The sequence below is a fragment of the uncultured Porphyromonas sp. genome (genome assembly GCF_938039215.1).
GTDB lineage: Bacteria > Bacteroidota > Bacteroidia > Bacteroidales > Porphyromonadaceae > Porphyromonas.
Map to the genome: position 1 here is coordinate 56,087 of NZ_CALHVI010000020.1, position 42,726 is coordinate 98,812.

At 55.0% G+C, this 42,726-nt stretch carries 36 protein-coding genes (1 of these 36 running past the window's edge); 15 read left to right on the plus strand and 21 right to left on the minus strand.

All coding sequences use genetic code 11. The features are described 5' to 3' along the window. The 5 genes from Q0336_RS02680 to Q0336_RS02700 form a co-directional block, all read right to left on the minus strand. Positions 1–59: the 5' portion of an ATP-binding protein gene (locus Q0336_RS02680; protein ID WP_298525365.1), read on the minus strand. 658 nt of this gene lie to the left of the window's left edge; the window shows 59 of its 717 coding nt (coding positions 1–59); its start codon is at positions 57–59; its stop codon lies beyond the left edge, outside the window. A gap of 1 nt (position 60) precedes the next feature. Further along, positions 61–915, minus strand: a complete 855-nt coding sequence (locus Q0336_RS02685) for an ATP-binding protein (RefSeq protein WP_298525366.1) — start codon at positions 913–915, stop codon at positions 61–63. A gap of 19 nt (positions 916–934) precedes the next feature. Then, positions 935–2,929: a hypothetical protein gene (locus Q0336_RS02690; RefSeq protein ID WP_298525369.1), complete on the minus strand. Its 1,995-nt coding sequence runs from the start codon at positions 2,927–2,929 to the stop codon at positions 935–937. Positions 2,930–3,008: 79 nt separating this feature from the next. Then, a complete protein-coding gene (locus tag Q0336_RS02695) occupies positions 3,009–3,365 on the minus strand; it encodes a hypothetical protein (RefSeq protein WP_298525371.1) in 357 nt (118 codons plus the stop codon). 92 nt (positions 3,366–3,457) lie between these two features. Beyond that, positions 3,458–3,952, minus strand: coding sequence for a hypothetical protein (locus Q0336_RS02700; protein WP_298525373.1), 495 nt, complete (start codon positions 3,950–3,952; stop codon positions 3,458–3,460). A 113-nt stretch (positions 3,953–4,065) separates the two neighbouring features. Between Q0336_RS02700 and Q0336_RS02705 the strand changes: the two genes are divergently transcribed. Beyond that, positions 4,066–4,509: a helix-turn-helix domain-containing protein gene (locus Q0336_RS02705; RefSeq protein WP_298525375.1), complete on the plus strand. Its 444-nt coding sequence runs from the start codon at positions 4,066–4,068 to the stop codon at positions 4,507–4,509. 615 nt (positions 4,510–5,124) lie between these two features. Here Q0336_RS02705 and Q0336_RS02710 read toward each other — a convergent pair. Beyond that, the gene (locus tag Q0336_RS02710; RefSeq protein ID WP_298525377.1) at positions 5,125–5,376 is read right to left on the minus strand and encodes a hypothetical protein; all 252 of its coding nucleotides are present in this window, start codon (positions 5,374–5,376) and stop codon (positions 5,125–5,127) included. A gap of 106 nt (positions 5,377–5,482) precedes the next feature. Here Q0336_RS02710 and Q0336_RS02715 point away from each other — a divergent pair, with 106 nt between their 5' ends. Together Q0336_RS02715 and Q0336_RS02720 are read left to right on the plus strand one after the other, a co-directional pair. Next, positions 5,483–5,983: an HU family DNA-binding protein gene (locus Q0336_RS02715; protein WP_298525379.1), complete on the plus strand. Its 501-nt coding sequence runs from the start codon at positions 5,483–5,485 to the stop codon at positions 5,981–5,983. A 353-nt stretch (positions 5,984–6,336) separates the two neighbouring features. Then, positions 6,337–7,329 carry a glycosyltransferase family 2 protein gene (locus tag Q0336_RS02720; protein ID WP_298525381.1) on the plus strand — a complete coding sequence of 331 codons (993 nt, stop codon included), beginning with the start codon at positions 6,337–6,339 and terminating at the stop codon, positions 7,327–7,329. 126 nt (positions 7,330–7,455) lie between these two features. On the opposite strand, the gene Q0336_RS02725 is transcribed toward Q0336_RS02720, so the two are convergent. The 14 genes from Q0336_RS02725 to Q0336_RS02790 form a co-directional block, all read right to left on the minus strand. After that, positions 7,456–8,754, minus strand: a complete 1,299-nt coding sequence (locus Q0336_RS02725; protein ID WP_298525383.1) for a M64 family metallopeptidase — start codon at positions 8,752–8,754, stop codon at positions 7,456–7,458. A gap of 20 nt (positions 8,755–8,774) precedes the next feature. After that, positions 8,775–9,722, minus strand: a complete 948-nt coding sequence (locus Q0336_RS02730) for a 2-dehydropantoate 2-reductase (protein ID WP_298525385.1) — start codon at positions 9,720–9,722, stop codon at positions 8,775–8,777. A gap of 4 nt (positions 9,723–9,726) precedes the next feature. After that, positions 9,727–10,800, minus strand: a complete 1,074-nt coding sequence (locus tag Q0336_RS02735) for a glycosyltransferase family 1 protein (protein ID WP_298525387.1) — start codon at positions 10,798–10,800, stop codon at positions 9,727–9,729. 42 nt (positions 10,801–10,842) lie between these two features. Continuing rightward, on the minus strand, positions 10,843–12,030 hold the full coding sequence (locus Q0336_RS02740; protein WP_298525388.1) for a glycosyltransferase: 1,188 nt from the start codon (positions 12,028–12,030) through the stop codon (positions 10,843–10,845). A 12-nt stretch (positions 12,031–12,042) separates the two neighbouring features. Continuing rightward, complete coding sequence (gene ribF, locus Q0336_RS02745; RefSeq protein WP_298525390.1) at positions 12,043–12,972, minus strand: riboflavin biosynthesis protein RibF; 930 nt, start codon at positions 12,970–12,972, stop codon at positions 12,043–12,045. Then, entirely contained in the window at positions 12,957–14,390 is a 1,434-nt protein-coding gene (locus Q0336_RS02750; protein ID WP_298525392.1) for a peptidoglycan DD-metalloendopeptidase family protein, read from the minus strand. Before Q0336_RS02750 ends, ribF begins: the two co-directional genes overlap by 16 nt. After that, complete coding sequence (locus Q0336_RS02755; RefSeq protein WP_298525394.1) at positions 14,387–15,301, minus strand: DUF4292 domain-containing protein; 915 nt, start codon at positions 15,299–15,301, stop codon at positions 14,387–14,389. The genes Q0336_RS02750 and Q0336_RS02755 overlap by 4 nt, the downstream gene beginning before the upstream one ends. Position 15,302: 1 nt before the next feature. Beyond that, entirely contained in the window at positions 15,303–17,105 is a 1,803-nt protein-coding gene (locus Q0336_RS02760) for a tetratricopeptide repeat protein (protein WP_298525444.1), read from the minus strand. A 460-nt stretch (positions 17,106–17,565) separates the two neighbouring features. Next, positions 17,566–18,999 (minus strand): phosphoethanolamine transferase, encoded by a 1,434-nt coding sequence (locus Q0336_RS02765; protein WP_298525396.1) that lies wholly within the window; start codon positions 18,997–18,999, stop codon positions 17,566–17,568. Between the two features lie 389 nt (positions 19,000–19,388). Then, positions 19,389–20,711, minus strand: a complete 1,323-nt coding sequence (locus tag Q0336_RS02770; protein WP_298525397.1) for an MATE family efflux transporter — start codon at positions 20,709–20,711, stop codon at positions 19,389–19,391. Position 20,712: 1 nt separating this feature from the next. Next, the gene (locus tag Q0336_RS02775; protein WP_298525399.1) at positions 20,713–22,179 is read right to left on the minus strand and encodes a potassium/proton antiporter; all 1,467 of its coding nucleotides are present in this window, start codon (positions 22,177–22,179) and stop codon (positions 20,713–20,715) included. Positions 22,180–22,393: 214 nt separating this feature from the next. Beyond that, on the minus strand, positions 22,394–23,179 hold the full coding sequence (locus Q0336_RS02780; RefSeq protein WP_298525401.1) for an RNA methyltransferase: 786 nt from the start codon (positions 23,177–23,179) through the stop codon (positions 22,394–22,396). Further along, a complete protein-coding gene (locus Q0336_RS02785) occupies positions 23,169–23,927 on the minus strand; it encodes a biotin--[acetyl-CoA-carboxylase] ligase (protein WP_298525403.1) in 759 nt (252 codons plus the stop codon). The genes Q0336_RS02780 and Q0336_RS02785 overlap by 11 nt, the downstream gene beginning before the upstream one ends. A gap of 31 nt (positions 23,928–23,958) precedes the next feature. Then, positions 23,959–24,333, minus strand: coding sequence for an MmcQ/YjbR family DNA-binding protein (locus tag Q0336_RS02790; RefSeq protein WP_298525405.1), 375 nt, complete (start codon positions 24,331–24,333; stop codon positions 23,959–23,961). 92 nt (positions 24,334–24,425) lie between these two features. Between Q0336_RS02790 and Q0336_RS02795 the strand changes: the two genes are divergently transcribed. From Q0336_RS02795 to Q0336_RS02810, 4 genes are all read left to right on the plus strand, one after another. Then, positions 24,426–25,010, plus strand: coding sequence for a non-canonical purine NTP diphosphatase (locus tag Q0336_RS02795; protein ID WP_298525407.1), 585 nt, complete (start codon positions 24,426–24,428; stop codon positions 25,008–25,010). Between the two features lie 40 nt (positions 25,011–25,050). Then, positions 25,051–25,803, plus strand: a complete 753-nt coding sequence (locus Q0336_RS02800) for a lysophospholipid acyltransferase family protein (RefSeq protein WP_298525408.1) — start codon at positions 25,051–25,053, stop codon at positions 25,801–25,803. Positions 25,804–26,029: 226 nt separating this feature from the next. Then, positions 26,030–26,470 (plus strand): PepSY-like domain-containing protein, encoded by a 441-nt coding sequence (locus Q0336_RS02805; protein ID WP_298525410.1) that lies wholly within the window; start codon positions 26,030–26,032, stop codon positions 26,468–26,470. A 183-nt stretch (positions 26,471–26,653) separates the two neighbouring features. Next, positions 26,654–27,250: a superoxide dismutase gene (locus tag Q0336_RS02810; protein ID WP_366139518.1), complete on the plus strand. Its 597-nt coding sequence runs from the start codon at positions 26,654–26,656 to the stop codon at positions 27,248–27,250. 113 nt (positions 27,251–27,363) lie between these two features. Here the strand turns inward: Q0336_RS02810 and Q0336_RS02815 are convergent, their stop codons facing one another. Next, positions 27,364–28,560 carry a hypothetical protein gene (locus Q0336_RS02815; protein ID WP_298525415.1) on the minus strand — a complete coding sequence of 399 codons (1,197 nt, stop codon included), beginning with the start codon at positions 28,558–28,560 and terminating at the stop codon, positions 27,364–27,366. A 257-nt stretch (positions 28,561–28,817) separates the two neighbouring features. Between Q0336_RS02815 and Q0336_RS02820 the strand changes: the two genes are divergently transcribed. The 8 genes from Q0336_RS02820 to scpA all read left to right on the plus strand — a co-directional run bounded on the left by Q0336_RS02820 (position 28,818) and on the right by scpA (position 42,443). Further along, positions 28,818–31,097: a TonB-dependent receptor gene (locus Q0336_RS02820; RefSeq protein WP_298525418.1), complete on the plus strand. Its 2,280-nt coding sequence runs from the start codon at positions 28,818–28,820 to the stop codon at positions 31,095–31,097. Positions 31,098–31,794: 697 nt separating this feature from the next. Further along, the gene (locus tag Q0336_RS02825) at positions 31,795–32,634 is read left to right on the plus strand and encodes a MotA/TolQ/ExbB proton channel family protein (RefSeq protein WP_298525421.1); all 840 of its coding nucleotides are present in this window, start codon (positions 31,795–31,797) and stop codon (positions 32,632–32,634) included. A gap of 29 nt (positions 32,635–32,663) precedes the next feature. Continuing rightward, positions 32,664–33,140: a hypothetical protein gene (locus Q0336_RS02830; RefSeq protein ID WP_298525423.1), complete on the plus strand. Its 477-nt coding sequence runs from the start codon at positions 32,664–32,666 to the stop codon at positions 33,138–33,140. 37 nt (positions 33,141–33,177) lie between these two features. Next, positions 33,178–33,792, plus strand: a complete 615-nt coding sequence (locus Q0336_RS02835; protein WP_298525426.1) for a biopolymer transporter ExbD — start codon at positions 33,178–33,180, stop codon at positions 33,790–33,792. A gap of 6 nt (positions 33,793–33,798) precedes the next feature. Then, the gene (locus Q0336_RS02840; protein ID WP_298525429.1) at positions 33,799–34,278 is read left to right on the plus strand and encodes a biopolymer transporter ExbD; all 480 of its coding nucleotides are present in this window, start codon (positions 33,799–33,801) and stop codon (positions 34,276–34,278) included. 244 nt (positions 34,279–34,522) lie between these two features. Next, entirely contained in the window at positions 34,523–37,786 is a 3,264-nt protein-coding gene (locus tag Q0336_RS02845) for a S41 family peptidase (protein ID WP_298525432.1), read from the plus strand. A gap of 620 nt (positions 37,787–38,406) precedes the next feature. Further along, positions 38,407–40,269: a methylmalonyl-CoA mutase small subunit gene (gene mutA / locus Q0336_RS02850; protein WP_298525435.1), complete on the plus strand. Its 1,863-nt coding sequence runs from the start codon at positions 38,407–38,409 to the stop codon at positions 40,267–40,269. Between the two features lie 20 nt (positions 40,270–40,289). Continuing rightward, complete coding sequence (scpA, locus tag Q0336_RS02855) at positions 40,290–42,443, plus strand: methylmalonyl-CoA mutase (protein ID WP_298525438.1); 2,154 nt, start codon at positions 40,290–40,292, stop codon at positions 42,441–42,443. Positions 42,444–42,726 lie beyond the last annotated feature (283 nt).

A 42,726-nucleotide genomic window follows, 5' to 3' on the forward strand; every position in this document is an offset into this window, starting at 1 on the left:
AAATCGGCTACCTTGAAGCTGGCGGAGCGGACATTGGCATTGGAGTAAGCTCGTGCCATCTTAGTCCTCCTTCGCTAGTTGGTGCTCTCTCCAGACGGCTCGGCGCACTCTCCTGAGGTCGCACTGGGCTTCGTCGGCGATACGTCTTACCTTACGGCCGTCGGTCAGCCCATTTGCCGTGCATACTAGGGAGACATCCTCAGGCGAGAGTACACTGAGGTGGATGCACTGACGGCCGATGCGACTATAGACTTCCTCGTATCCCTTTCGACCGATGCGTAGACCCTTCTGCAGACGCTTCTCCAGGTGCTGCGTGGCGCTCAGCACGATACCGCAATGGTCCTCCAGCTCGTTGTAGAGGGTGATGAAGAAGTAGAGTACCTGATCGCTCATCTTGTCCGCCTCATCAAGGATAAGGAGGGGGCTCTCGAAGCGCTTGAGGCGACGCACCACAGCGCCGATCTTCTCGGCTACACTCAGCCCTCTTGGATCAAGGCCCATCGTCTCCATCACAGCGGACAGCCAGCTCCCTCTATTCTGATATTCAGAGCAGGTGATCGAGTACGCCTCTTGGTGCGTGGCCACATACTGACGGATAGTGGCACTCTTACCACAGCCGGCGCTACCCACGATAGCCATCACCTGCCTATCCTGCTGGGCGCACTCGAGGAGCTGGCTCAGCTCGTCATAGACGTTTGTGTGGACGATGGACCAGCCCTCGGATGAGAGCCCTATCTGCTTGCTGATGTTGTGCCACATCCCTTCGGCGATGGTGTCCCAATCGCTGTTAAGGATCTTGCTGATGGTAGCAGCACTGACCCCCTTGAGGCTATTAGCTGCCTTGTTCTGTCCCCCCTGCTTTGTGCAGTAGTCACGTAGGCGAGCTGCGATGAGTTCTTTTTCCTTCACTTCCATTGTTCTGTATCGGTTTGTATTACACTCTTTCTAGGATGCTCTTTCTTTTGGGCTTGGGAGCGGGCTCCTCTATGCTACTAGTCTCGTGCTTGAGCTTACGGTCGTAGCGGTTGTTCTTGACTTGTCCTTGGCTGTCGGGCAGGAGGTCATCCAGCTCACGCCCAAAGGACTCTTCTTGGGCGGGGGTATCGTCCTCGATGGGGCGCTTCTTCTCTCCCCTCCGAAAGGGGGTGATGCTCTTCTGTAGGAGCTCTTGGGCGACGCTGTTATCCTTCGAGGCTTCGAGGGCTAAGGGCATCATCCTCCTCCACTCTCCGTCTACCCAATCTTCTATCTCTCTGTTGTGAGCTTGTACTCGAGAGAGGTGCTCCTTATCGTCTTCGCTCTGGTCCTCTATGGCCATCGGCTGGAGGTGCTTACGCTCCAGGAGGTACTTATACTGACCATCCTCGCTGATGGCAAGGACACTGGAGAGGTCGCTGGGGTCGTAGTAGACCTGCCAGCGTTGGTGTCGTTGCTGCTTGAAGCCCTGCTCGAAGCTCTCGTAGTACTGCACCTCCCCGAAGATCGTAGGCGTGAGCCCGTAGATGCTTTGACCGATGTAGCGCCCCGAGGTCTCACCCCAATGCTCGAGGTAGATAGAGCGGTCGAGCTGGATGTCTGTCACGTCGCCGTCAAAGAGCGACATATACTCCTCATGCTTCAGCGCTCGCTCCTGGGCGAAGATCTTATGTATCTGACCCTCGACTTCGGGGCGGGTCGGGATCTTGTGCCTCAGGTCCGAGGTTACCTCCTTATTGGTACCCTTACCCTTCTTCCCGGTGATCCCGTAGCCTGACCAGTTCGGAAGAAGCTGGCAGTAGGTCTTGTTGAGCCGGGAGAAGTAAGGCTCGATGATCTTCGCTCGGGCGTTCTTCGCTCTCGCTGGGCTGAGCTTGTTACTCATCGCCTTATAGAGCGGGGTAAGAGCTCCGATCTGATAGTGGTCGTACTGGATTTCTCTTGGGTGACACTTCACCCCGAAGAGCTCCTCCGTGTGATGTGCTGCACTGCGCAGCGCTTGGGCGATCAGCTGGGGGCACTCACGCTCCCCGATAGCGTAGCCGATGGGGTAAGAGCAAGAGGCATCAAGGATCACCACCACGACAAGGCGACAGTCATAGACCGTTTTAGTGTTGCCCTTGCTGTCCTCGGTGGTCTTCTGGTAGTAGAGCTCCATCGTCCACCCGTCGTGTACCCAGTAGCTCATCGCCCGGGTGGGCTTCGTTCTCTTGATGGCAGTCTGTACCTCCAGGCGGTAATCTGTGCGACCCTTACGGCCAGCCTCGATGAGGAGGCTCTTGCTCTTGGCTATCTTGCCCACCGCCGAGGCGGTAAGCTTCTCCCAGCCTCGCTTATCGGCTGTCTCATTGTAGAGCCGTGCCACTTGGCGGTTGTTGAGTCTGTTCGGGGTGGCTAGTAGCATCAAGAGGAGCGCCGTCTGATCATCCATAGAGGTCTTGCTGGCATTGCGGTTTTGATAGCCCTTGTGGATGAGGCTCTCTAAGCCGTATTCCTTATAGGCTTCGTGCTTCTCCTTCAGCCGACTCTTAGGGAGCTTATGGGGGTACTCCTCCAGGGGCAAGCCCTCTACCATCTGAGTCATCCAGCCGTAAAACTCACCCTTGCCCATAGGTCTACGGGATGCCTTACCCCGCTTACTCGTGTGCTCCATCCAATAGGCACTGATAGCCTCGAGGATCTGAGCTTCGGCCACGTACTGTGCGATCTTATCCGCTGGCAAGCACCTACCATCAGGTAGGCGGTAAGCGTGGTAGTAGTGCACAGCTTCGGGGCAAGGGCGGATGAGTTGCTCCAGCAGGCTCTTTACTCGTTCCATAGGGGGCACGTCAAAGCGCTTATAGACCTCGGCTCGGTACTTCTCGGGGAGTGAGTCTACAGCATACTGAGCATGACGACCTCGACAGCCTCGGACGACTATCTGGAGGGTCTTCCTAGCAACCAGCTTCTCCAAGGTGTAATCACTAACAATGGAGGAGGAGATAAGCTCGACTTTCGTTGCGCAAAGTATTCCGTTCACTCGTTCCATAATACTATAGGGTCTTGCCGAACTCCTGTATCGAGGCTAGCGGTGTGATGACTGCATGGTGTGTACTACAGAGCTCATTACCCTTGTAGAGGCAAGCATTCCCAGTTACCTTATCACATTCAAGGCGGACATCTTTATTGAGATGCTGCACGAGCTTATCGCCAGTATCTAGCAGTACCTCCTCTTCTGGGGCAGTGATCATCACTACACCTCCTCTAAGGATTGCTTCGGTACGTATCTGCTCCAAGAGCTCTGACCCGCCTAGGTAGTTTAAGGCTTGATGTATCGTCTTGCGTGTCGTGCCGAACTGATCTATCAGCTCTCGACGTACTGCCTTAGTGATTTGTATTTCTCGTTTCATCGTTTAACCATCGTTTAATCAGGTGGGGTGCGCCTGATAGCTCCCTATCTCAGGTCGCTAACTTCCTAGGAGACGCACCCCTCTCTGATGTCTTAGTAAAATTTGAAGAACTCAAAGGGTATCTCCATATAGCACAAGCTGATTTCGCTATGCGAGTCCATGGCAAGCCCAGAGACCTTCCAGCCCCATACCGGATACGGATCTTGAAACTTCATCATCTCTCTATCGTCAATAGGATTCTCTGAGACAAGCCGAGCGATGAGCTCCACAGATAAGAGGGGCTTAGTGCTTTGATCCGCCATCACCTCTCTCACGTCAACAATATCCTCTGGGGCAATCAGGCCGAGGAATTCCGCAGATAAGAGCATATCAGTAAATTCATCTACATTTCTCTGAGACACAACCATCTCCCATTTCCCAAGACCATTAGTAGAGTAGACCTTGACTTGCTTGTCTACGTATTCAGGGATAGAACTTACATACCTCCTGATTGCCTGAATGGCCCGATCTTTATTAACGTTGGCTCTGATTAGATCCTCCTTGCTGATTTTGCTCTCTAGCATACTCGTTTCCTTGATTTTACGCATTGCACTATCTTTGTTCGTGTCGGTTACATATCACCACTATCGGTTTGCTGTACCCGACACTGCAAAGATATAAACATTTTGCGTAAACATCAAAACAATAAGCGTAATATTCTATGGGGTGCTACTCTAAATCTGAGAGAGTCAATAGCTTAGTTGACTACTTCGGGAAAGGGAATAAGTCTGAATTTGCCCGAATCTTGGGCACTACACCCCAAGTGGTAGCCACTTGGATAGCCAGGGATACGATAAATTACGACCTTGTTTATACAAAATGCGAAGGTGTCAACCCTCATTGGCTACTCACAGGAGAAGGGGCCATGCTGAACAATAATGAAGCACCGCCAACCACTACCAACGATAGCACCGCCATCATCCAGCTCGCAACCACCATACAAGAGCTTACGAGTAATCTGAATGATCGCAACAAGGAAATTGGAGAGCTAAGAGAAAGGGTGGGGAGTGCTGAAGCCCGAGCAGAGTTACTCCAAGCCGAACTCAATAGAAAGGTAAAATATGCTGGCGATGTGAACTCCGAAGAGCCTGCCCTTGCCGGATAAGGCCTTTACTCCTTATATCCCCTAGGAGGGAAAATCTTGAGTAGCAGCGCAATACGCCATCTTCATTAGGATAAACTTGTATCCTATCCCCCGTCGAGATTGAGAAATGTAGTCAGATAAAGAGCGATATATACAAGCTTCCCCCTTCTCATCAAGACTATATAACGCTATTCTTGTCCTTCCATTAATGGGGACAGATGTCCTGCCAATGTCCTAGCAATAGCAAATCCAATACGATTTCGGGGCTTTTTAGGAGAGGGGTAGGAGAGACGATCTACCACCTTTTTTAGAGCCTTTCTGAGGGGTAATTGAAGGGGTATTGAACGCTCATTAATCACCTGGAGCAAGGACACACTACCATCTAGGCTGGGGAGGCAAGAGGACACTCCAGTCTACCACATCGCCCACCATGCCAGCGCCCTCTCAGAGGTGCGTAGTTCCTTTATACAAGCCACTTTCATCCGTCTCCTGATCCATCGCCCCAGGGACACAGAGAAGGGGCTGAGAGCGCTCGATGCAGCACCCTCAGCCCCTCATAATTTAAGCCGACCAAAGCGGAATTTAACCTACCTCAATCAATCGCCGTTCAAATCCCCTTCAAAGTTTAAGCTGAATTTAAGCTGATTTAACTTCTTCACGCAATTCGTTTTCCATCGTCCACGCCCCTAACTCGCTGATATTCTTCTCCCTACCCGTCCCCTCTCCACTACATTTCGTATTCTCTCTTATATATGCGGAAATTTTTTCCCTTCCGCACGGCGGGAGATTTTCGTTCGGACGAAAAGGATTTTTTCTTTGGAAGACGAGGGCTTTTCTTCCGAGGAGAGGGGAACTTCCTTTCGGAAGAAAATTTATTTTCTTGCGCAAAGCAAAATATTTCCGAGTATAAGGAGTTATCGCTACCTTCGAAGTGAAAACAACACGCAGTCATTCAGACAAAACACACATTTCGTAACCATTAATAACGATCATCATGATTAAGATCAAAGCCATCGAAAGAAAAGCAGGCTTCGGCAAGACCAGCAAGAAGCTTTGGTACCCCGCAATCCACCTCCATTCTGATGTCAAATTCGAGGAGTTCATCGAGCTCGTAGCCGACGAAACGACCGTATCGTCAGCCGACGTTAAGGCCGTCTTCGACCGTGCTGCTAAGGTGCTCATCCGCCTGCTCCAAGACGGCAAGAGCGTCGACTGCGGTGACATGGGGACCTTCCGCCCCAGCATCACTGCCAAGACGGGCTCTGGCGTAGACAAGGCCGAGAAGGTCGGTGTCGAACTCGTCGACAGAGCCAAGGTCATCTACACCCCTCGCATCAAGGTTAAGACGGCGCTGAAGGGTGTTCGCATGGAGCGAGCCGAGCGTGCGCTCGATGTCCCCTATGACTCCTCTGGCAAGAAGAAGAAAAAGGGTTCGAAGGAGAACGAAGGTTCTTCGCCCACCCCTGGCGACAACGGCGGTCACGTAGGCATCTAAGCCTTCGCCCAAGCTGAAAAAGCCGAGAGCCCCCCGACGGATGCCTATCGCATCACGTCGGGGGGCTCTGCTATGGGAAGGCCTCTTGTGCGCCCTCCCTAGTTTGTCTCCCCCACTGTGGCTCCGCTCTTCCCCCGCCAAGGAAGGTGGAGCGTCGGGAGGCTAAGGTAGCGTTGGTGGGATACTCATGCTCTTATTGAAGGGTGGGCGCTTGGATGTGGATGCGCCGTCCCAGCTCCTTCGTAAAGCCCCTTGCGCCATTTTTCGTACCTTCGTCGCTGTAATTTCGTAGTACAACCCCAACATAAATAATGGTATAGCCGCCATGTTTTATGTGCTATTCAAATAATGATATGTCAGAACGTGTAGTATCAATTATTGTCCCAGTCTATAATGTCGAGGCGTACTTGCCTGAGTGTATCGACTCCTTGCTTGGCCAAACCTATCCGCATCTAGAAGTCCTCCTCATCGACGATGGCTCTACCGACGGGAGCGGAAAGATTTGCGATGACTACGCTCAGAGAGATAGCCGAGTCCGCGTCGTCCACAAGCCCAACGAGGGAGTGTCCGTGGCTAGAAATACGGCCCTTTCGATCGCAACGGGCTACTATCTGATGTGCGTCGATAGCGACGACTGGATAGAATTGGATACACTGGAGAAGTGCATGGCTATCTTGGAGAAGCGTCCAGAGATCGATATCCTAGAGTTTGGGACGATCGATTACTTTGACGGGGAGTTCGCCGAATACAAGTCGTATACTGGGGGCACAGAAGATGTCGAGTTGTCGGGGCTTCAGATCCTGCACTCCTATTCGCAGGGGAACCTTCCTTCTCCCCTGCCTTGCGCAAAGATTTATGTCCGAGACAAGATCAGTGATGTGCGCTTTATCCTAGGCCGAGTACACGAGGATAATACCTATATCTTCGAAGCCCTCATAAAGATCCAGCATTATTACTACCACAATGCACCCTGGTATATCTATCGCCGGAATAGAGTAGGATCGATCACACATACTTTGAACGATAACATCGAAGACATGTTCCTCAACATTAGAGACGTGAGAGACAAGATGATTAAGGAGCATCCCGAATTAGTCGTCTATGCCAATAGCTTCATGCTCCACCGTGCGGTCGACTACTCGTTTAGATACTACAGGCAGGGGATAGATGTCAAGAAGTATGAGAAGATGCTTGCCCCCTTCATCGAAAGCATCAAGGCATACCCTATCTTGGATCCCACGATCAAGAAGCGACTCTTTATCTATATGCCTAAGCTGTACGTCCGCTTCACCGTTCACGTCCTTCCTAAGATCAGAAAGCTCCTGAAGTGGAGACCTTTTAAGTAGGACTTATAATCAAGAGGGAAGGATCGCTAGAGTATAGCTTCGCCCCTCAACATGTAAAAAGAAAAGTAGGGCTGACTCCATCCATGGAGTCAGCCCTACTTCGTCTCTTAGGGGCGGGCGAAGCCGTTACTTCTTCCGTGGAGGAAGGTGGTAGTCGATGACCTTGCCGAGGGCGAGGTGGCAGGCGGGACAGAAGTCCGGCGTGTCGTTGGTGCGCATGCGGCAGTTGTAGCTGGCTCGGTACATGCCCTTGGAGAGATAAGCGCCCCCTTCGTAGAGCCCAACGGGGTACTTCTTCTGCAGCTTGTCGGGGGTAGGCCGTGGCGTGCCCTTCTTGATCAGATGCGACCACTTGCCCGAGAAGTCCTTGAGGTTGGTGACGTTCTGCTCCCAAGGTTCTACGGTCATGGCGTGTTCGCTCGCCGCTGCCAGGTCGCCCTCGTGGAAGTACTCGTCCGTCAGCCCGCCGAAGCTGTGACCGAACTCGTGCACGACCACGGGAAGGTACCACTTGTGGTGCGTCGAGCTCAGTAGGTAGGAGTTGTACATCCCGCCACCGCCGTAGACATCGCTGTTGGCGAGGATGATCAGGTGCTCGTACGGGATGCCGATCAGGGCGTTATTGATGGCCTTGACTTGGCGCGTCGTCAGGTAGCGGTCGGAGTAGAAGGTGTCGAAGTGCGACGAGAAGGCCGTGCGAGGCCAGCGCTTCTGACGAGGTACGGCAACTCCCGATTCCTCAGAGGAGGAGAAGACCGCTACGACATTGAAGTGCTGGCGGTAGCTCTTGAAGGGCTCGTAGGAGAAGAGTGCTTCCGTGGCGGCTTCGGCATCCTTGAGGAAGGTATCCATCTCCGCTTCCGTATAGCCTTCGGCCAGGATCGCGAGGTCAATGCACTCCTTGCTGTCGCCCGAATGGACAAGGTATTTGTGCGGAAGGGCGGGCTTGCCCGTGTGGTCACGGATGAGGATGTCCTGAGGGTCGATGCGCTGCGTCTGCTCGGCCAGTGGACGCTGCTCGGCATCGCAGAGGACGAGCTTCACACGGACGGGTGCCTTGGGGTAGGGGATCCGAAGAACCTCTTCGTAGGTGCGACGCTCGGTCTTGGCAAGCGGAGTCTGCCGCCATTCGAGGTAGAGCGGATTGAAGGAGAAGGCGTAGATGAGTTTGCCCGAAGCTTCGTCATGCACGTAGAGCTGGGCGTTGCCTCTCAGGGCGAGGCTGTCGAGATGGTAGCGCCTACCTGCCCAGCCCGAGAGGAGGTGATGTTCGTCGGGCGTGATCTCCGTCTTCTCCGAATTGCCCGAGAGGATGTAGTCCAGACGAAGCGTGCTGTCTCGGAAGAAGCTCGAGAAGTGTTGGGCTGAGGCCGAGAGGAAGCTCACGGCAAGAAGCAGAGCCAGAAGGGGAAGTCTTGTTCGCATAGTCGTGTGTATATAGCTGTTTAGTGAATCTGAGGGGGATAGCTCTCGGTGGCTAGGGCCTTGTACATACGTTCGTAGGTCGGAAGCGAAAGGCCGAGCGAACGGGCAGCACGCACGACGTAGCCCGTGAGGTTCTCCAGCTCCGTGGGGCGACCCGCTATGAAGTCCACGTGCATGGAGCTCGTGCTCGTGGGGATCATGAAGGTCTGTCGCTCGATGGTACGCTCGACTGCGTCTTCGCCCAGATCGTAGCCCATAGCTGAGAAGAGCTGGCAGAGCTCGACGATGAGCTGGCGCATCTCTTCGGGGTGCTCCTTCAGTGCATCGCCTACCGTCTGGTTGAAGTAGGACGTACCCGTGGCCGTAGCCGAGATCATGAGGAACTTCTTACGTATGTGCTCCTCGATGTGGTCGGGGTTGATGACGTGCACCCGCACGGAGTCAAGCAGCGAGGCAAGTTCCTTCTCCTCCTCCGTTCGCTCCTCGGTGCGCTCTCCGAAGAAGAAGAGTTCACGCTCCGCCTCCAGAAGGATTTCCCCTGGGGCAGGCTTGCGCCCCGAGATGTAGACGCAGCCGTCCCACACCCGAGCCTCGGGTAGGATCGCTTGGATCTGGTCGGTGATGTCGGCGCCGTTGAGCAGGGGTAGGATGATGGTCTTCGGCGTAATGATCGGGCGGAGCTGCTCGAGATTGGCTCTGAGATCGTAGCTCTTCGTCGCAAGGATCAGCAGGTCTGTCGCTGGGAGCTGGCTTGGATCTTCGGCGATGAAGTCGGGGCGGACGGTGAAGTCTCGGGCAGGCGTATGTACATGGAGCCCTCGGGAACGAATAGCCTCGAGATGGGCTCCCCGAGCGACGAAGCTGATGGTACGGCCTAAGCCTTCCTGACGGGCAGCCTCTACGAGCATAGCTCCGTAGTAGCCGCCTACGCCTCCGAGGCCAGAGATGGTGATGTTCTTGAGCAGCATGATGCTAGAGATGGAGTAGTTGGCGATAGATGGAAGCGTAGCCCTCGGCCATGTGCTGGTAGCTGAAGAGTCGCTGGGCTCGCTCCTTCAGGCGCTCCGATCGGCGGGGCTCATGCTCGAAGTCTTTGAGCCCACGCTGGACGAGCTCGGCCATATCCTCGGGTGCCGTGGAGTCGAAATAATAAGCCTCTTCCCCTCCGATCTCAGGGAGGCTGGTCATGGGGCGAAGGAAGAGGGGTTTCCCCAGCGCCATAGCTTCGACGACGGGGAGACCGAAGCCTTCGGCCTTGGAGGGGTGGACAAGCGCCTTGCAGTGATAGAGTAGGGTATCCTTGACCTCATGAGGCACGGCCTCGTAGAGGTGGATGCGGTCGGCCGTGCCCGTCTCTCGGATCAGCCGATCGATACGTGCCTTGTATTCGGACTTAGCTTCCGAATAGACAAGCACTAGGTGAAGCTCTTCGGGAAGGTGGCGAAGCATCTCGATGAGTAGGTGCTGTTGCTTCTTGTCGAAGAGAACTCCTAGGGCAAGGAGGTAAGGGTTCTTAGGGATGATCCCTTCTGTGGGGAGGGCTCGGAGCTGCTCCTCATCGGGAAGGAAGATCCCGTTGTGGACGATATGGATAGTGGTACCCTTGCGTAGGGGGAAGAGCTCCAGATTAGCCTCTAAGTCTTGGCGCACGAAGTCCGAGATACAGACGATGGCATCTGCTTGGCGGAGGTTCTTCGTCGCAATGCGTTGGAGCTTAGCTCGACGATGCTCTTCGAGATCCTCGTGCAGGAAGTTGAGGTCGTGTAGCGTCACTAGGCGCTTTGTGCTCCAGCTCTGAGGGAAGTAGCGCTGGAGCTGGTGCGTCACGTGGAGCAGGTCGAAGCGAAGTGGGGTAGGATTGAAGTACTTGTGCAGGCGACGGAAGCTAACCACATCCTTGCTCTCTCCCTCTTGAGGACGGTAGAAGGAGCACTTGAACCCCTCTGTCGGGAGCTCCCGAAGCCCCGTCTCGAGACAGCGGCAGTAGTAGGCTAGCCCACAGTAGGGGTAGCGAAGTCGCTCTTGATCAATCAGGACTTTCTTCATAGTCGGGGATCTCTAGGGGATGAATGGTGGGTTGGGTGCACGCTATAGTTCCTCGAGGAGTGCTCTCCATCGGGAGAAATTCTGCTCGGGCTCATAATCCAAGCGCTTCCGCAGGCAGGCTTCTTGTAGCCGAGCTCTGAGGGCTTCGTCTTGGCAGAGCTCCTTGAGCCGCTCAGCATAGAGCTTGAGGTCGAAGGAGGGGACGAGCCGTCCGAACTCTCCATCTTTGCCTGTGACGAATCGCATACCAGCACAGCAATCGAAGGCTATCGGCACGCATCCGTTGTTCTGTGCCTCAAGGAGCACCAAGGGAACTCCCTCTATGGTGGAGGTCAGAGCTACGATAGCGGCTTCACGATAGACACGCTCGGGCTCGGCGCAGTAGCCACAGAGGCGTGCTCGCTTGAGCCCGTAGCGGGAGATCATACGCCGCAGTGCTTCCTCTTCTGTTCCCCTACCATGGATCTCTAGCGTCCAGTCGGGAAGCTCCTTCTCTAGGAGCGCCCAGATTCGGATGAGGCGAGATACCATCTTGTCCTCTGGAGAGAGTCGTCCCATGTAGACGACCTTCTTTTCCTTCTTGAGCTGGGGGTCGGGGAGAATAGGAAGGGTATTCGTTAGAGCCACGAGTTTGGAGCGGTCTTCGTCACTGAGCTCTAGCCTCTGTGCGATCTCCTCGCTGTACTCGGGGCAGAGGGTGATGAAGCGGTCTACGCTGCGGATGATCGCTCGGTACTTCTCCTCGATATGGTTGCTGAAGGCTCGTTGCCATCGATACTTCCACTGACGAAGGAGTATCCACTCTAGGCGCTTCATGAAGCTGCGGCGAGCCCGCATCTTTCTTGCTGGATATTCAAGGATCTCTTCCCAGAAGGGGGCTCCATGCGACCAGTAGATGAGCTTGAGCGAAGAGGCTCGTAGTCGATCCCAATAGGGATTGGTATGGGCTGTGGGGAAGATGAGTACTTGGATGTGCTGCTCGGTGGTATCTCGGAGCAGGAAGTCTACGTTCTCCTCGCTCCAGAGCCGAGCCGTGTCGGGTAGGAGATGCAGGGAGGTCAGTGTAGGATGAGGAAGTCGCCATTCCTCGTGCTTGATACTACAGCAGTAGTAGTGGGTATGGATCCCCATAGAGGCAAGCAATAGTCCCGTGTCAGAGGAGACTTGGTCCCCTCCGCCTAGGCCAAAGTGCTCCTGTACGATGGCTACGTGTAGATTCTGGATCTGCATCGGTATGGTTCGTTAGTCATCAAGATGATGGGATCGCTCAAAGTAGGCTCGCACCTCCACCTCATAGCGCTGGAGTGCCTCACGAAGAGCTTCCGTGGATGAGAACTTGTGCTCGGGGTGTAGCTGCTCAAGCACTTCTACCCGCACTTCTCGCCCATAGATATTGTCGTTGAAGTCGAGGATGTGCACCTCGATCGTCCGCTCTAGATCACCGCCGATCGTCGGGCGCTGACCAATGTAGAGCATGGCCTCAAGGCGCTCCTCGAAGCCCTGTGCTCCTCTGAGGCTGAGGGTCGAGGCATAGACCCCGTGGGGAGGATAGATCTGACGGCGGTCAGCGAGAGCGATATTGGCTGTCGGGTAGCCGAGCTTGCGTCCCAGATGTAGCCCTTCGACGACAGAGCCAAAGAAGCTGAAGGGACGGGAGAGGATCTCCGTCACTCGTGGCATCGCTCCGCTACGTATCAGCCCCTTGATGAGGGTCGAGCTGAAGGTCTGCTGCTCCCTCGCTAGGGGCTCAGCCTGCAGGACGGTGATGCCCAGAGGGGCACCGAGCTCTTGGTAGTCCGTGAGCTCTAGCTTTGCTCCGTGACCAAAACGGTTGTCGTAGCCGAGGACGAGGTCGGTCACCCCGAGCTCACGATGGAGGACTTCCTCCATGAAGACTTGGGCGCTCTTAGCCGCTAGCTCTGGAGTGAAGTGAAGGAGGTGAACGCTCAGACCAAGTGCTCGTAGGAGGCTATCCCGCACAGCTGTCGGCATGATGTGCTCGGGCTCACCCTTCGTCTGAAGGACATCGGCAGGATAGGGATCGAAGGTGATCGCTAGGAGTTCGGTCTCGGGGAATGAAGAGGCATAGGCCTTCATCTGAGCGAAGAGCGACTGATGCCCGAGATGAACTCCGTCGAAGGATCCAATAGTAGCGACTACCTTTTTATCCATGCGAGCGGGTTGAGTTTGGTACGCTCGTGCCAGAGCTGGAAGTGAAGTAGTCGTCCTCCCGATCCGTCGGGGCTAGCACCGACGGAGCCTAAGACTTGCCCCGTAGAGACCCGTGAGCCACTGGAGACGGAGACGCTACTGAGGTTGGCATAGACCGTCAGATAGTTCCCGTGTCTCAGGATCAAGGCGGTGCCATAGCCAGGGATCATGAATACCCGACTGACGACACCAGTGAAGACGGCATAGGCTCGGCTATCGCCCTGCAGACCGAAGTCCACGCCACTGCTATTGACCTGCACACGGTTGTGCTCGGAGTGCTGATGCACACCGAAGGTGCGGAGGATCGAGTAGGAGCCACGGATAGGTGCAGGGAGGCGACCCTTGTTCTGAGCGAAGGAGGAGGCAAGTGCTCGCTCGTTGGCATCCATGGCGTAGCCCCCAGGAGTAGCAGCACGGCGCTCCTCGGGCTCGGGTTCGGTCGCTTGGCTAGGTGGGGTGCTGGGGCTAGTGGTCTTGCCCTTGGAGCCCTTCCCTTTATCCTTGGAGGAAGAGGCGGTCTCGCCGGAGCTCTGCCCTTGGCGCTGAGCCTCACGACGACGGCGAGCCTCTTCGGCACGGCGCTGAGCTTCGGCAGCACGGCGCTGGGCGGCGAGGATCTCGGCCTCTACCTGCTGCTGGATCTTGCGATCAAGCTCTTCGGCACGCTTGCGCTGCTTGGAGAGGTCTTGGGCGAGCTGTTTCTGTTGGCCTCGAAGATCCTTCACTTGGGCAGAACGCTGGACTTCCTCCTGCTCGAGCTTGCGCTTCTCTGCTTCACGGAGCGAGAGGAGGTGCTCCTTCTCCGAATGCGTGCGTCCTACTTCGGCCTTGGTAGCTTCGATCTCGGTGCGGGTGGTACGTAGTGCCTCGGAGGCCTCACGTACCGCCTTGGTATAGCGAGAGAGGAAGCGCTGGCGCTCTCTCGCCTCGGAGGGAGTCCGAGAGGAGAGTACGAAGACCAGCGGGTCTATATGGGTGTCGATCCTCTGGAGCTGTAGGAGTGCCGCCCGATAGCGCAGCAGGAGTGCTCCCTCGCGACGGTGGAGCCTGCCGATATGCCCCGAGAGGGTGTCGATGCGTGCCTGCAGGCCACTGATCTCATTGCCGAGGATGGCGACGACCTGCCGACGCTGCTCGACCTGCTCCTTCACAGCACGCAGGGTCTGCTCTTGGCTTCGGGTATCCTTGCGGAGCTGCTGGAGCTTCTTGTCGGAGGCTTCGATGTTTCGGAGTAGCTGCTTGCGCTCCTGCTCGAGGCGCTGGAGTGTCTTTGACTTGCGAGCTTGAGCGGAGGCAGGGGCTACGGAGAGTAGGAGGCAGACGAGGAGAAGAGCCTGCCCTAACCGATGGCGGTATCTAGCGAAGAGGGTGGCGATCATAGCGAGGGCAAGAGCTTGATGAGCTCAGAGAGACTGATACGCTGGTAGCCGTCTTTGACTCGGGGGGTGATGTCGGGGACTTCGCCCGTGTAAGGACGGAGCTTGCTCCAGTCGATGGTTAGTGCTGGGGCGGAGGTCTTACCGAGGAAGAGAGTCGTGCGCTGAGCTAGATGACTCTCCAGAGAGGCTGCGCTCTGCTCGTAGCTGAGCGAGAAGACTGGGAGGCCCGTCTGGAGCTGCTCGGTGACAGCGAAGTAGGTAGGCTGGTGCTGGGCATTGAGGAGCCAGCGAAGGTGATAGTCCTGCTTACCCCCTTGGCGAGCCACTTGTAGATAGGCTTCGGCATCGGTACCTCCCGACTCGGTGATGCTGTAGCTGAAGGCTCCCCCCTTCGTGCCTCGGGCTCCGCTGGGGAAGAAGGGCTTGCCGAGGAGCAGGCGCTCGACATCATCGTAGCGTACGGGGAAGCCGATGAGCTCGGAGAGCTCTTGGTAGCTAACCTCGGCATAGCGTCCGTGGAGCTTGTCGATAGCTGTAACCCCCTCACGGGTGAACCATACTCGGGCAGCTTCGATCAAGGGGAAGGGGACGACGGACCAGTAGATCCCTTGGCCCTTGAGGATGGTGGCATTGACCTTGGAGGAGAAGTTGTCCTTCTTGAGGAAGAGCTCGGCGCTCAGTGCCCCTCTTAGGGTAGAGGCATAGGCGGGAGCACTCTGGAAGGCTCGGAGGCGGGCTTCTCTCGAGGTGTCTATGGGGCGAGCTGTCGTCGGCTCGTCAGTCTCGCTCGTGCGCTGTAGGAGTCCACAGCTTGAGAGAGAGAGGAGGAAGGCTCCAGCGGCAAGAGCTAACGTCTTGCCAAGTAGAGCCCGGCGAGTAGACCGCAGGGTGCGGGCTATGGTTGAGGTCATCTTACTTAGTCTTTTGAGCCTTCTTGGCTTCCGTTATTTTCTTCTCGATCCCACGGAGCACCGCAGGATCGGCTCCCTTAGCCTTGAAGGCCGTGAGGGCTTGCTCCCATGCTTCGATGGCTTCGGGGTATTCGCCGAGGCCTAGATAGATGTCCCCCATGTGATCATACATGTCTGGGGAGATCTTGTCGGGCTCGGTCGAACTGAGGGCTCTACGCTGGTAGAGCTTAGCAAGGGTATAGTTCTTCCTCAGAAGCAGGATATAGGCATAGGTGTCGAGGATGTAGGCCTCGTTGGGGGCGATCTTGATAGCTTGGCCAGCGTAGCGCTCGGCGCTGTCTAGATCCCGCCCAGACTTAGCTAGGCGGTAGGCATAGTTGTTCAGGGCCTCGGCATCCTGCGGGTTCGCTTCGATGGCTTGGAGGTAGAGGCTATCGGCACGCTGAGCCTTCTCTGCTCCCCCTCGCTCGGCATAGAGGTCGGCGAGTAAGCTGTAGAGGCGAGCGGCTCCCTCCCCGATCTTGGGCTCGATGGCCTTGATCCCCTGCTCGAGGATATCCATAGCACCTTGGTACTTGTCCTGTCGGAAGAGGTCTCCTGCGAGGATGATGTAGATGCGCCAGTCGGTAGCGAGGTGGGGTAGGGCTGCCTGAGCGGTCTGGGTCGTCAGACTATCCGAAGTGAGACCGATGGAGGCATTGAGGAGTTCGTCCCAGATCCAGCTCTCGCTGGGGTGGAGCTTGCTTTGGGGTAGAAGTAGGTCATAAGCCTCTTGGTACCGCTCGGTATAGCGAAGTGCTTGGGCGTAGCTCTTTAGCAAGGGAAGGTCTTCGGGGTAGATCTCGACTAGATCCCGTATGTGACCGAGGATCTTGCTCATATTGTAGCCTTCGCTTCCCTTGGCTTCTTCGCTGAGGTGAAGCCACAGGGCGAGCTTCTCCCCTACGGGTATCTTCTTGTCGGTGCTGAGACGAGCAAGCTGGGCTTCGGCTTCAGCGAAGTCCTTCTGGATGATGAGGCGGTGTACCTTCAGGATGCAGGCTTCGCTCTCTGTGATGCGACCCGAGCGCACGTCCTTGAGGACCTGCTTCTCAGCCTCCTTGACTTCACCCTCTTCGAGGAGATAGAGGATCCAGTCGTAGTAGGTGCGACGATCTTCGGGGTAGAGCTCCGACCAAGTGCGGTACTCTTGGGCTATGGCCTTCTTGTCCTTGGTCAGGGCGATGAGCTGGATCTTGAGCTTGGTGAGCTGTCCATAGGCTTCGGGGATCGAGCGGAAACGCTTCTGCAGTTCCGTAGCCATCTGAATGCCTTTCTTGAGCTCGCCCGTGCGAGCGTAGAGCTGGATCAGACGATAGCGTATATCGTCATCTTCGGGGTCGACTTGACTGAGACGCTCATTGACCAGCAGTGCATCGTGCATGCGGTTCGCTTCGATGTAGGCTGTGGAGAGCGCTCGTGCATAGGTGCGGTTAGCCGAGTCAGCGGCATAGGCTTGCTCCAGTAGGGGCAGAGCACGTTCACTCATGCCCTGCTGGGAGTAGTTGCCTCCCAGCATGAACGCAATAGCAGGATCGGTAGGGTCAAGGCTATGGGCATGACGAAGCAGGTCAAAGGCCTCCATGGTCTTGGAAGCAAGTTGAGCCAGTACACCTTGGTAGTAGTATTCCTGGGCTTTTTCTTTGAGTTCGCTACGGTCATTCCTCCTCTGTGAGCTCTGTCCCCACACGGGGAGCGTATGGAGAACTCCTAGGAGCAGGATATAGCTTAGTTTGAGGTAATCGTTATACTTCGTCAATCTCATCTGCACCATCAAAAACGGGTCTATATGCCTCTAGGAAGGCATACTATCTACCAAAGATACCTCTTTTCTGATAATCGGGGGCGATCGGGCTCCTTCAAGAGCGGTAGCGCTCAGGGTAATCCGCTGATTGTGAGGGGGAAGAGGTGGAGCCTAAAGGGGCGGAAGTATGGGGTTCCCTTTGAAGGAGAAACTCATCGCCTACTGCTGCGCAGGAGAAGGGGAAAATGATCCTTCGAAGGCCCTGCTCTAGAAGCCCTTAGAATGGGGCTTCTAGAAAAGCAAAAGGGGTACTACTGTAGACTGTCAAGCGTCTACAATAGTACCCCATGGGAGGCGCTACTGTAAGTCCCAGCGGGTTGATCTTCTAGCCTTCTCGGTGGTGCTGTATCGCCTTCGAGGAAGTCCTATTCTTAGTCCTGCTAGGTTCGGCCTACTTCGCCTCTCTCATTACCCCTGCGGGCTACATCCGAAGTATCTTGCCCATGCTCTTTATTACTCTAGGGCGATGGCTGTCGTAGCTCGAGGAGAAGAAGTTCAGCTTAGGATCAGTGAACTTGGTCTTGATCCCCAGAAGGTCGCAGAAGGCATGCGTGAAGAGATCGTTCATGATGGGGAGCTCCTTGGACTGCTCCAGCTGAGGGTAGAGGTCTGGATACTTAGCCTTCAGAGAGGGGGAGAGATAGACGAGGAAGGGGACAGATACCCCCGAAGGATGAAGTCCATGACCACTAAAATGGGGCTGAGATGGATCGTCAAAGAGGATCTCTCCATGGTCTGCAAAGTAGATGACAAGAGCGTCCTTCTGGCTGTACTTGCGTATGATCTCCGAGACGACGTAGTCATTGTAGTAGACACTATTGACATAGTCCGAAAGGATCTGATCTCGCTCGTCTCCGAACTGCTGGGGAATATCTTTCACACCGAAGCGGGCGAACTCCTTGGGGAATCGCTTGCTATATATCGGGTGTGACCCCTCGAGATGGACAAACTGTACGAAGGGCTTCCCATTGACCCCTGCATAGTGCAGGTCTTTCAGCACAGCTTCGTCAAAGTATCTGGCAGCGGAGTCTCTATCGCCATCGATGGAGCGGGGGTGGACATACTTCACGCTATCAGCAAGTGAGGCTATTATGTTCAGAGGCTGGACGATCGCCCCCGTACTCTCTTGGTTACTCGTCCAGTATGTAGTGTAGCCAGCCTTAGAGAGAATAGTGGTCAAAGTTGGATGTTCGTACCAAGGCTTGGGGCTACCAGAGAGCTGCATGGTCAGTACTTGAGTAAGCGACTCAATCGTATTGCCCGCAGGACTGATGACATCGCTATAGCGGATCATGTCCCCCGTCTTCAGGAGCGAGTCAAGATGAGGTGTGTTGCTCAGAGGGTATCCGTAGCAGTGCATGTAGTCTCGACGGAGCGTCTCACCGATGATGACGACTATGGAGGTGTTATCTAGGCGATTCTCGTGGGTGAGCTGTCCTAGGTCAATGTTCCTCATGTTCTCTACACCCTCTTGGATCTTTCGAGTCTCCTGTGCAAAGCCGATCGTATTCCAGAGGAGGCGATCCATAGGGCTAATTGTTTGGTCAAAAGCCGTCCCAAAAAGCTGTACCCATTCGTAAGTCTTGCGCGTCGGGAAGGTAAGGATCAGCAGAGAGCAGATGATCGAGAGGATGTAGAGTGCAAGCGTCCCTTGTGCTGGCTTCGTCTCTCGGTTCCTCTTCTTAGCCCAGCGCTGGTACAGAGCCTTTAGAGATAGCGCAATGAAGGCTGAGACGATGATCTCAAGCGTAGGGCGCACCAGCGGGGAAAATGAAACGGACGAACTCCAGAATTCTGAAGCTTCAGAAGGGTTGGTCCCTGCGATAGCCAGCAGGACAGAGTGCGAATAGCACATGCCATACACGCTGACGAGGAAACTCTCAAGATAGTGGAGAAGGATCGTGAGCCCACAGAAGAGTCCTCCTAGGAAAGAGCGGATGCGCCCCCTCTTAGGAATGGTATAGATCCACCAGAAGAGGCTGGCCCATAGGATTGAGCGAAATAAGCTCTTTGCAGCAATGAATAAATAGCCAGACAGCAAGCTCTCTCCTGCAAATTCTCCTGAGTGCGGTAGATAGTGCACCAAGAAGAAAGCATTCAGAAGCAGTATAAATAGCGGAAGCCATAAGCCCTCACGGAGTCTCAGGATATACGCCTGGGAGGACATGCGGACGAGACGAGGAAAAGCCATATTAGGGATTGGAAAAATTAAAAATGCAGACAAATATAGTAAGTCTAGGCCTATCAAGCCTTTCCATAGCTCCGGATGAGTCGAGAGCCCCATCGATGCTCAAGGAGGCTTCGCACGAGGAGATAGGCGAGGAAGGCAAGCCAGAGGCCATGCACCCCGAAGGGGACGAGCGTGAGCTGAGCTACGAGGAAGAACGTCATCGCAGCGAAGATCATCGCTACTCCCATCGTCCTACTGTCCGTGGCTCCTACGAGGATGCCATCCCAGAGGAAGGCTCCAAAGGATACCAGAGGCACCGCCCCCATCCAATAGCTGTACTCGAGGGCTCGGCGAAGGACTTCCTCCTTATCCGTCAGGAGTGTGAGGAAGGGGTGAGGGATGGCGAGGTAGAGGAGGGAGACGGTGAGCGCCGTCACAGCGCCCGTGCGTAGGACGAGCGAGACGGTCTCTCCAAGACGCTTGTGGGCTCGGGCTCCGATGGCTTCGCCCACAAGGGCTTCGGCAGCATAGGCTAGCCCATCCATGAAGTAGGAGAAGAGGGTGAAAAGCTGCATCAGCAGGCTATTCGCCGCTAAGGTTGTGACCCCGATCATCCCACCATAGCGGATGAAGGAGAGCGTTACCGCCTGTAGGAGAAGTGTGCGGATGAGGAGGTACTTCCCGACATGGAAGTAGCGGAGCAGCGTCGGGGGGTGCCACACGAGGTCGTGGCGAAGGAGTCTAAGGATGCGTCCTTGACTTCGCACAGCTCCGATGAGCAGAAGCCCCACGGCACAGTACTGCGCAAGAGCAGTGCCCAGAGCAAGGCCTCCCACGCCTAGCTCAGCGGGGAAAGCAAGGAGGTAGCTGAAGAGGATGTTGAGGAGATTGCAGAGGATGCTCACGCTCATGACGAGCTTCATCCGCTGGACACCGATGAGCCATCCGTTGAGGACATAGAGCAGGAGCGCTGCGGGAGCTCCTAGGAAGGAGTAATGGAGGTAGACTTGAGCCTCTGGGAGTTGCAGCGAAGCACTTCCCTGAAGCAGGGTCGCTGCAGGAGTAATGTAGAGGGGACGAAGGAAGACGAGGAGCAGTCCGATCACCAGCGCAATGATCGAGCCCGAAGCCAACTGACGAAGCAGTGCCTTCGCATCGCACGCTCCCCAAGCTTGAGCCGTGAAGCCAGTAGTCCCCATGCGAAGGAGACTCCAGACCCCGATGACAAACTGTGTGATCGCGGCTCCGATAGCCACGGCAGCGATGCTCTCAGCTTGCTCCATGCGCCCTGCCATCGCCGTGTCGGCGAGCATCAGCAGGGGGACGGTGACGTTGGAGAGAATGTTGGGTAGGGCAAGCGCTCCTATTCTCCTGAGGAGTCGACGAGAGGTCTCCACGTCAGATCTTCTGGGTGTGTTGCTCGAAGACGATGAGGAGGATGTCCCCGACGGAGAGCTCTAGCTTCCCCTTCGGCACCATGTAGTTCTCCCCACGGCGAACGAGGATGACGAGCTCCTCTTCCTTGAGGTCGATCTCCATCAGCTTCCTCCCAGGTAGGAGCATCTCGGCAGTGACCGTGCGCTCGACCATCTTAGCCCCCGTGTGCTGAGGGATCTTCACCCCGAAGCGACTGATCTCCTCCTTGATCTCTTCGTCGAGCCCTAGTAGACGGGCTACGGCGGGTAGGGTGCTCCCCTGAATGAGGAGCGAGAGTAGGGTGATGAAGAAGACGATGTTGAAGAGAGTCTCTGCTCCTTCTACCTGACTCATCATAGGGTAGGTGGCGAAGATGATGGGCACAGCGCCACGCAAGCCGACCCACGAGAGGAACCACCGTCCACGTAGGCTTATCCGAGGGAAGAAGAGGAGCGAGATGTGTACTGCCAGCGGGCGAGCAAAGAAGATCGTGAAGAGCCCTGCCAAAAGCGCAAACCCAGCGATGGGGAGTAGATTCTGGGAGTCGACGAAGAGCCCGAGGATGATAAATAGTGCGATCTGAAGGAGCCAAGTAAGCCCGTCGAAGAAGGTGGCGATACTCTTCTTGTGGACGATCTTTCTATTCCCGACGAGGACACCCATGATGTACACGGCGAGATACCCGTTGCCCTGCAGGAGATTCGTCGCAGAGAAGGCGAAGAAGACAAAGCAGAGTAGGAGAATGGGGTAGAGAGCTTCGTTGCCGATATTCGCCTTGTTGAGTACCCAGACGGTGGCTTTACCTAGGAGATAGCCCATGAGCCCTCCTACTCCGAACTGCAGTAGGAACGTCACGAGGATGCTTCCCCAAGCTCCATCGGCTCCCCCCGTGACATACTGGATCAGCGCAATCGTGAGCATGTAGGCCATCGGGTCATTACTCCCACTCTCTAGCTCAAGGATAGGACGGAGGCCCTCCTTGAGATGCATGTTCTTCGAGCGTAGCAGAGCGAAGACAGAAGCCGAGTCGGTACTAGACATCGTAGCCGCTAGCAGTAGTGCGATGGGGAAGGTCAAGTGCACCGGAGCCCAACCGAGCTGGTCCATCCCGTAGAAGAAGCCCCCAAGGCAGAAGGTAGTCAAGAGTACCCCCAGCGTAGAGAGCACAATCCCTGGTCCCAGCACGGGACGTATCTCGGTGAGCTTCGTCTCGAAGCCCCCGAAGAAGAGGATCACCGTCAGTGCAATCATCCCGATGAACTGCGTCTTCCCAGGGTCGTTGTATTGTATCCCAAGCCCTGCATTCCCAAAGATCATACCCGTGATGAGGAAGAGCAGAAGGGCTGGCACTCCGAAGCGTGTGCCCACCTTCCCTGCGATGATCCCTGCGAGCATCAGGAGCGAGCCAACCAATAGAAGCGGTTCGTAAGCTACTGCTGCATGATTCATATATAATCCAGTGTTTGTAAGTAAGAAGAATGAAAAAGGAATACTTGGAAGAGCAACCTTAACAAAGATACACAAAATGAGCGAGTTTTGTAGCAAAGAGCCTCGGTTTGGCTCGCTATAGATATAGTCATCCCCCCTTGGAGCGAGAGTCCAAGGGGGGATGACTATATGGGGGAGGGGAGCTGCCTGCTACCTCGCTCCGCAGATAGGAGACTTAGCCTCTACGGCGCAGCTCTCCGAGGATAAGTGCCGTAGCAATAGCCACGTTGAGCGACTCGGTATGCGCTCGCTCCAGCGGGTAGGGTGGGATGGTGAGCCGTCGGTCGATGAAGGGCTCAAGCTCGGAATGGATGCCTTGGCCTTCGTTGCCCATGATGATGAGTGTGGGGCGGCCTTGCTCCGAGAAGTCCGCTGTATAGAGATCTTCTCCTCCGAGGAAGGTCCCGACACGGACTCCGTCGAAGGAGCGCAGGAAGGCGATGCTATCCTTGAGGCGGTGGAGACGGACTCTCCCGAGGGCTCCCATCGTAGCTTGTACCACCTTGGGGGCGAAGGGATCCGCAGTGCCTGGAGCTAGGTAGATGTCCTCGAGCCCAAACCAATCCGCTGTGCGTATGATCGTCCCTAAGTTCCCAGGGTCTTGTATGCGATCTAGGAAGAGGGCGAGGCCAGAGGTGGGCATGGCTAGGCTTTCCTCTTCTTCGGGGAGGGTGAAGACACCGAGCAGAGGCTGGGGCTGGCGTTGCGAACTGATGCGACTCCAGTCGAAACTCTCGGGGACGATCTCTAGTCGCTTCGGACGGTCACACTCGGCAAGCGTGCGGAGCTGCTCCTCGACCCCTTGAGCTACGGACACTCCTACAAGGAGAAGCTCACAGGGGAAGACTCCTAGCATCTCCCCTGTGAGCTTGATCCCCTCAGCGATGAAGCGTCGCTGAGCACTTCGTCCTTTAGCCTCGTGGAGGCTACGTATATCTTTGAGTTCGTTTTTACTCAGCATCGAAGCGCACTTCCTTGAAGGCATAAGCCCGCTCCCAAGAGTCTTCCCGCTGGAGGACAAGGCGTCCTTCGGGAGTCACATCCTTGATCTGTGCTCGGAACTGCCCATCGACATCGGTGAAGAGATAGAAGCCTTCCCGACGATATAGATGCTTCATGTAGTGGCGGTGTACATCTTGGTAGCGCCCTAGGAGGAAGTCAGGCAGTAGGATAGCGAGCTCACTGTGCAGGCGGATGAGTACTTCCATAGGCTCCAGACTGCGCCCCGTGATCATGCGCAGGGAGACAGCTAGTGGGAGCTCGGGAGGGAAAGCTTCGTCGTTGATGTTCATCCCGATACCGATGACGGAGTAGTCGATCTTCTGTCCCGTTAGGCTGTGCTCGATGAGGATCCCCGAGAGCTTACGGTCTCCGTAGAAGATGTCATTAGGCCACTTGACCTTGAGCTGAGTCTTCTGTTCGTCGGTCATGTAGTAGGCGAAGGTGCGCATCACCGCCCATGCTGCGAGCTCAGAGACGGCGAACTGCTGCTTACCTAGAAGGAGCTCTGAGCGGAGGAGGAAGGAGAAGGTGAGGCTGTCTCCTGGGCGTGAAGTCCAGGTATTGCCACGCATCCCTCGGCCTGCTGTCTGCTGGCGACAGACGACCGTGTGAAGCTGAGGTAGGGTGCGCCCAGAGGCGATCTGCTGCATCAGGTAGGTATTAGTACTCTCTACCTGATCGATGAATTCGAGGAGTGAAGTGTCCATGTTAAGATAATAGGGAGAGAAATCGTAGGGCTTAGTCTACTTCGTCCAAAGGAAGGAGGGAGAGACTGGCGCGTATCTGCTTGGTGAGATTGGCTGAGGCTTCGTTCCACGAGTGGCGGATGAGCTGTCGGAGGATAGGCTGTGGTAGGTCACGATCGAGGTAGACCGTGTTCCAGTACTTCTTGTTAAGGTGGTAGCCTGGAGTGACAGCGTCATACTGGGCTCGTAGCTCTTCGACTCGGTCTGGAGCACACTTCAGCGAGGCTCTGGGCTCCCCTTCGTCTAGAGAAAGGATAGCGAAGATGCGATCGACGACCTTGAAGACGACTAGGTCCTCTCCGAAGGGCATGGACTCGCTGGAGTGAGGGAGCGAGAGGCAGAAGTCTCGGAACTGCTCAATGTCCATAGATACGCTGATTATCCTTAATTTTGCTTCGCATAAGGCCTTTAACCAGAGGGGGTAGATACCCTTGAGGCCCATGCTTATGTAACAAATGTATGAAAAAACTTGTGTTTGCGAGCAATAATGCTCATAAGCTCTCCGAAATACGGGCACTCCTAGGAGATCGTATTGAGGTCGTTAGCCTCTCTGACCTCCAGTGCCATGATGAGATCCCTGAAACTGCTGATACTCTAGAAGGGAATGCCTTGATCAAAGCTCGCTATGTGTGGGAGCGTTTCGGGCTCTATTGTTTTGCCGATGATACGGGTCTCGAAGTAGAAGCCCTTGGCGGTGCTCCTGGGGTCTACTCTGCACGCTTCGCAGGGGAGCATGCTACCTTCGAGGATAATGTCAGCCTTCTGCTCGAGCGCCTCTCGGGTGTCGCTGCACCTCGCCGAGCACGCTTCCGTACGGTGATCGCCCTCATAGACGAATACGGGACGCACTTCTTCGAGGGAAGTGTCGATGGCGAGATCACGCTAGAGCGATCGGGGGACCATGGCTTCGGCTACGACCCTGTCTTCCGTCCCGAGGGACGAGGGGAGACGTTTGCTCAGCTCACCGAGCAAGAGAAAAATAGCATGAGCCATCGTGGACGGGCAGTTCAGAAGCTCGTGAACTATCTACGTGCTCTAGCCTAGAGCTAAGCCCTATCACTCCCTAGAACTATACTCTTCGCTTATGAAGTCGCTTACTCCTGCTCGCCTCCTTTACCTCCTTTATTTCATCCTCATCGGTGGACCGCTCTTCCTGCTGGCTACGATCCTCTGCTGTATCGTGGTGATCTTCGCTAGCTATGTGGGGCTACCTGCCTCCTTCATCAGTAAGACTACCAAGGCTTGGTCTTGGACCTGCTTGGCGGTGTCGCTCTGCCGTGTGACGGTACGAGGTCGGGAGCATCTCCCTTCCCCAGACGCTCCCTGTGTCGTCGTGGCTAATCATCAGAGTGCCTACGATATCTTTGTGCTCAATGCTTATATAGGGATCCCCTTCAAGTGGGTGATGAAGCAAGAGCTCCGCAGCATCCCGATGGTAGGTAAGGCTTGTGAGGCGGCAGAGTTCATCTTCGTCGATGAGACCAAGGTCTCTTCGATCGCTCAGACAATACAGGATGCAAAGAAGGTGATAGCTACGGGGAACTCCATCTTCATCTTCCCCGAGGGAAGCCGTACAGAGAATGGGCGTATGACCCGCTTCAAGAAAGGGGCCTTCGTCATTGCATCAGAGCTGGATGCTCCGATCCTACCCGTGACGATCGATGGGGCCTTCTCGATCCTACCTCGAGGTACTTATCTACCCCATCTGGGTAGAGTGACGATGACCATTCATCCAGCCTTTCGTATGAGCGAGCAGGCCGAGCCACCTGCTCATATTCCGGCCTCGGCTCGTCTAGCTCAGCAGGTGATCGCCTCGGCTCTCTCCGAAGATAAGTAAGAGAAGCCCTTAGCTAGCTATCCTCTCAGACTCTGAGCGATGACCGTGCCTGAGTCTGGTGGTGTGCCCTCTTTCCCTATGATGATCTGCCCCCGATCCTACTCCGCTCTGGAGTAAGCTCGGGGGCAGATCATACGGTTCTACGAGTAGAAGTGCAACCTTTTCATCGGACTTAGCGTTTAATGGGTGGTATATTACCACTATTCACCATTTAATAACTACTCCAATGAAGAGAATTCTGGCTTTTACCCTCGCTATCCTCTCCTTCGCAGTCATCAGTCTGCATGCAGGAAGCGATCGCATCATCCAGCTGAACCAACTCCCCAAGGCTGCCCAGCTCTTCGTCACGAAGTACTTTGCAGGACGTACGGTGTCCCTTGTGAAGGAAGATCGTGAGTTCTCAGGGACAACCTACGACCTCATCTTCTCCGATGGTACGGAGATCGAGTTCGATGCACGAGGAGGGTGGAAGGAAGTCGATGGCAAGCACACGGCTATCCCTACCGCCTTCATTCCTGCTCAGATCACGAAGACGATCCAAGCAAGCCATGCAGGAGATCCCATTGTGCAGATCGAGCGCAAGGGACGTGGCTACAAGGTAGAGCTGAGCTCGGGCATCGAGGCTTACTTCAATGCTCGCCTGCAGCTGGTTCGCTACGACGACTAATTCACCGTTTAATCATTAATTCATAATCCATCCATGCACATGCAGATTCGACCTCTAGCTATGCTCCTCGTAGGAGCGCTCTCGCTAGGGACTCTCTCAGCACAGAAGAAGGCTTCTAAGAAAGAAGCCGTAGCCGTACAAGCTCCTCAAGAAGAACCGAAGGCAGCTCCCGCCTTCAAGCTCATGGCGCTCCCCTATGCGACCGATGCTCTGGCTCCTGTCATCAGCAAGCGCACGGTGGAGCTCCACTATGGGAAGCACCTCGTCGGCTATGCAAATAAGCTCAACAAGCTCGTCCGTGATCAAGGGATCAAGGAGCGTGACCTTGTACGCCTTGTCCAGACTTCCTCAGGGACGGTCTTTGACAATGCTGGTCAGCTCCTCAATCACACGATTTACTTTGCGCAGTTCAAGCCGTACGCCGAAGGGGTGACCCCTGAGCCTACGGGAGCACTTCGTGAGGCGATCGAGAGAAGCTACAAGAGCTTTGCTGACTTCCAAGCTGCCTTTGAGAAGGCTGGGAATGAGATCTTTGGGTCGGGCTGGGTGTGGCTAGCTACGGACAAGGACGGACGACTCTACATCAGCAAGAATACCAATGCTGGTTCGCCCGTCGTAAGTGGGCTCATCCCCATCCTCGGGATTGATATCTGGGAGCATGCCTACTACCTTGATTATGAGAATCGCCGTGCCGATCATCTCCGTCAGGTCTGGAAGATCATCGACTGGGAGATCGTAGGGCGTCGCTATGATGGGCGTGCTGAGGGCGTGAAGCTCTAAGGCACGTATCCCGTTCGATTTCTTCCTTACGTACAGCGGAGGCTACCCCGATACTTGGGGTAGCCTCCGTTATCTTTTCTCTTAGGGGGAGGTTCGGCTATGGGAGCGTTTCCCTATCTCTTGATGAGTCCGAAGTAGGGGGATATGCTGAGATAGGCCTCGAGGTAGGAGCTCATGCTGTGTGCCGAGTGGGGATGGATCCATAGCCCCGAAGAGAGCCCGAGGGTATAGCGCTCCTCTTCGATGATGCTGTAGCTTGCGCTCCACGAGAGATAGCGTGGATGATGGGTGTGGACGGCTGTGCGTCCTGCTCGCCCAAGACTCTGCACGAAGGGGGTGCCGAGAACGCTGACGAAGTCCGAACCATACCAGTAGCCAAGCTGAGTGTGCCAGCGTCTCCAGTGGAGGTTGGTCTCGGCATAGATCCCCCAGCCCTTGTCTAGAGGGTAGTGGCCACCTCGCTGGCTGTAGAAGGTGCCGTAGAGGGCGGTCCGAAGCTTCAGAGGGCGATCTTTGAGCTGAAAGCGATGCTCGTAGGCAAGGCCGAGGGCTCCATTGAGCCATGTGTGTACGGTGTCTGCTCGCTCATTGAGCACCCCTCCTCGGTGATGCGCCAGAGTCTGGAGCTGTAGCTCGAGCTGGGAGCGGCTAGACAGAGGAAGTGCCTGCCGAGCATGAAGGCCGAAGACAAAGGCCTCGGGATGGGTGTCTCCCTTGAAGATGAAGCTCTGCCAGTCTACCCAAGTGTCGAGCTGGGTGTGCTTCCCCTCGTAGCGTATCTGAAGCCCCGTTTCGGGGTCGGCTGTGAGGTTGAGCTCGGGATTGTAGAGGGGAGCGATAAGCTCATGCTTCGCTCCTCCCTCGAGGTGCCCTAGGAGGATGGCTAGCCCCCGAACGGGCTGTATAGAGGCTCGGAAGAAGGGGAGCAGACGGAAGCGGGTATAGTCCTTCTCGTCCCCTCGCCAGTAGGGTAGATCTTGGTAGGCCAGCGCTGCGGGGTAGCGGGATGCTCCCCAATAATATAAGTGTGAGATCCCGAGACGAAGCTCGATAGGAAGTTCCGTCCTAGGACTGTAGCCGAGATCGACCTGAAGACGGTAGCCAGGGAGGGTGTAGTCGGCGACAAGGTCCGAGGCATATTCGTCATTGCGGAAGAAGCCTTCGGCTGAGAGCCGTAGGGCTAGAAGGTCTTGGGGGGGCTTAGGTTGAGTTAAGGAGAGCTTCTCCCCTCGGTAGTAGCTCTGAGCTGATAGACTAGAGAGAGTGAAGCAGAGGGTAAAGAGGAGAAATCCCCATCTAAAGTGAGTCATAGAGATCAATATCGAACGGTTCGTGGCATAAAGATAGAGTATATCGCTTTATCCCCGTGAGGTAGGGCAGATGTGTACCACTTGCTGGGGAGGATATGGCGTGTTCGGTCTATTATTCGGCAAATTGACGCTGGGAGGGGACTCTTTGCTGAGGAAGGCTAGGTAGGCACTTACCTTTGCCCCACCAGAAATACATAGCACGCTTCTCCCTAGAGGAGTGTGTCCGACTCTTAATAAAATAGATTTATCCATTTGATATGACCCTTCGCATACCCGCCTTGATGGTCTTGGCTTCACTAGCCCTGCCTTCGCTCCTCAGAGCCGAAGAGACAGATAGCCTTCGCACTACAGAGATTGACCAAGTCGTCATCCGCTCCTACGTCCCTCAGCGCCCCACGGCACCCTCCATTGGGCAGCCCACATCGTTAACCTGGCTCACGGGGCATGATCTAGCTCAGTATCGCGTGCAGAGTGTCACCGACCTCACCAGTCGAGTGCCAAGTCTCTTCGTGCCTGACTATGGCTCGAAGCGCAGTGCAGCGATCTATCTCCGTGGGAGTGGAGCTCGTAGTGCGGGGCAGACCATCGGGCTCTATGTCGATGGCGTGCCCGTGCTCAATAAGTCGGGCTTCAACTTCGACCTCCCAGGTATCTCGGGAGTCGAAGTCCTGCGTGGACCTCAGGGTACGCTCTACGGGCGTAATGCCATGTCTGGGATCATCAACTATTACTCCCGTTCGGCCTTTGATCACCCAGGGGGAGAAGCTAGGCTGACCGTCGGGAGTCACCAGCTCCTGCGAGCTTCGGTAGAGCAGGGGGTGCGCCTCTCGCCTAAGTTGGGACTGAGCTATGGTATCTCAGGGACGACACGTAGAGGCTACTTCTACAATGAGACTCGCCGAGCCTACCAAGATAGCCTTCGTATGTTTGGGGGCTTCGTGAAGCTGGAGTACCGACCCTCGGCTCAGCTGGAGATGGCGCTCAGCTTCTCGGGTGACTATGTGAACCAAGGTGGTTTCCCCTATCGCACAGATGAGCCTTCGACGAAGAAGACGCTGCCTCTGGTAGCTGATGCCCCCGAGTCCTATGAGCGTCATACGGCGACCCTTCGCTACCTCGTGAGCTACAACTGGTCAGATGTACAGCTCCAGTCGGCTACGAGCTACCAATACCTCTATGATCGTACACGTATGGATATGGATGCACTTCCTCAGTCGCTCTTCCATGTCACGCAGCAGCTTCGTGAGCATGGTCTGACTCAGGAGTTCATCTTGAAGAATGTTCGCCGAGCAGGCTCTACGGGTTACGACTGGAGCTTAGGGCTCTTTGGCTACTATGATGCTAAGCGGTCGGAGGCTCCCGTCTCCTTCTCTTACGAAGGATTGAGTACCATCATCAATTCGGGTCTTAAGGCACTTAAGAAGCGTGCCCCCAGTATGCCCGATCTCGTCTATATCGATCCCACGAAGTCCGAGAAGACCAACCTCAATAGCTTCCGTATGCCCGACTGGGGGATAGCCCTCTACCATGAGAGTGCGCTTCATCTCTCTCCAGCTTGGTCGATCACGGGTGGGCTGCGTCTCGACTATGAGCACCATGCGATCAGCTACCTCGCCGAGGGCTACGAGCTCGGAGTCGGCATCTCGGGTACGGATCGCCCGATAGGAGTCGCTAAGCCTGCGCATCTCGAGGGGGTGCAGTCCGTCGGCTACTGGCATCTGATCCCCAAGCTCTCCCTCTCTTGGCATCCTACAGATCATCTGCATGCCTATGCGACCATCACACGTGGGCTAAAGACGGGGGGCTTCAACGAGCAGTCCTTCTCCGATCTAGTCTCGACGGCACAGCAGCAGGATCTGCAAGCAAGCATCTCTCATAAAGGGGGCTTCGATCCCGCTACCATCCCCTCAAGCACGACCTACAAGCCTGAGCATAGCTGGAGCTACGAGCTGGGGATGCGCTACTCCAATCCACGTGCAGGACTTGACCTCTCTGCTTCGGCTTATATGATGCAGGTGCGGGACCTACAGCTGACACGCTTCGTCGCTTCTGGAGCTGGCCGTATGGTCGGCAACGCAGGCTCCTCTCGTACACTAGGGTTCGAACTCACGACCTCCAAGCGTATCTGGTCTTCACTCAGGGCTCATCTGAGCTATAGCCTTACCGATGCCCGCTTCACGGAGCACGTGCAGAAGGCGGCTCGGGGCAACTTCGTCCCCTTCATCCCACGACATACGTATAGTGTGATGCTCTCCCTCCACGAGCCGATCGCTCGAGACTGGAGACTCATCGGAGAGGTCGAGGGGGCTGGTATCGGTGAGATCTATTGGCGGGAAGATAATTCAGCTAAGGAGCCCCTACAATCCACCCTCAGAGCTCGCCTAGGTGCTAGCTACCGACGCTATACACTAGCGGTATGGGGTGCGAACCTCCTAGATAACTCCTACATCGTCTTCCAGGCGGCCTCTCCGCTGGGACGACTCTATCAGACATCTGCACCACGTACGCTCGGGCTCGACCTCTCTGTGAGGATCTAGAGCCACCGAGCTTCAGAGCAACCCAGAGAACACGACTGCGAAAACCTAAGTCGTGCGGTGACTGCCCTCGAGAGAGTCCGGTCACCGCTTTTCTCTTGCTCTGGATGCTTCACCTCAGCTTCCGCTCATCATGCTTATACGCTCGCCCCTTCAGGGCTCCAGCCTATCCCATTCATGCCTCCCTCGACTACCCCATGAATGGGTCGCTCGAGGGAGGCATGAATGGGTCTCTCTTTCGACCCATGAATGGGTACCTAGAGGGGGCTATGATTAGCTTAGGGTATCTTGGTGAAGGGGCATCGGTGCGTTATTCATTCAGATACTCGCTCGGTAAGGTCTTGGGGTGCGTGAGCCCTCTGAGAGATTTGCCTAAAGGGAGGATGGATAGGTCGTGAGGACGAGGGATGCCTCTCCAAGGTCGTCCACAGAGCTTTTGCGAGAGACGTGATTTTGTTTTTCGGTTGGAAAAGCTGTATTTTTGATGCCGAAAGGCCTTATCCTCTGTTAGCTGATCTCCCCGATGGGACTCGCCTCTGTAGGATGGCTCTAGGTCGAGTGTGGGTGAGCATGTCGCTCTCGCCTCCTCGTGGTAGGGATAGATCCCCCCTCAGATGAGCCCCTCACAAGACCTGATATAATGAAGGAACGAGAAGAAACGAAACAAATAAAACTTACTAACTCACAAAAACTATTCGACATGAAAAAGTTATTCGCAATCGCTGCTTGCGTGGGTCTCCTCTCAGTAGGCACGGCTAATGTAGCCATGGCCCAGAATGCAGATAGCACTGCTGCTCCTGCTACCGAACAGGTTGATTCAGCCGCAGCTCAGGCTGTTGATTCAGCTGCCGTCGTTGCCGATGAGCAAGTAGCAGGTGAAGAAGTCGTTGCTGAAGCAAGCTTCCACCAGGAGCTGAAGACTAAGTTCATCGAAGGGGGTGCAGACTTCATGGCTACCATCGCCATCGCCCTCATCCTCGGTCTGGCTATCTGCCTGGAGCGTATCATCTACCTCAACCTCGCTAACGTTAACCCTGACAAGCTCCTCCGTGACATCGAAGCTGCTCTCGTCAACGAAGGGAACGTCGAAAAGGCTAAGGAAGTAGCTCGCAACACGCGTGGTCCGATTGCATCTATCGCCTATCAGGCGCTTCTCCGTGCAGATCAGGGTATCGACATCGCAGAAAAGTCTGTAGTCTCCTACGGTGGTGTACAGGGTGGTCTGCTCGAAAAGAACCTCTCTTGGATCTCGCTCTTCATCGCTATGGCTCCTTCTCTCGGGTTCCTTGGTACGGTCGTAGGGATGGTCCAGGCATTCGACAACATCGAAAAGGTAGGGGATATCAGCCCAACGGTCGTAGCAGGTGGTATGAAGGTCGCTCTGATCACGACCATCGGTGGTCTTATCGTAGCTCTGATCCTTCAGGTCTTCTATAACTACATCCTCTCTCTGGTCGAAGGTATCCTCAACCGCATGGAAGATGCCTCCATCACGCTGCTCGACTTCATCGTCAAGTACGAAGTCAAGAAGAACAAGTAATCATTACCCTGTAGTACAATAATAAAGACATGGCTGTAACAAAGATACGTAAGGTATCCAGCACGACTTTATTAGTCCTCACAGTCGTAAGCGTCTTGATCTTTGTCCTCTTCTTCGCAGGAGGTGCAGAGGTCGATGCTAAGGGCAACAAGGACTATGCGTTCACGGGTATCTTGCTCTACTGGACTTATTTCCTCTTCCTCGTCACGATCGTGGCGACGATCTGCTTCGCTCTCCGCAACATCGTATCGGCTTTCCAGACCAACTCTCGCCGTGCAATGCTCTCTATCGGTAGCCTCGTAGCCTTCGTAGTCCTCCTCGGTATCACCTACGCTATCGGCGATGGTGAGCCTATCAAGGGCCTCAACGAAGCTTCGCAGTCCTACAATACGAGTGGCTGGCTGAAGGTCACCGATATGTGGCTCTACTCCATCTATATCCTCTTCGTCGCCACCATCGGTGCTGCGATCTGGGGCGGTGTATCCAAGCGACTCCTGAGCAAGTAAGACGTTGTAATCAGTAACGAATAGAACAAAAAGCATTATGGCTACGAAAAGAAAGACTCCTGGTATCAACGGATCGTCCTCGGCCGATATCGCTTTTATGTTGCTTATCTTCTTCTTGATTACAACTTCAATGGATACTGATAAGGGGCTTAAGAGGCGTCTGCCTCCTATGGCTCCAAAGCAACAAAAGCAGCAGGAGATCGAGATCAATGACCGCAACATCATGCGTCTCTTGGTCAACCGAGCTGACGAAATCGTGATCTCACGCAAGGATGCCTCTGGTGTAGACCAGCTCATCCCTGTCAAGCTGGAGCAACTCAAGGACTACGCTGTCGAGTTCATCATGAACCCCGACAACAAGCCCTTCCTGCCTGAGCTTGAGCGTCGTGAGATCGAAGGGCTGGGTGAGCGCACTGTCATCACTACTGGGTATGCTATCTCCATCAAGAATGAGGTCGAGACCAGCTACCAGCAGTACGTCAACGTGCAGAATGAGCTGATCAAGGCTTACAACGAAGTGTGGAACATCTTCGCTCGTCAAGCCTTCGGTAAGTCCTTCGATGCTCTTACCCCTTCCGAGAAGAAGTCTGTCACGGAGGCATATCCCATGCACATCTCTGAGATGGCTCTCTCTAACCTTGCAAAGAAGTAAAAGACAATGGGAAAATTCAGTAAATCAGGTGGGCGTGAGATGCCCGAGCTAAATACTTCGTCCCTTCCTGACTTGGTTTTCGCCTTCCTCTTCTTCATCATGATGGTTACGACCATCCGTGAGGTTACTCCGAAGGTTAGCTTCAGCGATCTGCCCACGGCTACCGAGCTGACTAAGCTCGAAGAAAAGTCGCTCGTCACCTTCATCTATGTCGGTAAGCCTAACAAGGAATATCGTGAGATGTACGGTACGAACTCGGCGATCCAGCTCAACGACCAGGTCACTCAGAATCCTACGGCTGTGTACAGCTACATCAAGCAGGCACAGACGAAGATCAAGGATGCTCGTCGCAACCTTATGCAGGTCTCTCTCAAGGCCGATAAGGGGACGAAGATGAACATCATCTCTCAGATCAAGGAAGAGCTCCGTCGCGCCGACGCTCTTAACCTAAGCTACTCGGCACGTAAGCGTAACGACAACAACTAGTCGTTTGCGACCTCTCCCTCATCACTAAACTCTATGTAGAGAGCCCTCCAGCGCACCTCCGTGTGTCTCGGGGGCTCTCTCCTTTTATCCGATTCATTCGCATCTCTCTCCCCCTGCTTCTGCGAGACCTTCTGATCTTTTCTTCCCCAAGAGTGGTCTTGCCTAGCGGACTTGCTTTTGTCTAGGCTGCTAGCTTGCTCCGAGAGAGCGCTCTTGCATCTACGATACACATTATACATCGACTATGAAACGAATCCTCACTCTGGCTCTGGCCTCTGCTCTGTCGCTGAGTACTCTTGCTCAGGCAGAGAAGAGTACTCCACTCTGGCTGCGTCATCAGCAGATCAGCCCAGATGGCTCTCGCATCGCATTCTGCTACCGAGGGGACATCTACACGGTACCCACTTCTGGTGGGACGGCCTTCCGTCTGACCTCCAATGCTGCCTACGACGGTACTCCTATCTGGAGCCCCGACAGCAAGCAGATCGCCTTCTCCTCTGATCGTGAGGGAAGCAAGGATGTCTATATCGTCGGAGCCGATGGCTCTGGTCTGCGTCGCCTGACCTACAATAGTGGGAAGGAGCTCCCTGTAGCCTTCCTTGATGACAACACACTGCTCTTCCAGTCCTACATCATCCCCAGTATCAAGGATGGGATGTTCCCTTGGGACTGGTTCGTTCAGACCTATGCGCTTGATCTGAAGAAGTCTGTGGCTCGCCCCAAGCTCTACAGTACTTATCCCACGCTTGATCCTTCACTTCGTGCAGGGCAGATGCTCTACACCGATGTCAAGGGCTACGAAGATGTCTGGCGCAAGCACGCTGTCTCTCCCGTTACCCGTGATATCTGGCTCCGTGATAAGGATGGTAAGCATACCAAGCTCACCACCTTCGGAGGGGAAGACCGCAATGCCGTCTGGGATCGTCAGGGGGGCTTCTACTATCTGAGCGAAAGAGGGGGTAGCTTCAATGTCTTCCACCGCTCATCTGCTACGGCTACGGCTCAGGATGAACAGGTCACTTCCTTCACCCGCAATCCAGTCCGCTTCCTCTCCATTGCTTCCAATGGCATGCTCTGCTACGGCTACGATGGGGAGATCTATACGCAGACTCCAGGAGCTGCTCCTCAAAAGGTCGCTATCTCGATCATCCGTGATGACGAAGAGCCTCAGCTGGTGCGCAAGACCTTGAGAGATAATCTCTCCGACTTCGCTGTCGCTAAGAGCAACAAGGAAGTAGCACTTGTAGTGAACGGGGATATCTTCGTCACTTCGACTGACTATGCGACGACACGTCGTATCACCGACACACCCGAGGAAGAGCGTAACATCGATATCAGCCCCGACGGACGCAAGCTGGTCTATGCCGCTGAGCGCAATGGCGGGTGGAATCTCTACATGACTGAGCTCACTCGCAAGGATGATCCCCTCTTCACCTATGCTCGTGATCTCAAGGAGACCCAGCTGACGAAGAACAAGGAAGCCTCCTTCCAGCCCCTCTTCTCTCCCGATGGTACCAAGGTCGCTTACCTCAGAGATCGTACGGGTATCTTCGTGCACGACCTCAAGACGGGCCGTGACTATCAGGTGCTGGATAAGAAGTACAACTATTCGTACACCGATGGTGACTTCTCTTACACTTGGAGCCCAGATAGCAAGTGGATCCTTTGCGAATATCTAGGCCATGGTGGTTGGAACCACGTAGACTGTGCTCTGGTGAAGGCCGATGGCTCGGGTGAGGTGGTCAACCTCACGGAGAGTGGCTACACAGAGGGTAGTCCTAAGTTCGCCTTCGGTGGCAAGGCTGTCCTCTTCACTTCGGACCGTGCCGGGTATCGTAGCCACGGGAGCTGGGGCTCGGAGCGTGACTACTATCTGATGTTCCTCGATCGTGAGGCTTACGAAGAGTTCAAGCTCTCCAAGGAAGATCGTGAGCTGCGTAAGGAGCTCAAGGAGGTAGCAGATAAGAAGGATGATGCTAAGCCAGCTAAGAAGACCGCTAAGGGTCGTAAGGCAAAGGCAGAGAAGGCTAAGCCTGCAGAGGATAAGACCTTCAAGCCCGACTTCCACGATCTAGATGCTCGCACCGTGCGTCTGACGCGTGCTTCGGGTTCGCTCTCCGATGCAGTGATCAACGAAGATGGCTCTAAGCTCTACTACATCGCTCGCTATGAGTCTTCCTATGACCTCTGGGAGAAGGATCTGCTTACTCAGGCTACGAAGGTCATCTCTTCGGATGTCGGCGGTGGCGGTATCGTCCTCGGGAAGGATGGTAAGACCATCTATGTCGGGACGAATAATGGCCTCAACAAGCTCGATGGCGGTGCGCTTAAGCCCATCAGCTTCGCAGCGGAATTCAATCATCGTCCAGCGGCCGAACGTGCTTACATCCTCGACCATGCTTACCAGCTCGTCAAGGAGAAGTTCTACGATGTCAATCTCCACGGTGTGGACTGGGCATACTATCGTGATACGTACAAGAAGTTCCTCCCTCATATCGATAACGATGAGGACTTCGGCGAACTCCTCAGTGAGTTCCTCGGCGAGCTGAATGCTTCGCACACGGGTGCTCGTGTCTACCCCTCTCGCTATGCTCAGCAGACTGGGTACTTCGGTGCATACTACGATCAGAGCCACAAGGGCGATGGTCTCAAGATCGAAGAGATCCTAGTTGGTGGTCCTCTCTCACACTTCGGAGACAAGATCCACGCTGGTATGATCATCGAGAAGGTCGATGGCGAAACGATCTCTGCTGATAAGCCCGTCGAGCTCTATCTCAACGGCAAGGTCGGCAAGCGCACCAGCGTCTCCTTCTACGATCCCAAGACGGGCAAGCGCTTCGAAGAGCTCATTCGTCCGATCAGTCAGTCCACCCAGAAGGAACTCTTCTTCCGTCGCTGGGAGAAGCAGCGTGAAGAGCTTGTCGAGAAGCTCAGTGGTGGCCGTGTAGCCTACGTCGTCGTACGTGCGATGAATAGCTACAGCTATCGTGAAGCCTACAAGAAGCTCCTCGGTAAGTACCGCAATTACGATGCGGTCATCGTCGACACCCGCTACAATGGCGGTGGTTGGCTCCACGAAGACCTCGCCTTCCTGCTCAGTGGTAAGCTCTATCAGCGCTTCACCCCACGTGGGCAGTACATCGGTGATGACCCCTTCATGCAGTGGACCAAGCCTAGCTGTGTCCTCGTCAGCGAAGGGAACTACAGTAATGGCCATGGCTTCCCCTGGGTCTACAAGCACCTGGGTATCGGTAAGGTCATCGGTACACCTGTCGCAGGTACGATGACGGCCGTCTGGTGGGAATCGCAGATCAACCCCTATGTAGTCTTTGGTGTGCCCCAGACCACTTGCTCGGATCTCGATGGTAATGCAATGGAGAACCGCACGCTCCAGCCCGATATCGAAGTCTACAATACTCCAGCGAACTACGAGTCTGGCCACGATGCTCAGCTCGTCCGTGCTGTCGAAGAGATGATGAAGACCATCGGTCCTAAGGCCAAGAAGTAGTCATCCTTCCGCCCTTTACCCTTCGGGGTAAGTCGCTACGTCCTCCTTGAGCTATTGGCTCGGGGAGGACGTAGCTTTTATATGAGGAGAGGATGCGTGAAGGTGTATAAGTAGAAGATAAGGGGAGAGCTTTCGCTTAGGCTTGTCATTCCTTCGGGGGATCTCTGTACAAGAAGCCTCGCTCCAGCCCGCCTAGAATCAGCTCTTGGAGAGCCCTCAAAACAAACCTACCGTAGGTCGCAAGAAAAACCTACTGTAGGTCGTCTCACCGACCCACGGTAGGTCGCTTCGACGACCTACCGTGGGTTTCTTTTTAGCCCCTTGTCGGGGTGCATCCCGAAGGGTGCGAAGAGCCTTCTCCTCGCTTGGTGTAGCGCCTTCATTTTACGTGAGGTCCATGTGTGGTGGTTCGGCTCACATAAGATCACCGATCGTTTCTGAGAAACTATCGGAAGAGAGCAAGCAGGGAAAGAATAGCATCGCTGATAGCTATTCTCTTAGGAGTGCCCCCAAAAGTTATTGGGCATCAGCTGTGATTTGTCCTAGGAGATAAGCCGGTAATTGCATTATTTACTGTACCTTTGCGGATATAAGTAATCAATTCACTAAATTGAACTATTATGGCAACTGACAAAGAACGGTTACTGAGCGAATTCCCCGCCATTAGCACACAGGAATGGAAGGATAAGATCATAACCGACTTGAAGGGTGCAGACTTCGATCGTAAGCTCGTCTGGCGTACGAACGAAGGTTTCAATGTCAACCCCTTCTACCGCCGTGAAGACCTCGAAGGTCTCTCGACACCTCGTGTAATGCCTGCTGAGTACCCTTATGTCCGCTCCACACGTCTGGACAATGAGTGGCTCATCCGCCAGGAAATACATGTCACCGATCCTCAGGAAGCAAATGCTAAGGCTCTGGACATCCTCAACAAGGGGGTGACCTCGCTTGGCTTCAAACTCCGTCGTGATCAAGTAAACAAGGAAACACTAGCCGTCCTGCTGAAGGACATCATGCCTGAGGCGATCGAGCTCAACTTCTCCTGTTGCTACTCCGTGGCTGTACAGCTGGCTGAAGCTCTGACGGCTTACCTCACCGAAGCTGGAGCCAACGTAGCAGAATGCAAGGGCTCGATCAACTTCGACCCCTTCAAGAAGCAGCTGGTCAAGGGTATCTCCAACCCCCAGTGGGTCGCTCCATGCGCTCGTCTTCTTGAGGCTATCCGCCCCCTGCCTGGCTTCCGTGTCCTGACGGTCAATGCGCTCAATATCAACAACGCTGGGGCTTACATCTATCAGGAGCTGGGCTATGCGCTCTCTTGGGGTGCTGAGCTCCTCGACAAGCTCACCGAAGCAGGCTTCTCGATCGAGGAGCTGACGAGCCGCATCAAGTTCGTCTTCGGGGTTGGGTCCAACTACTTCATGGAGCTGGCAAAGTTCCGTGCAGCACGTTGGCTCTGGGCTGAGATCGTCGGTGCTTACGGCGACCAGTACAAGGGCGACGCAGCGAAGATCTACATGCACGCTGTCACCTCTACGTGGAATAAGACCATCTACGACGCTCACGTGAACCTGCTCCGTACACAGACCGAAGCGATGTCCGCAACGCTCGGTGGGGTAGACTCGCTGACCGTCCAGCCCTTCGATGTCACTTATCAGGAGTCGGACAACTTCTCCGAACGTATCGCACGCAACCAGCAGCTCCTCCTCAAGGAAGAGTCACACTTCGACAAGGTCATCGACCCCGCTGCAGGCTCCTACTATATCGAGCACCTGACGAACGCTCTCGCAGAGCAGGCTTGGAAGCTCTTCCTCGCTGTCGAAGAAGAAGGTGGCTTCGCTGCTGCTGCTGAGGCTGGATCCGTCCAGAAGGCTGTCAATGCTAGCAACGCTAAGCGTCATGCTGCTGTAGCTGCCCGTAAGGAGATCTTCCTCGGGACGAACCAGTTCCCTAACTTCACCGAGACGGCTGCACAGAAGCTGCATGAAGAGGGCGAAGCTGCTGCACACAGCTGTGGCTGCGGTAAGCCTTCGATCGAAGTGCTGAACTTCGACCGTGGTGCTTCTGAGTTCGAAGCTCTTCGTCTCGCTACCGAACGCTCGGGCAAGGAGGTCAAGGTCTTCATGCTCACCATCGGTAACCTCGCTATGCGTCTGGCACGCTCTCAGTTCTCCAGTAACTTCTTCGCTTGCGCTGGCTACAAGATCCAGGACAACCTCGGCTTCGCTACGGTGCAGGAAGGGGTAGACGCAGGTCTTGCAGCAGGTGCTTCGATCATCGTGCTCTGCTCGAGCGACGATGAGTATGCAGAGTTCGCTCCCGAAGCCTTCAAGTATCTCGCAGGTCGTGCTGAGTTCGTCGTCGCAGGTGCTCCTGCTTGCACCGATGATCTCAAGGCTATCGGCATCGAGAACTTCGTCAATGTGAAGAGCAACGTGCTGGAGACCCTCCGCCAGTTCAACCACAAGCTTGGTATTAACTAATCGGTAAGGAGACAGAAGAAATGAAACCACAATTCAAGAACATAGATATTAAGTCTGCGGGCTTCGCTCAGACTTGCCCCGTCGAATGGGCTTCGAAGCAGGACAACAGCTCCGTATGGCGTACCGCAGAGCAGATCCTGGTCAAGCCCGTCTATACGGCGCACGACCTCGAAGGGATGGAACACCTCGACTATGCTTCCGGTATTCCTCCTTATCTGCGTGGCCCTTATAGTGGTATGTATGCCATGCGTCCCTGGACGATCCGTCAGTACGCAGGGTTCTCCACGGCTGAAGAGTCCAATGCCTTCTACCGCCGTAACCTCGCTTCTGGTCAGAAGGGTCTTTCGGTAGCCTTCGACCTTGCTACCCACCGTGGGTACGACGCTGACCACTCTCGTGTCGTCGGTGACGTAGGTAAGGCTGGGGTATCGATCTGCTCGCTGGAGGATATGAAGGTGCTCTTCGACGGTATTCCTCTCAACAAGATGTCCGTCTCCATGACGATGAACGGAGCTGTGCTCCCCGTCATGGCCTTCTATATCAATGCTGGTCTTGAGCAGGGCGCTAAGCTCGAGGAAATGGCTGGTACGATCCAGAACGACATCCTCAAGGAGTTCATGGTGCGTAATACCTACATCTACCCACCTGAATTCTCGATGCGTATCATCGCTGATATCTTCGAGTACACGTCGCAGAACATGCCTAAGTTCAACTCGATCTCCATCTCCGGCTACCACATGCAGGAAGCTGGTGCTACGGCAGACATCGAGATGGCTTACACGCTTGCTGACGGTCTGGAGTACCTCAAGGCTGGTATCGCCGCTGGTATCCCTGTAGACAAGTTCGCTCCTCGTCTCTCGTTCTTCTGGGCTATCGGTATGAACCACTTCATGGAGATCGCCAAGATGCGTGCTGCACGCTGTCTGTGGGCTAAGATCGTCCAGCAGTTCAACCCTGAGAACCCCAAGAGCCTTGCGCTTCGTACGCACAGCCAGACGTCAGGTTGGTCGCTCACTGAGCAGGACCCCTTCAACAACGTCGGTCGTACCTGTATCGAAGCTATGGGTGCAGCACTCGGTCACACGCAGTCGCTCCACACCAATGCTCTTGACGAAGCGATCGCACTGCCTACGGACTTCTCCGCTCGTATCGCTCGTAATACCCAGATCTACATCCAGGAAGAGACCCTCGTATGTAAGGAGATCGACCCATGGGCTGGTTCGTACTACGTAGAGAGCCTGACGAACGAACTGATGCACAAGGCTTGGGGCCACATCAAGGAAGTCGAAAGCATGGGTGGTATGGCCAAGGCTATCGAAACGGGTCTGCCTAAGATGCGTATCGAAGAGGCTGCTGCTCGCACGCAGGCTCGTATCGACTCTCGTCAGCAGGTCATCGTCGGTATCAATAAGTACCGCCTCGAGAAGGAAGATCCTATCGATATCCTCGAGATCGACAACACGGCTGTTCGTCTCCAGCAGATCGACCGCCTCAATGAGCTCCGCAAGAATCGTGACGAAGCCGCTGTCAAGGCAGCTCTCGAAGCGATCACTCACTGCGTAGAGACCAAGGAAGGTAACCTCCTCGACTTGGCGGTCAAGGCTGCAGCTCTTCGTGCATCTCTCGGTGAGATCTCCGATGCCTGCGAAAAGATCGTAGGTCGCTATAAGGCAATCATTCGTACTATCTCCGGCGTGTACTCATCAGAATCAGGCGAGGATAAGGACTTCATCCGCGCAAAGGCTCTTGCTAAGAAGTTCGCAGAGAAGGAAGGTCGTCAGCCCCGTATCATGATCGCTAAGATGGGTCAGGACGGACACGACCGTGGTGCTAAGGTCGTCGCTACGGGCTATGCAGACTGTGGCTTCGACGTAGACATGGGACCTCTCTTCCAGACTCCAGAGGAATCAGCTCGTCAGGCTGTCGAAAACGACGTCCACGTGATGGGTGTATCCTCACTGGCTGCTGGTCACAAGACGCTCATCCCTCAGGTGATCGAAGAGCTCAAGAAGCTTGGCCGTCCTGACATCCTCATCACCGCTGGTGGTGTGATCCCAGCTCAGGACTACGAGTATCTCTACAATGCAGGTGTCGCTGCTATCTTCGGTCCTGGTACACCAGTAGCTTACTCCGCTGCGAAGGTCCTCGAGATCCTCCTCGGCGAAGAAGCCTAACCGCAAGCTACACATAGCTTATCCATAAGGCTAGATGCCGTACCCAAACCCTTGGGTACGGCATCTGTCGTATCTGGGGGGGGGCTTTTGCCTGGATGAAGGGGGTATCGCTTGAATAGCAGGGATGGTATTTCAGATAGGGTAAAGGTCTTCGTGTAAGTCTTATGGGAACGCTCTAAATGGAAGCTATGGGAAGGTCGCTCCAAAAACCTACTGTGGGTCGTCGATGCGACCTACGGTAGGTCGGTGAGGCGACCCACAGTAGGTTTTGGAGGCGACCTAC

Coding starts and splice junctions, on each gene's coding strand:
- Q0336_RS02685 (WP_298525366.1), bottom strand. CDS start 915: ATGGAAGTGAAGGAAAAAGAACTCATCGCAGCTCGCCTACGTGACTAC.
- Q0336_RS02695 (WP_298525371.1), bottom strand. CDS start 3,365: ATGAAACGAGAAATACAAATCACTAAGGCAGTACGTCGAGAGCTGATA.
- Q0336_RS02700 (WP_298525373.1), bottom strand. CDS start 3,952: ATGCGTAAAATCAAGGAAACGAGTATGCTAGAGAGCAAAATCAGCAAG.
- Q0336_RS02705 (WP_298525375.1), top strand. CDS start 4,066: ATGGGGTGCTACTCTAAATCTGAGAGAGTCAATAGCTTAGTTGACTAC.
- Q0336_RS02715 (WP_298525379.1), top strand. CDS start 5,483: ATGATTAAGATCAAAGCCATCGAAAGAAAAGCAGGCTTCGGCAAGACC.
- Q0336_RS02720 (WP_298525381.1), top strand. CDS start 6,337: ATGTCAGAACGTGTAGTATCAATTATTGTCCCAGTCTATAATGTCGAG.
- Q0336_RS02725 (WP_298525383.1), bottom strand. CDS start 8,754: ATGCGAACAAGACTTCCCCTTCTGGCTCTGCTTCTTGCCGTGAGCTTC.
- Q0336_RS02730 (WP_298525385.1), bottom strand. CDS start 9,722: ATGCTGCTCAAGAACATCACCATCTCTGGCCTCGGAGGCGTAGGCGGC.
- Q0336_RS02735 (WP_298525387.1), bottom strand. CDS start 10,800: ATGAAGAAAGTCCTGATTGATCAAGAGCGACTTCGCTACCCCTACTGT.
- Q0336_RS02740 (WP_298525388.1), bottom strand. CDS start 12,030: ATGCAGATCCAGAATCTACACGTAGCCATCGTACAGGAGCACTTTGGC.
- ribF (WP_298525390.1), bottom strand. CDS start 12,972: ATGGATAAAAAGGTAGTCGCTACTATTGGATCCTTCGACGGAGTTCAT.
- Q0336_RS02750 (WP_298525392.1), bottom strand. CDS start 14,390: ATGATCGCCACCCTCTTCGCTAGATACCGCCATCGGTTAGGGCAGGCT.
- Q0336_RS02755 (WP_298525394.1), bottom strand. CDS start 15,301: ATGACCTCAACCATAGCCCGCACCCTGCGGTCTACTCGCCGGGCTCTA.
- Q0336_RS02760 (WP_298525444.1), bottom strand. CDS start 17,105: ATGAGATTGACGAAGTATAACGATTACCTCAAACTAAGCTATATCCTG.
- Q0336_RS02765 (WP_298525396.1), bottom strand. CDS start 18,999: ATGTGCTATTCGCACTCTGTCCTGCTGGCTATCGCAGGGACCAACCCT.
- Q0336_RS02775 (WP_298525399.1), bottom strand. CDS start 22,179: ATGAATCATGCAGCAGTAGCTTACGAACCGCTTCTATTGGTTGGCTCG.
- Q0336_RS02780 (WP_298525401.1), bottom strand. CDS start 23,179: ATGCTGAGTAAAAACGAACTCAAAGATATACGTAGCCTCCACGAGGCT.
- Q0336_RS02785 (WP_298525403.1), bottom strand. CDS start 23,927: ATGGACACTTCACTCCTCGAATTCATCGATCAGGTAGAGAGTACTAAT.
- Q0336_RS02790 (WP_298525405.1), bottom strand. CDS start 24,333: ATGGACATTGAGCAGTTCCGAGACTTCTGCCTCTCGCTCCCTCACTCC.
- Q0336_RS02795 (WP_298525407.1), top strand. CDS start 24,426: ATGAAAAAACTTGTGTTTGCGAGCAATAATGCTCATAAGCTCTCCGAA.
- Q0336_RS02800 (WP_298525408.1), top strand. CDS start 25,051: ATGAAGTCGCTTACTCCTGCTCGCCTCCTTTACCTCCTTTATTTCATC.
- Q0336_RS02805 (WP_298525410.1), top strand. CDS start 26,030: ATGAAGAGAATTCTGGCTTTTACCCTCGCTATCCTCTCCTTCGCAGTC.
- Q0336_RS02810 (WP_366139518.1), top strand. CDS start 26,654: ATGGCGCTCCCCTATGCGACCGATGCTCTGGCTCCTGTCATCAGCAAG.
- Q0336_RS02815 (WP_298525415.1), bottom strand. CDS start 28,560: ATGACTCACTTTAGATGGGGATTTCTCCTCTTTACCCTCTGCTTCACT.
- Q0336_RS02820 (WP_298525418.1), top strand. CDS start 28,818: ATGACCCTTCGCATACCCGCCTTGATGGTCTTGGCTTCACTAGCCCTG.
- Q0336_RS02825 (WP_298525421.1), top strand. CDS start 31,795: ATGAAAAAGTTATTCGCAATCGCTGCTTGCGTGGGTCTCCTCTCAGTA.
- Q0336_RS02830 (WP_298525423.1), top strand. CDS start 32,664: ATGGCTGTAACAAAGATACGTAAGGTATCCAGCACGACTTTATTAGTC.
- Q0336_RS02835 (WP_298525426.1), top strand. CDS start 33,178: ATGGCTACGAAAAGAAAGACTCCTGGTATCAACGGATCGTCCTCGGCC.
- Q0336_RS02840 (WP_298525429.1), top strand. CDS start 33,799: ATGGGAAAATTCAGTAAATCAGGTGGGCGTGAGATGCCCGAGCTAAAT.
- Q0336_RS02845 (WP_298525432.1), top strand. CDS start 34,523: ATGAAACGAATCCTCACTCTGGCTCTGGCCTCTGCTCTGTCGCTGAGT.
- mutA (WP_298525435.1), top strand. CDS start 38,407: ATGGCAACTGACAAAGAACGGTTACTGAGCGAATTCCCCGCCATTAGC.
- scpA (WP_298525438.1), top strand. CDS start 40,290: ATGAAACCACAATTCAAGAACATAGATATTAAGTCTGCGGGCTTCGCT.